Origin of the sequence: Clostridium sp. HGF2, assembly GCF_964240115.1 — a bacterium.
GTDB classification, from domain to species: domain Bacteria; phylum Bacillota_I; class Bacilli_A; order Erysipelotrichales; family Erysipelotrichaceae; genus Clostridium_AQ; species Clostridium_AQ innocuum.
Genome location: NZ_CAXSSO010000015.1, coordinates 5,610 through 63,280, shown reverse-complemented (window position 1 = coordinate 63,280; position 57,671 = coordinate 5,610). Strand labels below are relative to the sequence as shown.

Annotated in this window: 59 protein-coding genes and 1 pseudogene (1 of these 60 only partly in view); 56 read left to right on the top strand and 4 right to left on the bottom strand. The window is 43.1% G+C overall.

Going from position 1 to position 57,671, the window contains the following annotated elements; all coding sequences use genetic code 11:
- The 27 genes and pseudogenes from rpsC to ACESPQ_RS19065 form a co-directional block, all read left to right on the top strand.
- Positions 1–315: pseudogene (gene rpsC / locus ACESPQ_RS19195) on the top strand (30S ribosomal protein S3) (its annotated part extends 318 nt beyond the left edge of the window); the annotation flags it as partial.
- A gap of 162 nt (positions 316–477) precedes the next feature.
- Positions 478–894, top strand: a complete 417-nt coding sequence (gene rplP, locus ACESPQ_RS19190; protein ID WP_002607423.1) for a 50S ribosomal protein L16 — start codon at positions 478–480, stop codon at positions 892–894.
- A 2-nt stretch (positions 895–896) separates the two neighbouring features.
- Complete coding sequence (rpmC, locus tag ACESPQ_RS19185; protein WP_002607424.1) at positions 897–1,097, top strand: 50S ribosomal protein L29; 201 nt, start codon at positions 897–899, stop codon at positions 1,095–1,097.
- A gap of 16 nt (positions 1,098–1,113) precedes the next feature.
- Complete coding sequence (gene rpsQ, locus ACESPQ_RS19180) at positions 1,114–1,374, top strand: 30S ribosomal protein S17 (protein WP_002607425.1); 261 nt, start codon at positions 1,114–1,116, stop codon at positions 1,372–1,374.
- 17 nt (positions 1,375–1,391) lie between these two features.
- The gene (gene rplN, locus ACESPQ_RS19175; RefSeq protein ID WP_002607426.1) at positions 1,392–1,760 is read left to right on the top strand and encodes a 50S ribosomal protein L14; all 369 of its coding nucleotides are present in this window, start codon (positions 1,392–1,394) and stop codon (positions 1,758–1,760) included.
- Between the two features lie 12 nt (positions 1,761–1,772).
- Positions 1,773–2,096: a 50S ribosomal protein L24 gene (gene rplX / locus ACESPQ_RS19170; protein WP_002607427.1), complete on the top strand. Its 324-nt coding sequence runs from the start codon at positions 1,773–1,775 to the stop codon at positions 2,094–2,096.
- Between the two features lie 12 nt (positions 2,097–2,108).
- Positions 2,109–2,648, top strand: coding sequence for a 50S ribosomal protein L5 (rplE, locus tag ACESPQ_RS19165; RefSeq protein ID WP_002607428.1), 540 nt, complete (start codon positions 2,109–2,111; stop codon positions 2,646–2,648).
- A 16-nt stretch (positions 2,649–2,664) separates the two neighbouring features.
- Positions 2,665–2,850, top strand: coding sequence for a type Z 30S ribosomal protein S14 (locus ACESPQ_RS19160; protein ID WP_002607429.1), 186 nt, complete (start codon positions 2,665–2,667; stop codon positions 2,848–2,850).
- Between the two features lie 21 nt (positions 2,851–2,871).
- Positions 2,872–3,267 carry a 30S ribosomal protein S8 gene (rpsH, locus tag ACESPQ_RS19155; RefSeq protein WP_002607430.1) on the top strand — a complete coding sequence of 132 codons (396 nt, stop codon included), beginning with the start codon at positions 2,872–2,874 and terminating at the stop codon, positions 3,265–3,267.
- 21 nt (positions 3,268–3,288) lie between these two features.
- Positions 3,289–3,834, top strand: coding sequence for a 50S ribosomal protein L6 (rplF, locus tag ACESPQ_RS19150; protein WP_002607431.1), 546 nt, complete (start codon positions 3,289–3,291; stop codon positions 3,832–3,834).
- 21 nt (positions 3,835–3,855) lie between these two features.
- Positions 3,856–4,212 (top strand): 50S ribosomal protein L18, encoded by a 357-nt coding sequence (rplR, locus tag ACESPQ_RS19145; protein ID WP_002607432.1) that lies wholly within the window; start codon positions 3,856–3,858, stop codon positions 4,210–4,212.
- A 12-nt stretch (positions 4,213–4,224) separates the two neighbouring features.
- Positions 4,225–4,737 carry a 30S ribosomal protein S5 gene (gene rpsE / locus ACESPQ_RS19140; RefSeq protein WP_002607433.1) on the top strand — a complete coding sequence of 171 codons (513 nt, stop codon included), beginning with the start codon at positions 4,225–4,227 and terminating at the stop codon, positions 4,735–4,737.
- 15 nt (positions 4,738–4,752) lie between these two features.
- The gene (gene rplO, locus ACESPQ_RS19135; protein WP_002607434.1) at positions 4,753–5,193 is read left to right on the top strand and encodes a 50S ribosomal protein L15; all 441 of its coding nucleotides are present in this window, start codon (positions 4,753–4,755) and stop codon (positions 5,191–5,193) included.
- Positions 5,194–5,216: 23 nt separating this feature from the next.
- A complete protein-coding gene (secY, locus tag ACESPQ_RS19130) occupies positions 5,217–6,500 on the top strand; it encodes a preprotein translocase subunit SecY (protein WP_373144766.1) in 1,284 nt (427 codons plus the stop codon).
- 4 nt (positions 6,501–6,504) lie between these two features.
- Positions 6,505–7,167, top strand: coding sequence for an adenylate kinase (locus ACESPQ_RS19125; RefSeq protein WP_373144771.1), 663 nt, complete (start codon positions 6,505–6,507; stop codon positions 7,165–7,167).
- A gap of 2 nt (positions 7,168–7,169) precedes the next feature.
- A complete protein-coding gene (gene map, locus ACESPQ_RS19120) occupies positions 7,170–7,943 on the top strand; it encodes a type I methionyl aminopeptidase (protein WP_002607437.1) in 774 nt (257 codons plus the stop codon).
- On the top strand, positions 7,936–8,154 hold the full coding sequence (infA, locus tag ACESPQ_RS19115) for a translation initiation factor IF-1 (protein ID WP_002607438.1): 219 nt from the start codon (positions 7,936–7,938) through the stop codon (positions 8,152–8,154). The genes map and infA overlap by 8 nt, the downstream gene beginning before the upstream one ends.
- 24 nt (positions 8,155–8,178) lie before the next feature.
- Positions 8,179–8,295: a 50S ribosomal protein L36 gene (rpmJ, locus tag ACESPQ_RS19110; protein ID WP_008979808.1), complete on the top strand. Its 117-nt coding sequence runs from the start codon at positions 8,179–8,181 to the stop codon at positions 8,293–8,295.
- A 15-nt stretch (positions 8,296–8,310) separates the two neighbouring features.
- Positions 8,311–8,676, top strand: a complete 366-nt coding sequence (gene rpsM, locus ACESPQ_RS19105; RefSeq protein WP_002607439.1) for a 30S ribosomal protein S13 — start codon at positions 8,311–8,313, stop codon at positions 8,674–8,676.
- 21 nt (positions 8,677–8,697) lie between these two features.
- Positions 8,698–9,096 (top strand): 30S ribosomal protein S11, encoded by a 399-nt coding sequence (gene rpsK, locus ACESPQ_RS19100; RefSeq protein ID WP_002607440.1) that lies wholly within the window; start codon positions 8,698–8,700, stop codon positions 9,094–9,096.
- 28 nt (positions 9,097–9,124) lie between these two features.
- Positions 9,125–10,084: a DNA-directed RNA polymerase subunit alpha gene (locus ACESPQ_RS19095; RefSeq protein ID WP_008726983.1), complete on the top strand. Its 960-nt coding sequence runs from the start codon at positions 9,125–9,127 to the stop codon at positions 10,082–10,084.
- A gap of 27 nt (positions 10,085–10,111) precedes the next feature.
- Positions 10,112–10,477, top strand: coding sequence for a 50S ribosomal protein L17 (gene rplQ, locus ACESPQ_RS19090; RefSeq protein WP_002607442.1), 366 nt, complete (start codon positions 10,112–10,114; stop codon positions 10,475–10,477).
- Between the two features lie 402 nt (positions 10,478–10,879).
- Positions 10,880–12,046 carry a D-alanyl-D-alanine carboxypeptidase family protein gene (locus ACESPQ_RS19085; protein ID WP_373144764.1) on the top strand — a complete coding sequence of 389 codons (1,167 nt, stop codon included), beginning with the start codon at positions 10,880–10,882 and terminating at the stop codon, positions 12,044–12,046.
- A 212-nt stretch (positions 12,047–12,258) separates the two neighbouring features.
- Entirely contained in the window at positions 12,259–13,245 is a 987-nt protein-coding gene (locus tag ACESPQ_RS19080) for a M15 family metallopeptidase (protein WP_002607444.1), read from the top strand.
- Entirely contained in the window at positions 13,242–14,420 is a 1,179-nt protein-coding gene (locus ACESPQ_RS19075) for a CapA family protein (RefSeq protein WP_002607445.1), read from the top strand. Before ACESPQ_RS19080 ends, ACESPQ_RS19075 begins: the two co-directional genes overlap by 4 nt.
- Entirely contained in the window at positions 14,417–14,998 is a 582-nt protein-coding gene (locus ACESPQ_RS19070; RefSeq protein ID WP_008818601.1) for an O-methyltransferase, read from the top strand. The genes ACESPQ_RS19075 and ACESPQ_RS19070 overlap by 4 nt, the downstream gene beginning before the upstream one ends.
- A gap of 125 nt (positions 14,999–15,123) precedes the next feature.
- Complete coding sequence (locus ACESPQ_RS19065) at positions 15,124–15,825, top strand: ribonuclease E inhibitor RraB (RefSeq protein ID WP_002607447.1); 702 nt, start codon at positions 15,124–15,126, stop codon at positions 15,823–15,825.
- A gap of 140 nt (positions 15,826–15,965) precedes the next feature.
- On the opposite strand, the gene ACESPQ_RS19060 is transcribed toward ACESPQ_RS19065, so the two are convergent.
- The 3 genes from ACESPQ_RS19060 to ACESPQ_RS19050 form a co-directional block, all read right to left on the bottom strand.
- Positions 15,966–16,472, bottom strand: coding sequence for a hypothetical protein (locus tag ACESPQ_RS19060; protein WP_233105547.1), 507 nt, complete (start codon positions 16,470–16,472; stop codon positions 15,966–15,968).
- A gap of 129 nt (positions 16,473–16,601) precedes the next feature.
- Positions 16,602–17,471 (bottom strand): DUF2804 domain-containing protein, encoded by an 870-nt coding sequence (locus tag ACESPQ_RS19055; RefSeq protein WP_373144770.1) that lies wholly within the window; start codon positions 17,469–17,471, stop codon positions 16,602–16,604.
- Entirely contained in the window at positions 17,464–17,625 is a 162-nt protein-coding gene (locus tag ACESPQ_RS19050; RefSeq protein WP_373144762.1) for a hypothetical protein, read from the bottom strand. Before ACESPQ_RS19050 ends, ACESPQ_RS19055 begins: the two co-directional genes overlap by 8 nt.
- Positions 17,626–17,847: 222 nt before the next feature.
- Here ACESPQ_RS19050 and ACESPQ_RS19045 point away from each other — a divergent pair, with 222 nt between their 5' ends.
- From ACESPQ_RS19045 to phnX, 22 genes are all read left to right on the top strand, one after another.
- Complete coding sequence (locus ACESPQ_RS19045) at positions 17,848–18,558, top strand: ATP-binding cassette domain-containing protein (protein ID WP_373144760.1); 711 nt, start codon at positions 17,848–17,850, stop codon at positions 18,556–18,558.
- Positions 18,548–20,140: a hypothetical protein gene (locus tag ACESPQ_RS19040; protein ID WP_118002889.1), complete on the top strand. Its 1,593-nt coding sequence runs from the start codon at positions 18,548–18,550 to the stop codon at positions 20,138–20,140. The genes ACESPQ_RS19045 and ACESPQ_RS19040 overlap by 11 nt, the downstream gene beginning before the upstream one ends.
- 377 nt (positions 20,141–20,517) lie before the next feature.
- Positions 20,518–24,669: a leucine-rich repeat protein gene (locus ACESPQ_RS19035; protein ID WP_373144759.1), complete on the top strand. Its 4,152-nt coding sequence runs from the start codon at positions 20,518–20,520 to the stop codon at positions 24,667–24,669.
- Between the two features lie 4 nt (positions 24,670–24,673).
- Positions 24,674–25,192 carry an LPXTG cell wall anchor domain-containing protein gene (locus tag ACESPQ_RS19030; RefSeq protein WP_373144758.1) on the top strand — a complete coding sequence of 173 codons (519 nt, stop codon included), beginning with the start codon at positions 24,674–24,676 and terminating at the stop codon, positions 25,190–25,192.
- Positions 25,179–25,907 (top strand): hypothetical protein, encoded by a 729-nt coding sequence (locus tag ACESPQ_RS19025; RefSeq protein WP_257328448.1) that lies wholly within the window; start codon positions 25,179–25,181, stop codon positions 25,905–25,907. The genes ACESPQ_RS19030 and ACESPQ_RS19025 overlap by 14 nt, the downstream gene beginning before the upstream one ends.
- A 63-nt stretch (positions 25,908–25,970) precedes the next feature.
- Positions 25,971–26,483, top strand: coding sequence for a hypothetical protein (locus ACESPQ_RS19020; protein WP_257328449.1), 513 nt, complete (start codon positions 25,971–25,973; stop codon positions 26,481–26,483).
- 149 nt (positions 26,484–26,632) lie between these two features.
- Complete coding sequence (locus ACESPQ_RS19015) at positions 26,633–26,986, top strand: Imm51 family immunity protein (RefSeq protein WP_002607456.1); 354 nt, start codon at positions 26,633–26,635, stop codon at positions 26,984–26,986.
- 166 nt (positions 26,987–27,152) lie between these two features.
- On the top strand, positions 27,153–28,460 hold the full coding sequence (locus ACESPQ_RS19010) for a hypothetical protein (RefSeq protein WP_373144757.1): 1,308 nt from the start codon (positions 27,153–27,155) through the stop codon (positions 28,458–28,460).
- 357 nt (positions 28,461–28,817) lie between these two features.
- Positions 28,818–31,328, top strand: a complete 2,511-nt coding sequence (locus ACESPQ_RS19005; protein ID WP_373144756.1) for an ATP-binding cassette domain-containing protein — start codon at positions 28,818–28,820, stop codon at positions 31,326–31,328.
- Between the two features lie 348 nt (positions 31,329–31,676).
- Complete coding sequence (locus ACESPQ_RS19000; protein WP_373144755.1) at positions 31,677–32,504, top strand: energy-coupling factor transporter ATPase; 828 nt, start codon at positions 31,677–31,679, stop codon at positions 32,502–32,504.
- Positions 32,480–33,340: an energy-coupling factor transporter ATPase gene (locus ACESPQ_RS18995; protein WP_118002884.1), complete on the top strand. Its 861-nt coding sequence runs from the start codon at positions 32,480–32,482 to the stop codon at positions 33,338–33,340. The genes ACESPQ_RS19000 and ACESPQ_RS18995 overlap by 25 nt, the downstream gene beginning before the upstream one ends.
- On the top strand, positions 33,333–34,133 hold the full coding sequence (locus ACESPQ_RS18990) for an energy-coupling factor transporter transmembrane component T family protein (RefSeq protein WP_002607461.1): 801 nt from the start codon (positions 33,333–33,335) through the stop codon (positions 34,131–34,133). Before ACESPQ_RS18995 ends, ACESPQ_RS18990 begins: the two co-directional genes overlap by 8 nt.
- A complete protein-coding gene (truA, locus tag ACESPQ_RS18985; protein ID WP_002607462.1) occupies positions 34,126–34,884 on the top strand; it encodes a tRNA pseudouridine(38-40) synthase TruA in 759 nt (252 codons plus the stop codon). The genes ACESPQ_RS18990 and truA overlap by 8 nt, the downstream gene beginning before the upstream one ends.
- 265 nt (positions 34,885–35,149) lie before the next feature.
- A complete protein-coding gene (locus ACESPQ_RS18980) occupies positions 35,150–36,553 on the top strand; it encodes a cation:dicarboxylate symporter family transporter (RefSeq protein WP_257335587.1) in 1,404 nt (467 codons plus the stop codon).
- Positions 36,554–36,872: 319 nt separating this feature from the next.
- On the top strand, positions 36,873–37,652 hold the full coding sequence (locus tag ACESPQ_RS18975) for a TraX family protein (protein WP_373144754.1): 780 nt from the start codon (positions 36,873–36,875) through the stop codon (positions 37,650–37,652).
- Between the two features lie 333 nt (positions 37,653–37,985).
- A complete protein-coding gene (locus tag ACESPQ_RS18970) occupies positions 37,986–38,438 on the top strand; it encodes a GNAT family N-acetyltransferase (protein ID WP_257379623.1) in 453 nt (150 codons plus the stop codon).
- 146 nt (positions 38,439–38,584) lie between these two features.
- Entirely contained in the window at positions 38,585–39,223 is a 639-nt protein-coding gene (locus ACESPQ_RS18965; RefSeq protein ID WP_002607466.1) for a helix-turn-helix domain-containing protein, read from the top strand.
- A 175-nt stretch (positions 39,224–39,398) separates the two neighbouring features.
- Positions 39,399–40,109 carry an aspartate/glutamate racemase family protein gene (locus ACESPQ_RS18960; protein ID WP_257377153.1) on the top strand — a complete coding sequence of 237 codons (711 nt, stop codon included), beginning with the start codon at positions 39,399–39,401 and terminating at the stop codon, positions 40,107–40,109.
- Positions 40,110–40,927: 818 nt separating this feature from the next.
- Positions 40,928–41,680, top strand: a complete 753-nt coding sequence (locus ACESPQ_RS18955; protein WP_065530675.1) for an ABC transporter ATP-binding protein — start codon at positions 40,928–40,930, stop codon at positions 41,678–41,680.
- Positions 41,673–44,279: an ABC transporter permease subunit gene (locus ACESPQ_RS18950; RefSeq protein ID WP_373144752.1), complete on the top strand. Its 2,607-nt coding sequence runs from the start codon at positions 41,673–41,675 to the stop codon at positions 44,277–44,279. The genes ACESPQ_RS18955 and ACESPQ_RS18950 overlap by 8 nt, the downstream gene beginning before the upstream one ends.
- Before the next feature lie 13 nt (positions 44,280–44,292).
- Positions 44,293–45,384, top strand: coding sequence for a 2-aminoethylphosphonate--pyruvate transaminase (gene phnW / locus ACESPQ_RS18945; RefSeq protein ID WP_109771181.1), 1,092 nt, complete (start codon positions 44,293–44,295; stop codon positions 45,382–45,384).
- Between the two features lies 1 nt (position 45,385).
- Positions 45,386–46,168 carry a phosphonoacetaldehyde hydrolase gene (gene phnX / locus ACESPQ_RS18940; RefSeq protein ID WP_109771182.1) on the top strand — a complete coding sequence of 261 codons (783 nt, stop codon included), beginning with the start codon at positions 45,386–45,388 and terminating at the stop codon, positions 46,166–46,168.
- A gap of 340 nt (positions 46,169–46,508) precedes the next feature.
- Here phnX and ACESPQ_RS18935 read toward each other — a convergent pair whose 3' ends face one another.
- Positions 46,509–47,975 carry a GntR family transcriptional regulator gene (locus ACESPQ_RS18935; RefSeq protein ID WP_118002897.1) on the bottom strand — a complete coding sequence of 489 codons (1,467 nt, stop codon included), beginning with the start codon at positions 47,973–47,975 and terminating at the stop codon, positions 46,509–46,511.
- A gap of 203 nt (positions 47,976–48,178) precedes the next feature.
- Between ACESPQ_RS18935 and ACESPQ_RS18930 the strand changes: the two genes are divergently transcribed.
- The 7 genes from ACESPQ_RS18930 to ACESPQ_RS18900 all read left to right on the top strand — a co-directional run.
- Entirely contained in the window at positions 48,179–49,828 is a 1,650-nt protein-coding gene (locus ACESPQ_RS18930) for a diguanylate cyclase (protein WP_373144751.1), read from the top strand.
- Positions 49,825–50,193 carry an Hpt domain-containing protein gene (locus tag ACESPQ_RS18925; protein ID WP_002607474.1) on the top strand — a complete coding sequence of 123 codons (369 nt, stop codon included), beginning with the start codon at positions 49,825–49,827 and terminating at the stop codon, positions 50,191–50,193. Before ACESPQ_RS18930 ends, ACESPQ_RS18925 begins: the two co-directional genes overlap by 4 nt.
- Positions 50,190–52,742 carry a hybrid sensor histidine kinase/response regulator gene (locus ACESPQ_RS18920; protein WP_373144749.1) on the top strand — a complete coding sequence of 851 codons (2,553 nt, stop codon included), beginning with the start codon at positions 50,190–50,192 and terminating at the stop codon, positions 52,740–52,742. The genes ACESPQ_RS18925 and ACESPQ_RS18920 overlap by 4 nt, the downstream gene beginning before the upstream one ends.
- A gap of 152 nt (positions 52,743–52,894) precedes the next feature.
- Positions 52,895–53,335: a recombinase family protein gene (locus ACESPQ_RS18915; RefSeq protein ID WP_002607476.1), complete on the top strand. Its 441-nt coding sequence runs from the start codon at positions 52,895–52,897 to the stop codon at positions 53,333–53,335.
- 357 nt (positions 53,336–53,692) lie between these two features.
- Positions 53,693–53,947, top strand: a complete 255-nt coding sequence (locus ACESPQ_RS18910; protein ID WP_250155310.1) for a DUF7601 domain-containing protein — start codon at positions 53,693–53,695, stop codon at positions 53,945–53,947.
- Between the two features lie 160 nt (positions 53,948–54,107).
- Positions 54,108–54,560, top strand: a complete 453-nt coding sequence (locus ACESPQ_RS18905) for a hypothetical protein (protein WP_257377151.1) — start codon at positions 54,108–54,110, stop codon at positions 54,558–54,560.
- The coding region (locus ACESPQ_RS18900) for a DUF7601 domain-containing protein (RefSeq protein WP_373144748.1) at positions 54,445–57,671 on the top strand (3,227 nt) is incomplete at its 3' end. The genes ACESPQ_RS18905 and ACESPQ_RS18900, both read left to right, overlap by 116 nt.

Sequence of the window (57,671 nt, the reverse complement as noted above, 5' to 3'; positions counted from 1 at the left end):
GCAAACCCGGATCTGGACGCAAAACTGGTTGCCCGCAGCATTGCGGATCAGCTGGAGCAGCGTGCTTCCTTCCGTACTGCACAGAAGAAAGCAATCCAGAGAACGATGCGTGCCGGTGCAAAAGGTATTAAGACAGCTGTATCCGGTCGTTTAGGCGGAGCTGATATGGCTCGTACCGAAGGCTACAGCGAAGGTGTTGTACCTCTGCACACACTGCGTGCAGATATCGATTATGCTTGGGAAGAAGCATCTACGACTTACGGTCGTTTAGGTGTAAAGGTTTGGATTTGCCGTGGTGAAGTTCTGCCAGGACAGATGGTTCAGGAACCGGAAGCTCCGAAGAACAACATGAACGACAGACGCCGCAATCGCCGTGGTAATCGTGGTGGAAACAGAAACAACAGCCAGAGAAACAATAACAACAGAAACTCTGCTGGTGGAAATGCTCCTAGAAAAGCGGAAGGAGGAAAATAATTTATGTTAATGCCTAAGAGAACTAAATATAGAAGACCTCACCGTTTAAGCTACGAGGGACGTGCAAAAGCCGGTCGTGAAGTATCTTTTGGTGAATATGGTCTAATGGCTGACACTGGTGCTTACGTCAGCAACCGTCAGATCGAGGCCGCTCGTATTGCCATGACTCGTTACATGAAGCGTGGTGGTAAGGTTTGGATCCGTATCTTCCCTCACATGGCAAGAACGAAAAAACCTCTTGAAGTACGTATGGGTTCTGGTAAGGGTGCTCCTGAAGGATGGGTAGCAGTTGTAAAACCGGGCCGTGTTATGTTTGAAATCGCCGGTGTACCTGAAGAAGTGGCACGTGAGGCATTCCGTCTTGCTGCTCACAAGCTGCCGGTGAAGACAAAATTTGTTGTTAGAAAAGGAGAGAAGTAATTATGACAGCGAAAGAGATCAGAGAAAAAAGCAACACTGAATTATTACAAGAGATCGAAACGCTTAAAGATGAACTTTTTAATCTTCGTTTCCAACAAGCTACAGGTCAGTTGACAAACACTGCACGTATGAAGACAGTGAAAAAGACAATTGCCCGTATCAAAACTGTGATGACTGAGCGCGAGCTTGGTAGTCAGGATTAAGGAGGATCACTAAGTTATGGAAAGATCTAACCGTAAAGTATATCGCGGGACTGTAGTTTCCGACAAGATGGATAAGACAATTACTGTTATTGTTGAAACAAAGAAAACACACCCGTTATACGGAAAACGTGTAAAATATTCTAAGAAATTCAAAGCGCATGACGAAAACAATGAAGCTAGAATGGGAGACAAGGTAGAAATCATGGAAACACGTCCATTGTCTGCTACCAAAAGATTCCGTCTGGTGAAAATCGTCGAAAAAGCTGTACAGCTGTAATCAGGAGGTAGACATTCATGATCCAGAATGAAAGTAGATTACGCGTCGCTGACAACACGGGAGCCAAAGAAGTTCTGGTTATCCGCTGCTTAGGCGGAAGCGTTCGTAAGTTTTCAAACATCGGGGATATCGTTGTCTGTGCTGTAAAGCAGGCTGCTCCTGGTGGAACTGTAAAAAAAGGTGATGTTGTCAAGGGTGTAATCGTACGTACAAAACGTGGCGTTCGCCGTGACAACGGAACATACATCAAATTTGATGACAATGCGGTTGTCCTGATCAAGGACGACAATACACCGCGTGGAACTCGTATTTTCGGACCTGTTGCACGTGAGCTGCGTGACAAGGACTTCATGAAAATTGTGTCTTTGGCACCAGAAGTACTGTAAGGAGGTGTCTTTGTGAAAATCAAAAAAGGTGATAAGGTTCAGGTTATTACAGGTGCTTACAAGGGCACTATCGGTGAAGTAACCAAAGTTTTCCCTAAGGAAGACAAAGTAATCGTGGAAGGTGTCAACCTGGTGAAGAAGCATCTGAAGCCTACACAGGCAAATCCGGATGGCGGAATCATCGAGAAGGAAGCTCCGATCCATGTATCCAACGTAATGGCTTACGATTCCAAAGCGAAGAAGGCAAGCCGTGTCGGTTATGAAACAAAAACTGACAAAAAAGGTAACACAGAAAAGGTACGCGTCTACAAAAAAACCGGCGCTGAAGTTAAGTAGGGAGGCTAAAGGATGAATCGCCTAGAACAGAAATATAAAGAGGTCGTAACACCAAGCCTGATGAAGAAATTCAACTACAAATCAGTCATGGAAGTACCTCACGTAGATAAAATCGTTATCAATATGGGTATCGGTGAAGCTATTTCAAACCCAAAAGTGCTGGATGAAGCAGTTGCTGAGCTGGCACAGATCACCGGACAGGCTCCGGTAATCACAAAAGCTAAGAAGTCCATCGCAAACTTCAAACTTCGTGAAGGAATGCCGATCGGATGTAAGGTTACTCTGAGAAAAGAAAAAATGTATGATTTCATGGATAAGCTGATGAACATCTCACTGCCTCGTGTACGTGACTTCCGCGGTGTCAGTGCCACTTCCTTTGACGGTCGTGGAAACTACACTCTGGGTGTAAAGGAACAGCTGATCTTCCCGGAAATCGATTACGATAAGATCAACAAGGTTCGCGGTATGGATATCGTTATTGTTACGACAGCCAACACGAACGAAGAAGCAAAGGCACTGCTGGAAGAAATGGGCATGCCTTTCAAGAAATAGGAGGACTTAGACGTATATGGCAAAAAAAGCAATGGTTAACAAATCAAAACGTCCTCAGAAGTACAAAGTGCGCGAGTACACCAGATGTGAGCGTTGTGGACGTCCTCACTCAGTTTTACGTAAATACAAACTCTGCCGTATTTGCTTCCGTGAGCTGGCTTACAAAGGTCAGATCCCGGGTGTGAAAAAGGCAAGTTGGTAGTCAGATAGGAGGAATACAGTCATGATTATGACAGATCCGATTGCAGATATGCTTACCAGAGTTCGTAACGCGCTTCAGGCTCGTCACGAAACAGTGGAAATTCCTGCAAACAAAGAAAAAGTTGAAATCGCTAAGATTTTAAAGAATGAAGGATTCATCACAGACTATACAGTCGATGGTGATGTTAAGAAAACCATCACAGTTACTCTGAAATATGGTCCTAACAACGAAAAAGTAATCAACGGGCTGAAGAGAATCTCAAAACCAGGCTTACGTGTTTATGCAAAGGTGGACTCCATTCCTCGCGTAATGAACGGACTGGGAATTGCAATCATCTCTACATCCCACGGTGTGATAACAGATAAAGAAGCAAAAGCTAAACATGTTGGCGGTGAAGTCATCGCTTACGTTTGGTAAGAGCTTAACGGAGGTAAGAAAATGTCACGTATCGGTAATAAAGCGATTACCATTCCTGCCGGCGTTGAAGTAACCATCGCTGCCGGGAATGAGGTGACTGTTAAAGGTTCCAAGGGAACTTTAACTCGTCAGTTTAACCCTGCTTTGGGAATCAAGGTAGAAGAAAATGTATTGACAGTAACTCGTCCTAACGACGAAAAGCATGTGAAACAGCTGCATGGTACAACCCGTGCATTGCTGGCAAACATGGTGGAAGGTGTGTCCGAAGGCTTTACAAAGGAACTGGAACTGGTAGGTATCGGTTTCCGTGCTGCTGTAAGCGGAAGCAAGCTGACCTTAAACGTTGGGTACTCCCACCCGGTTGAGTTCGCTGTAGAAGACGGTCTGAAGGTAGAATGCTCTTCTGCTACGGATATCAAAGTATCAGGAATTGACAAACAACGCGTTGGTGAATTCGCTGCAAACATTCGTGCTGTGAGAAAACCAGAACCTTACAAAGGAAAAGGTATTCGCTATAAAGGTGAATATGTTCGTCGTAAGGAAGGTAAAACAGCAGGTAAGAAATAGTGGGAAAGGAGAAATTGAACAATGCTTAAGAAAGTTTCTAGAAATGACGAGCGTATGCGCCGTCACGTGCGTGTTCGTACCAAAATCAGCGGTACTCCTGAATGTCCCCGCCTGAACGTTTTCCGTTCAAACAGCAACATTCACGCGCAGATCATTGATGATGTTAACGGTGTAACCCTGGCATCTGCAAGTAGTGTAGAATTAAAGTTAGAAAACGGTGGAAATGTTGAAGCCGCTAAAACTGTAGGAACAGAAATTGCAAAGCGTGCAATTGAAAAGAACATCACTGGTGTCGTATTCGATCGTGGTGGATATGTTTACACAGGGCGTGTAAAGGCATTGGCCGAAGCAGCAAGAGTTGCTGGCTTGAAATTTTAGGAGGTTATGCGAATGGAACGTAGACCAAGAAGAAATCGCGATGCTGAAAAAGAATTTGAAGAACGCGTAGTTACCATTAACCGTGTAACAAAGGTAGTCAAGGGTGGACGTCGTTTCCGCTTTGCAGCTCTGGTTGTTATCGGTGACAAGAAGGGCCGCGTCGGCTTTGGTACAGGTAAAGCCAACGAAGTACCTGATGCAATTAAGAAAGCAATCGAAGATGCTAAGAAGAATGTCTTCACAGTACCTGTTGTAGGAACTACAATTCCTCATGCAATCACTGGAAGATACGGAGCTGGAGAAGTATTCCTGCGTCCTGCTTCTGAAGGTACCGGAGTTATCGCCGGTGGTCCTGTTCGTGCAGTCCTGGAGCTGGCTGGTATCAACGATATCCTTTCCAAGTGTCTGGGAAGCCGTACACCAATCAACATGGTTCGTGCTACGATCTCTGCCCTGAAAGATCTGAAAACGATCGAGGAAGTTGCTCGTCTCCGTGGTAAAAAACCAGAAGAAATTCGCGGTTAATAGGAGGATTAGAACATGAAATTACATGAAATGAAATATACTGAAGGAGCTAGACAGAAAAGCTACCGTGTTGGTCGCGGTCATGGCTCCGGAAATGGTAAAACAGCAGGAAAGGGTCATAAAGGACAGAAAGCAAGATCTGGCGGAGGCGTTCGTTTAGGTTTTGAAGGTGGTCAGACACCACTTGCTAGACGTTTACCAAAACGTGGATTTACAAACTTCAATCGCAAGGAATATGCTATCGTAAACGTTGCATCCCTGAACGGGTTTGAAGACGGTACGGAAGTAACTCCGGAATTGTTGATTGAATGTGGATTAGTAAAGAAAGAACTGGATGGTATTAAAATCCTGGGCGAAGGTGAATTGGAGAAGAAGCTGAGCGTAAAAGCAAACAAATTCTCTAAATCAGCAATCGCTACCATTGAGCAGGCAGGCGGAAAAGCAGAGGTTATCTAATCATGTTTAGGACCTTTGCAGACATGTTCAAGAATAAAGATATTCGTAATCGAATATTCTTTACTCTTGCCATGTTGTTCGTCTTTCGCTTCGGTTCAGCAATCACTGTACCGGGCGTAGATGTAACCGAATTGATAAAAGGTATGCAGGACAGCTCACTATTTGCGATGATCAATATGCTGGGCGGTGGTGGTCTGGAGCAGCTTTCCATTTTTGCGATGGGTGTTGGTCCTTACATTACTGCCTCCATTATTATTCAGCTGTTATCCATGGATGTCATTCCCGCGCTTACCGAACTGGCTAAGGGCGGAGCAACCGGAAAGAAGCAGATTGACCGTTATACACGCTATCTGGCTGTCGTATTAAGCTTTTTCCAGGCATCCACACTGGTTTACAGTTTCTCCACACAGTATAAAACACTGCTGGTAAATGGAAGCGGATGGGCTTCTATTTTGTACGTTGCGACTCTGTTAACAGCAGGCAGCATGTTTATTCTGTGGATTGGAGACCGTATCAGCATGAAGGGAATTGGAAACGGTGTTTCCATGATCATTGCTGCCGGTATCATCTCCAGACTGCCATATCAGTTTACAACAGCATGGCAGACACTGGTGGATCAAAGCAACAGCAGTGCAACCTTCAATGGTATTCTGACATTCGGACTTTATATTGTGTCCTATCTGCTGATTATCGTATTCGTCGTCTTCATGCAGACAGCAGAACGTAAGATTCCGATTCAGTATACATCCAGTACTGTAACGACTCGTAAGAAGGACATGACTTACCTGCCGCTGAAAATCAATTCCGCCAGCGTAATTCCTGTCATCTTCGCATCCGCCATCATGGTTGCGCCGCTGCAGATCTGCAAAATGGTCTGGCCAGCAGCAGGCTGGGTCAAAACACTGGAAACCTATATGGGAATGCAGACTCCGGTCAGCCTTGTGATCTATGTGGTTTTGATACTGTTATTCACCTTCTTCTATACGAAGCTGCAGGTGGATCCGGAAAAAATCGCAGAGAACCTCGGAAAATCCGGTACGTATATCCCGGGAATCCGTCCGGGTACGGAGACCAAAGAATATGTTAACAAAGTATTGTGCAGAATCACGGTTCTGGGAGCAATCGGGCTTGCCTTTATCGCTGTTCTGCCGCATGCACTGCCTCTGATTCCAGGCATCAATCTTCCACAGTCAATGGGTATTGGTGGAACCGGAATCATCATCGTTGTCGGTGTGGCAATGGAAACGGTAAAACAGATCGAGGGACGCCTGACACAGAAATCCTACCGCGGATTCCTGCAGAGATAAAACGATAGAAGGTGAACCTATGAATATCCTGATTATGGGAGGACCTGGTGCCGGAAAAGGTACAATGTCTGCCAAAATCGTCGAGAAGTTTAACGTTAACCACATTTCCACGGGAGATATCTTCCGCAGTGAAATCGGAAAGGGAACAGCTCTTGGCATGGAGGCGAAAAGCTTCATGGATAAAGGACTGCTGGTTCCCGACGAAGTCGTTAACAATATGGTAAAGAGTTATCTGGAAAAGCTGGAAGACAAGAAAAACGGTTTCCTGCTGGACGGCTATCCGAGAACACTTGACCAGGCCAAAGCATTCGATGCACTGGCTGAAGGCAGCGAGCTTGCCATTGACAAAGTCATCGCACTTGAAATTGACTTTGAAAAGCTGGCAGATCGTGTAACCGGACGCCGCATTTGCAAGGAATGTGGAGAAATCTATCACATCAAATCAAAGCCGAGTAAAACCGACAATGTTTGCGATGTATGTGGTGGAGAATTATTCCAGCGCAAGGACGATACTGTGGAAAGCTTAACAGTGCGTCTGGAAGAGTACAGTTCACAGACGGCTCCGGTGCTTGACTATTATGATAGTAAGGGAATCGTCACAAGAATTGATGCGAGTCAGCCGATTGACAGCGTATGGAATGATACACTGACAGCTCTGGAGAAATAGGAATGGTGAAAGCCAAAACAAATCAGGAGTTGACAAAGATGAGAAAAGCGGGTATAATTGTTGCGCTTGCACATCGTGCAGCAAGTGCAGCAATGCAGCCCGGAATTACCACGCAGGAATTGGATAGAATCATTGAAAATGTGATTCTGGAAAACGGTGCAACACCGTCATTCAAGGGTCTGTACGGCTTTCCGGCAGCAGCCTGTATTTCTATAAATTCTGTCGTAGTACATGGTATCCCAGGCGATACCGTTTTATGCGACGGAGACATTGTTTCAGTAGATATCGGTGCCTGTTATCAGGGGTACCATGGAGACTCTGCCTGGACCTATGGCGTTGGCAAGCTCAGCGAGGAAGATCAGCGACTGATGCGTGTCAGTGAAGAATCCTTGTATGAAGGTTTAAAAATGGCCAGAGCGGGGAATCATTTAACTGATATTTCTCATGCAATCGGAGAATATGTGTTTACGCACGGATATTCGATTCCAAGAGACTATGCAGGACATGGTATTGGAACTTCTGTCCATGAAGATCCGACAGTTCCAAATTTTGGCCCAGCAGGCCGCGGCATCCTCCTGCAGGAGGGTATGACGCTGGCAGTGGAACCGATGGTTCACGCGGGCAAACCACAGACAAGAATGTTGAAGGATGGCTGGGGTGTCGTCACTAGAGACGGCAGCAAGGCAGCTCATTTCGAACACACGATTGTGATTACAAACCGTGGGTATGAAATACTCACAACACTGAATAAGGAGGAACGTCCAGATAATGGGTAAACAAGATGTTATTGAAATTGACGGAGTTGTTGTAGATACTCTGCCAAATGCAATGTTTAAGGTGAAACTGGCCAACGGACACGAAATTCTGGCTCACGTTTCTGGTAAAATCCGCATGCACTACATTCGCATTTTACCAGGGGACCGTGTTACCGTAGAGATTTCACCGTATGATTTAACACGTGGGCGTATAACATTCCGACACAAGTAAGTCGTGAATTAAGGAGGAAAACGCATGAAAGTAAGACCATCTGTCAAACCAATATGCGATAAGTGCCGCATTATCAAACGTAAAGGCCGCGTCATGGTTATTTGCGAAAATCCAAAACACAAACAGAGACAGGGAAACTAACGGAGGTGTAATGTAATGGCTCGTATTGCAGGTGTAGACTTACCACGCGATAAGCGCGTAGTAGTATCATTAACGTATATTTACGGTATCGGTCGCTCCACATCAGAAAAAATTCTGGCTAAAACTGGAATCAGCGAAGATATCCGTGTAAAAGACTTAACAGAAGATCAGGTAAATGCAATCCGTAACGAAATCGATGGTGTAAAGGTTGAAGGTGACCTGCGTCGTGAGGTTCAGTTAAACATCAAGCGTTTAATGGAAATCGGATGCTACCGTGGAATCCGTCACAGAAGAGGATTACCAGTACGCGGACAGCGTACAAAGACAAATGCTCGTACGCGTAAAGGTCCAGTTCGTACAGTAGCAAACAAAAAGAAATAGGACGATAGGAGGAAGTAAATAATGGCAAAGAACGTAAAAGCGAACTCACGTGGTAAACGTAAGGCACGCAAGAATATTGCTCGTGGAGTTGCACATGTCCACTCAACATTTAACAATACCATCGTTACTATTACTGATGAAAACGGAAATGCTGTAGCATGGTCTAGTGCTGGTGCTTTAGGATTCAAGGGATCTCGTAAATCCACTCCTTTCGCAGCACAGATGGCTGGAGAAGCTGCAGGAAAAGCAGCAATAGAGAATGGTATGAAAGTAATTGCAGTTAGCGTAAAGGGTCCGGGACCAGGACGTGAAGCAGCTGTAAGAGCTCTGCAGGTAGCAGGACTGGAAATCACATTAATTAACGATGTGACACCGATCCCGCACAACGGTTGTCGTCCACCTAAACGACCACGTGGTTAATGATTAACTGTAATTGAGGAGGTAAACTATGCAAAAATTCGAACGTGCACATTTTGAAGTAAAAGAATATGATGAATCTCAACATTACGGGAAGTTTGTGTTTGAACCTTTGGAAAGAGGTTTTGGTACAACCATTGGAAATGCACTAAGACGTGTTTTGCTCTCCTCTTTACCGGGAGCTGCCGTATTTTCAATTAAAGTTGATGGTGTTTACCACGAGTTCACTTCAATTCCTGGAATTGTAGAGGACGTAACGGCAATCATTTTAAATATCAAAACCCTTGTGATGAGTATTCAGGATGATGAAATTTATACCCTGCGTATCTCAAAACAGGGTCCAGGCGCAGTAACCGGTGCTGATATCATTTGCCCGGAAGGTGTGGAGGTAATAAGCAAGGACTTGCACATCTGTACACTGGAAGAGGGCGGAATGCTGGAAATGGAACTGCAGGCTCGTATTGGTCGCGGGTACGTGAGTGCTGACACAAACAAGCAGCTGTACCAGACACCAAATCAGCCTCTGGGAATCATTTACACAGATTCAATTTATACACCAATCGAAAAGGTATCCTATAATGTGGAGCCGACTCGTGTTGGACAGGATGCTCACTATGACAAGGTTGCTCTGGAAATCTGGACAGATTCTTCACTGAGTCCTGCAGAAGCCGTAGCACTTGCCAGCAAAATTCTGATCGACCATCTGGAGCTGCTGACGAATGTTCACGAAGCAGTAAACGATATGGAATCCGTGATGAAGGAAGCACAGGGTGAGGTACAGAATAAGGGACTTGTCATGATGATTGAAGACCTTGACTTATCCGTACGTTCCTATAACTGTTTGAAGCGTGCAGGAATCCAGACTGTGGAGGAACTGACGCAGAGAACAGAGGATGAAATGATGCGTGTAAGAAACCTGGGTAAGAAATCATTAAAGGAAGTTAAAGATAAGATCTATGATTTGGGACTGAGTTTCAAGTCATACGAATAAATATTCGCAAGGGAGGTTAATGGACCAATGTGGAATCGTAAATTAGGACGTAAAGCTGACCACCGTAAAGCTTTATTACGTAACATGGCGACATCCGTGATCGCTTACGGTCAGATTGAAACTACTGAAATGAAAGCAAAGGAACTTCGTTCCGTTGTTGATGAACTGATCACACTGGCAAAACGTGGAGACCTGCACGCTCGTCGTCAGGCTGCAAGCTTTGTACGTGATGTTGTTGTCAATGAAGAAACAGGACAGACTGCTCTGCAGAAGCTGTTTGAAGAAATCGGACCTGCTTATGCAGACCGTAAGGGTGGATATACTCGTGTTGTTAAGACAAGAGTACGTCGCGGAGACGCAGCACCTATGGCAATCATTGAATTAGTTAAATAAATAACATGAGAACTGCAACGCAAATCCATAGCGCTGCAGTTTTTTTATCCCTACGGTAATTTAGACATCCTTTTCTAGGACCAGTGACAAAGGCAGATCAGCTGTTAAACTGGAATTGTTTGACGAGGGCTCCTGTATGATCACAACTGTTATTTGCAGGCGATAATAGAATTCCTCCCGTATTAAATTTATGAATATGGAGGATTCATGCATTCGCATTAAACAAATAATCTTATGCGATAGACATATCATGTATTTGATGGAAAAAAAGAAATTGAATGCAGATCTGTGGTTTCGTTAACATACGATTCAGCAGTGTCTTTTTATATTGAAAAAAAGGTTACCTGTATTCATTTTACCTGCATTGTAGTATTATAGTGTAGTAAAGGATGTGGGTAGCTCATGCGAATGAAGAAAAAAGTTCTCATTGCCGGTATTGCGATAATACTTGCAGCTTCCGCCGTTGTTGGCTATATCTGGTCACAAAATCAAAAAAAGGAACAGGATTATGCAAAGATGGAGATAACATTCCAAAAGGATCGCCAGATTCTGGAATATGGGGAAAAGATAGACAGCCGCTCCTTTGTAAAGCATTCATTTGGTGAAGTGAAAACCTACCCGAACGTTAATACAAAGAAAACAGGTAATCAGACAATCACCTATGTATTGACCTATGAAGGGCAGACGAAAAAAATACCGTATACGGTTGAAGTAAAGGATACAAGAAAACCGACAATAAAGCTGAAGGAGAATCATATTACACTGGAATATGGGCAGAAGTATGATGTCGCAGATAATATAAAAAGCGTTCGTGATCCGATTGACGGACCCTTGAAGAAAGCAAACAAAAAAGCAGCCGGAAGCTATTGGATTGACAGCAAGCTGAATGTGTTGGAGGCAGGGAGCTACACCATCACCATACATGCACAGGATCTAAATGGAAACAGTGCAGAAAAAAAGTTTACGGTAATGGTAGAGAAAAAAACAGCGCCGGACCTGAAGGAAAAAAATCCTTCTTCTTCTGATGAAGCGTCATCATCACAGACAGAAGGTTCCGAAGCTGCATCTGTCGAGCCGTATTACGTCAACGGAGTGCTTCTGGTGAATAAAAAGCATGCACTGCCACAGAATTACGGAGGGATGGATTCCAATGCTTACGCAGCTCTGCAGCAGCTTCAGGCCGGAGCTGAGGCTGCTGGTTATTCCATGCCGCTGATCAGCGGCTATCGTTCCTATGCATATCAGGCTTCCTTGTATAACAGCTATGTCGCACAGGATGGACAGGAGCTTGCTGATACCTATTCAGCAAGACCGGGACATTCGGAGCATCAAAGCGGTCTTGCTTTTGACATCGGTGCCTTGGATAACGGGTATGGCAATACGCCGGGTGGAAGATGGCTGAATGCCCATTGTGCAGACTATGGCTTTATTCTGCGCTATCCGGCTGGTAAGGAAAGCATTACAGGCTATCAATACGAGCCATGGCATGTTCGCTACGTTGGGAAAGAAATCGCATCCCGGATTATGTCACAGGGGATCACGCTGGAGGAATATCTGGGAGATGTATAAGCATAGAAAATAAGTGAACTCTACATCCCTGTATAGAGTTCGCTTTTTTTCATTATGTCCGCCGCTTCATAAGACAGCCGTATTATTGAGGATAAACAGCATGCTTCCCATATATAATCTTAAGAAACAGGGAAGATTCACCTGCTTTTTGCGGATGTCACTGTACGAATAAACAGAAACTGTTATAATATGGTGGAGCGAGGGATGTACATATGAAAAAACAACTGATGATACTTATGACGGCAGCGCTTCTGCTTGCCGGCTGCAATTCCAACGAGGAAGAGGACGCCCTAAAACAGTATGGGGTAGAGGATACAAAAAGCTGTGATAATCTTGCGGCTGTGAAGCAGGCAGGTGACAAGCTTGTAAAGGACAAGGAAAGTGTCTACTGTGCCATCACAACAGATAAGAATCTGGATCAGGCAACTGCCTTTGTGAAAAAGGATTACGATGCGAAGCGCATCAGCGAGTTTTTAAATCTTCCATACTACCACAAGGAGTTAACCGAGCGCTATATTGCATACGATGACGGAAAAAGAGCAGTACAGGACATTGTTACGAAAGTTAATATCGGCTTGGATCAGCCATATTTCACCAACGTTGATATAATCAGGGATACTGATGATGTAGCACTGCTGGTTAATAAATATCACCGGCTGCCGGATGATTATGAGCCGCAGAATCTGGTAAAGACTCCGAATGCCTGTGTAATTGGAGAAGATTTTTCCTGTCAGAGCGAGCCTCAGTATCTACGCAAGGAGGTTGCGGATGCATTTTCCGAGCTGGTGAAGGCAGGAAAGGCAAAGCATATCAATATCAAGGCAATTGCAAGCTATCGCAGCTTTGCCTATCAGAAAAATCTGTATGATTATTATGAGCAGAGTCAGGGAAAGGAATATGCGGATAAATACTATGCCCGCCCGGGACAGAGTGAGCATAACAGCGCCCTTGCCGTGGATGTGACCATTAACAATGAAAATTTCAATGAAATTGAAAACTCAGAGCATTATGACTGGCTGCTTAAACATATCGCAGACTATGGCTTCATCCTGCGATACCCTGAGGATAAGGTGGATGTGACCGGTTATCAGTATGAATCCTGGCATCTGCGTTATGTCGGAAAGGATATTGCTAAGGAAATTGTGAAGCAGGGGCTTACACTGGATGAATATATTGCCAGAAAGGATGTGCAGAAATGAAAAAGCTTATGGTTTTGATGCTGAGTCTGCTGCTGTGTGCATGCAGTACATCAGAGAATAAAGAAAAAGAAACACCGAAAGAGGATCCGAAAAATGAAAATACAACGGTATCCTTTGTCGGAGTCGGAGATAATTTGATTCATGAAATGATATATAAGCAGGCGGATGCTGCTGCCGGTGAGATGAATGATGGAAAATATGATTTTACGGAAATGTATACGCATGTAAAGAAGGATATTCAGAAAGCGGATCTTGCTTATATCGATCAGGAATCCATTGTTGGTGGAGATGCGCTTGGTATCAGTGGCTATCCGACATTCAACACGCCTGCAGATATCGCTAAAAATGTTGCGGATACCGGCTTTGATATCGTGAATACGGCAAACAATCACTGTCTGGATAAATATCAGGAGGGAATCGATTATTCTCATGAAATCTGGGCAAAACAGAAGGGCATTATTACAGCTGGAACCTATACCTCCCAGAAGGATCGGGATACGATACGCACAATCAAACGCAAGGGAATCACATTTTCCTTTCTTGCCTATACCTATGGAACAAACGGAATTGAACCACCCAATCCCTACAGTGTTGCTTATTTCGATGAGGACCGGATTCGCGAGGATGTGAAGAAGGCAAAACAGCTCAGCGACGTTGTGATTGTTTCTGCGCATTGGGGTGATGAAAATGTTTCAGCCCCTACGGAGTTTCAAAAGAAGTATGCAAAGCTGTTTGCGGATTTGGGTGTTGATGTTGTTGTCGGTGAGCATCCGCATGTGATTCAGCCGGTAACATGGATGGATGGTAAGGATGGAAATAAGACGCTGGTCATTTACTCACTTGGCAATTTTCTGAATGGAATGCTGGATGTAAATAACGTTCTTGGCGGTATGATCCGTTTCGATTTTGTAAAAGACGCAAAAAGCAGTGAAATTTCCATCCAGAATGTGAAATGGGAACCACTGATTACACATTATACTGGAGATGCTGCGGATATTATGAATACGAGAAAGAATTTCACAGTATATAAGCTGAGTGATTACAGCGAGGAGCTGGCGGAACAGCATGGATTAAATGGTGTGGACGGACAGAAGGTTCGCCTGAATGATCTGTATGCGCGAACAAAAAAGGTGATTACAGAAATACCTGTTATAGAAAAAGGGGATACGAAATGACGCTGATAGAAGAAATGGAGATGTATGCGCACGAACATGATGTGCCGATTATGCAGAAGGAAGGCATTGATTTTATGTGCTCCTTTCTGAAGGAGCATAATCTAAAGCATGTGCTGGAAATCGGAAGTGCCATCGGCTATTCGGCAATCCGTATGGCAATGCTGGATATGGATATACAGATCACCACGATTGAACGGGATAAGGATCGCTATGATCAGGCTGTAGAGTATGTAAAAAGAAGCGGCTTGCAGGATCGGATCACACTGCTGTTTGGTGATGCACTGGAGACAGTCGTTGAGGGAAGCTTTGATATGCTGTTCATCGATGCGGCCAAGGCACAGTACACTAAGTTTTTCGAGCGCTATGAGCCATTGCTGAAAAAGGGCGGATATGTAATAACGGATAATCTGAAATTCCATGGTCTGGTAGAGCATCCGGAAAACATTAAAAGCCGCAATCTGCGTAGTCTGGTACGTAAAATCGGAAATTTTGTCGAGTATCTGAAGCAGCGTGAGGATTATGATACACAGTTTTATGATTTTGGAGACGGTGTGGGAATCAGCAGAAAAAAAGTGTGAGTATAGATCGGAAAGAAAAGGCGTAGCCGGTGCAGTAAGGAATGAAACTATTCCTGAAATTAAGCTATTTCATGTATCATTTCGCATGTTTTGTGATACAATAGAAACAAGAAAGTGGTGATACTATGAAAAAGATAATACCTGCACTGGCGGTAATTGCCGGAGCTGCGGCACTGGTTGCCTACAAGCTGAAAAAGGATGAGGAAAAACAGATCGTTGATCTTGATCAGGGACTTCTTGAGGATGAGGATGACCTGAATGAAATGGATATGGATGACGAAATTGAAGAAGGTCCGATCAGTGATCCCGCTTCCTGTATGGAGACTGTGAAAGAAGAAGCAGCAGATGCTGCAGAGGATTTGAAGGATCTTGCAAAGGATGCTTTTGAAGAAGGAAAAGAAGCAGCTGAGGATTTTGCGGATGCTGTGAAGGATCAGGCAGCGGAAGCAAAGGATATTGTTCAGGATGCTGCAGAGGAATTTGATACGGATTTTCCGTCTCTCCTGAAGAGTGAAACGGCAGCTCTGAAGGAGCAGGCAAAGAAATTGATGGATGACATGCTGCAGGAGGGGGACGTACATGAAAATGAGCGTCCGGTTCAGCACAGCGTGGTATTCCAGACAGCCGAGGATATGGATAGCTTTAAAAATGAGGTTATCAATAAGGGCTTTGTCATCACAAGAGGGGATGAAGACCTGGAGCTGATTGTATTGCATATCACTCCGATTGATGATGTCAAGCTGATGGGAAATATCTTGTATATTGCCGGCGAAGCGAAGCTGCATCATGGTAAATATCAGGGATGGAGCAGTAAGGTTATTTATTAAGCCATACAAATAGAAAGACGTCACATACTGCGGCGTCTTTTTCTCAGCTTTGAAACACTTGCTTTTATTCGCTGAATGCTCATAGCACAATAGAGATTCTTTTCGTAAAGAAAAACCCCGGTTTATGCGCCGGTTTTTTTTCAATCGATTAACACTGTTTCGTCTATGCGTTTCCCATGCTTATCGTAAAAACGTAATTGTGAAATACTTGAATAAGGCGGAAGGAAGTCATAGCTTTTGATAAGATAGGTATCCAGATTTGATAATCCATCCAGTGATATGGTGAGCTTATCTTTATCATTCTTGGAAGCACGCAAATCAAATTCATAGCGCTCTGCTTTCACGATACTGTTATCGATAAAGACGACGATACGGATATTATCGGGCGTTCCAACCTTCATATAGCCAAAAGGTGTATCAGATTCTCTGCCGCCTTCATAGGAATAGGATGAACCATCCTTCTTAAAAATCAACAGATGATAGGTGTCCCTTTGTTTTAGTAAATATAGTAAGCTTTGCTTATCTTCTATAACATTTAATTGCTCATGATTTTTATAATTATTGTTCATATAATCCTTTGGATCAACCGTATCCTTACTGAATTCACATGCGGATAAAATGAATGCGCAGGCGAATATAAATGACAACCTTATTTTGCTTTCGTTTTCTTATCTCCCGTTAAAGTAGAAATGACCTATTCGGCTTTTAGAACAGATGATACGTAGGCTCTATGGATGTAATCATATCACATAGGTAATTGAAAATAATGATATGGTTTAATAGCGGTTGTGAACCTTTTCAAAAAAGCAAAGCATATCCTCTAGCTTCAAAATGCTTCCATCATCCAATACGGCCGTTCCACTGAGGTAGCCGAAAACCTGATGCTGATCCGTTACAATGATGAGCGCACTTGTTTTCGCACAACGATCAAGAATCGGTCGAAAGGACATTTCAAAGCGTGCGTCGCTGGATGTAATACGCAAAGGCTTGAGATAGCTGTCCGGCGGTATGTGGAAGGTAACATCCTCCAGCTTGTGTGCAACACCATCATACAGCAGTAGATTTTCACTGGCCGCTGTCGTATCACCAAAGCCGTAGCCGACATTGAAGCCAAACGGTTTTCCTTCCACAAGGCCGTTTCCGTTTCCCCAGTACCAGGTGTTGTCATAGGTCCATACCCCACGCCCCCAATCCAGTGTTCCGAAGGAATCCTGTGGATCAAAGTGTATTGTGTTACCGTCAAAGCTGACATTTCCCTCAGCACGCATGCAATTGATTTTCTGATTGTAGTAAAATGCGGTCTTTTTTTCTTTCCACGGTGTCGCAATTACCATACTGTCCATATCCGGCTGATGCAGCGTGATTTCACAATGGAATGGTTTTCCTTCATAGAAGTTCTGAAAATCACAGCGAAGAATGCGTTTGCCCTTCATGACCTGAAATTCCATATCGAGTCGCTTATCCCTGTATCGGCAGGAGCCGCTTTCCGAGCTGGTCGGCAGCTTCAGCTTACCCATTGGAAATGCGTTCAGTATGGTTTCGGTATGCTCCCAGCCCTTCTTAAAATCAAGAAGAGAAACGGATTGCAGTCCGATATAACCGTCATCGGAAATTGTGAAGGCGACCCCATAATGATTGTTAAGTATCAGATAATAATCCCATTCCTTGATTCTCCAGCGTTTTGGCTTTAATATCCTCTCTGCGATATTCCTGCAGCAGGGAGCGGGACCAGCCTGCCTCTTTCAGCCTGCCATGCTCGTTCAGTAAAAGGTGCCGCTGTGTAACCTCATGATTGCGCATACGATAGCCTCCTGTTCTTCTATCTTCATTATAGTAAGTGTCCTGCAGGATTACAATATCATGTCGTAAATCCTTGATTTTATTTGACAAATGAATTTTGTACGGGTATCCTGAAATTACAGATGCCGTAGGCTGTAGCATGACCATCAAATATCCGGTAAAATAAGCGGTCAAACACGGATACAGTGTCTGCATAAGAGAAGGAAACCCGGGAGGATACCTATGAAGCTGCATATACAAAATGTAAAGAAGACCTATGACGATAAGGAAGTGCTGAAAGGGGGCAGCGCTGTTTTTGAACAGGGGAAGATTTATGGCCTGCTGGGGAGGAACGGAAGTGGTAAAACGACGCTGTTTAACTGCATTTCTCACGAGATACCCTGTGAGGGTGATGTTCTGATTGAGGAGCACGGAGAATTGCGTAAGGTAGAGGACAGAGATATCGGGTATGCATATTCCAGCCCGATTCTGCCTGAATTCATGACTGGATTTGAATATATCCGCTTTTATATGGATATTCATGCAAAGGAAATTGATTCTGCCAAGACCATAGATTCCTATTTTGATTTGATGCGTATCGTAGCGGAGGACCGTCACCGTCTGATTAAGGGTTACAGCCACGGTATGAAGAACAAGCTGCAGATGCTGGGGTTTCTGATTTCACGGCCGAAGGTCATTCTGCTGGATGAACCACTGACATCCTTTGATGTTGTTGTGGCAAATGAAATGAAGCATTTGCTGCTGGAAATGAAGGAGGAACACATTCTCATATTCTCCACTCATATTTTACAGCTGGCAAGTGATCTCTGTGATGAAATTGTATTGCTGCATAACGGAGTACTGGAACAGCTCGATCATGATCTGCTGCAACAAAATGATTTTGAGGATCGCATCGTTTCACTGCTGCAGGAGGAAGTAAAGCATGCTGGGTGATATTCTGCTGCTGTTTCGGATTCGGATGACCAGAAAGGTGAACGGATTTTTCTATTACTTTAAAAAACTCCCTCTGATTGGCAGGCTTTTGAAGGAATCCTGTTATGCGGCTGTAAATCTAAAGGGAGTGCTGAGTGTCTTCTCCTTCTTGGTGGATGTCCTGATGAATTTATTGAAGAATTTGCTGTATCTGTTTGTGGTGATTGCTGTGCCGCTGATCAATCTGCAAAAGGGTGCGAATGATGTGCAGATTGCGAATGGATTTCTGTTTGGCTTTGTACTGTTAAGTCTTGTGGCAGGAAGTATAAGCAACAGCAAGCTTCTTTCAGCAGATGATGAAACCTTTATTTTAAGCCGTCAGATGCATATGGAGGCCAGACACTGTCTGTGCTCCCGCAGCTGGTACAGCTATAGTATGAATGCTGTCGGACTCTTCCTGGCATGCCTGCTTCTGTCCTTAATGTTTTCGTTTCCCTTCTGGTATGCATTTATGGCCGGATTCGGCTATCTGGGCTCCCATCAGTGTATGGACATGCTGCAGATGCGGCGCTTTCAAAAGAAAAACAGCTTTTATTTGGATGCGAATATATGGAAGCTCCTCATTTCACTTGGCTCCTTGATCCTGCTGTATGCGCTATACTGGCTGAAAGTGGATTTCAGCTTTGCTCCACGGCTGTTCTGCATCTTTGCACTTGTGTGTGCAGCAGCCATCATTCCCTATCTGCGTTTTGAAAGCGGCTATCATGCTTACAGTGAGCTGCTGACACGTCTGCTTACGGATAATCATGAAATATTGCAGCTGGATAGCAGTCGGATGAAGCAGATGGAGGTAGCTTTGGATGAAAAGAGCTATACCAGTGAGGAGCTGCAATATCAAACGGAGAAAACGGGCTACGCCTTTTTAAATGATCTATTCTTCCGCCGTCATAAGCATTTGATTTATAAGCCGGTAAGATTTCGTCTGGTGATGATGACAGTGCTCTGGCTTGCAGGAACACTTTTGATAATTATGCTGAAGGATGATATGAAACTCACGAAGGATATTCTGGAGCTGCTTCCGCCATTTGTATTCCTTTCCTATATTCTCAGCATCTCACAGCGTGTCTGTAAGGCAATGTTTATGAACTGTGATGTGTCGCTGCTGCATTACAGCTATTATCGCAGAAAGGAGGCGGTGCTGGTAAATTTTCGGCTTCGCTTAAAAAAGCTCTGCTTCTATAATCTCCTGCTCATCATGGTGCTTTGCCTGTACATGAATATCACCGTGGTGCTTGCCGGATTGCCCTATACTCTCTCAACGCTTCTTCTGTTCGATTTTGCTTTGCTTTGTCTGGCTGTGTTTTTCAGTGTTCACTATCTGTTTGTCTACTATATCTTTCAACCGTATAACGAACAGTTTGATATGAAGAATCCGTTCATGTCAATCCTGAACGGCATGGTGTACCTTTTTTGCTATTTCTGCATGCGGTTGGATGGAAATCTGGTGTTTGTCTGCGGTGTATTGGCTGCTACAATTCTATATATTCCGATTGCGCTTACCCTGGTGTACCGTCTGTCACCGAAGACGTTCCATTTGAAATAGATATTTTGAGCGTATACAGGCGGCTTAGATAGTAAAACGAAGAAAATAATTGTAAAAATATATTGCTATTATTTACAAATTTTGGTAATATGTAAATGTAATAAAGTGTTCATAAAATTATACATTTAGAGACAATGTGTTTTATCGCGATATTGTCTCTTTTTTTATACTTTTTCCCGTGTTTTTCTTTAAATCACCTCTATTTAATAAAGTATAATATTATGCATAGGGAGTAGCGCATCGCCGATATATCGAATGAAAGAATCCATGAAAATATCCGCTGTGCGGTATGTAAATGTTTATAAATATATAATAAAGATGAGGTAAGCAAAGAGAATCAGAGGCTATGATGATAATGTCAGAATGGGAGGATGTATATGAAAAGAAGGTTTATCGTGTGTGCACTGACGATAGGAATGATGCTGATGATGATTCCACAGAATTTCATATATGCAGTATCAAACACCGAAGTCGAGGTGACTAGCACAGAAATACATGCTGAAAATGTAAAAGCTGATGTTTCCTATATTGGTAAAAAAGCAGATACGGGAGTGCAGGAAGCAACCTTAGCAGCATCAGCTCCTACAGATCCAACCTTCTTTACATTTGATACAGCAAATCCGGGAATGATTACAAACTATTCTGCAAGACCGGATGCCCCTAAGGATATCGTAATTCCGGATTCCTATGTAAAGGATGGAAAGACGATTGAAATTACAGCAATAGGACAGAGTGCGTTTTCAGGTCAGGAGCTGACATCTGTTGTGCTGAATGATAATCTTTTATCCATTGGGAACAATGCTTTTTCCAGTAATACAAAGATCACCTCCATTGTCATCCCAAACAGTGTAACATCCTTAGGAAGGAGTGCATTTTACGGCTGCAGTGCTTTATCTTCGGTAACTCTGTCAGATCAGCTGAAAGAGCTGCCTGACTCTGTATTCGAAGGTACTAAAGTTGACAATCTGATTGTACCGGAGGGTGTTTTGAATATCGGCAGCAGAGCATTTTACGGGGACAGTGCCTTGAAGAATATTCAGCTTCCCTCGACACTGACAGGAATCGGATCAAATACGTTTTATCGTGCCGGCGCTTTACAATCCATTACTCTTCCCGATAAACTTCAGTTGATATCAGACAGTGCATTTGCATTTAGCGGATTAACAAGTCTGTCACTTCCGGATGCTATTACAAGCATTTCCAGCAATAGCTTTTCCAACTGTACGGCCCTTCAGAATATCAGATGGCCTGCCAATCTGAAAGCTATTAAGAGCAGTGCATTTTCAGGCTGCTTCAATCTTTCTGACATCACATTGCCTGATAGTGTTGAGACAATTGACGCTAAGGCATTTTACAGCTGCTCCGGCTTGCAGAAGATAACAGTGGGCTCATCTATAAAAACAATAGGCCAAAATGCATTTAACGGAACAAAAAGCGGAATCGAAATTCATTTAGAGCAAAAGGCTGTGAACGATGTGACAGGCGCTCCCTGGGGAGCGGTAAAAGCGCAAATATATTGGCAGAGTGATGATGATTCCTGTTTTTATATTAGTGGTGATGGCACAATATTGGGCTTTAAGCCATTAAATCATACGACAGGTTCATCGCAGCATACGGCGTCTAAAAATCACACGATTGTAAATATTCCCTCTGTGATAAATGGAATTACGGTGACTTCCATTGCTGATAATGCATTTAACAGTAATTCCGACATTTTAGCTGTTAATTTTCCAAATACGTTAAAAAGCATAGGTACTAGGGCTTTTTATGGATGTGGAAAATTAGGCTATAACGATAAAAAAATAGTATTTCCTGATTCCGTTACCGATATCGGTGAAGAGGCATTTGTCTCGTTTAGTCTTGCAGTAACTCAGATCCAATTTGGGTCAGGTATTAAAACGATTGGTAAGGACGCTTTCCGTGTAACGAATGCTATGAAAATTCATCTATTGTCAAAAAACGTAAATGAGGTTACAGGAAGTCCATGGGGCGCAAGCAAGGCTTCTATTTACTGGAAAGACAGCGATACTTCCTGCTTCTATGTAGATGATAAGGGGAAATTGATCGGTTTTAAGCCATTAGATCATACTGGCTCTGATGAACACACAGCCTCACAAAATCACACCGTGGTAGACATACCGGAAGAGGTTCGCGGAATAAAGGTGACAAGCATTGGAGCGAATGCATTTGCAAATTCCGATATAACTTCAATCTCATTTCCTGATACCGTCACAGAAATAGAGGAAGCAGCTTGTAAAAATTGTAAGTCCTTAAGCTATGTGCGACTGCCGAGAAATTTGAACATGATACCTGATTATATGTTTTATGGCTGTACACAGTTAAACACCATAATTTTACCGGACGGACTGACAACGATTTCCGATTATGCATTTAGCAATACTTCGCTTGAGACGGTAACATTTCCTGATACACTGCAGAGTATCGGGACTCATACATTTGAAAAGACGAAGATAACATTCCTGCATTTACCTGACAGCGTTACAAAATTGGGTACCGGTGTATTCAGTGACTGTTCTGAGCTTACAGAAGTTACTTTGCCGAACAAGCTGAATAGTATCTCAGGAGCAATGTTCTCTAACGATAAAAAATTAACAACCATCATCCTTCCCGAATCCACCAAAACAATCGGCACATTTGCATTTTCAAATTGCAGCTCACTATCCACCCTCACATTGCCATCAGGTATTACAGAAATTTATGATTATGCATTTCAGGGCTGTACATCTCTGGATAGTCTAACGCTGCCGGAGGGATTGATCAGATTGGGGGAAAATGCAATAAATGGTACCAATGTCTCACAAATCAAGCTTCCGTCAACTCTGTTGTATGCTTCAAAGTCTCTGACTGGCTATAAGGGAAATACCATTTATGTTCATCAGGCTCGGGATTCTTCTGCAATTGCCTGGGCACAGCCATGGGGAGCAACCGGAGCGACCGTATATTATGATGGTGAGTATACCGATATCACTACCTCAGTAACATATGATGCAGTATACAGCAAAGCAACGATTCATGCCGTCATTACAGCTCCTGAAAATGCTATGATTAAATCTGTTACATTGCCGGACGGAGAAAAAAAAGATTTTCTGAATACTCCTGTTTATGAATTTGATTATCCGGTTCATATGAATGGAGAATATACGATAACGGCTTCGACAAATAGTGCGGATACAATACAGGCTGTTAAAGTTTCGGAGCTTGTCTATGCACGAATAGAAGCAAACAGCTTTTCTCTGTCCCTTAACAAGGTGTCAAATCTTACAGAACAGAGTATCCTAAGCAGCGCGCAGGCACATGCATATCGTAACAATGACGAGCAAACGCCCATTACAGTAACACTAGAAACATCGCTGCAGGATATAAAACATGCATTGAATAAATCAGGCAGCCGAACAAATGCGGTGCTGAGCGCTACGACAAAGACACCGGATGATAAGACTGATATTACAGTGAAAAAGGAAATTATCATTTCTGTTAGTGACGTGGTACGAGTTACTTTTAAGGACTGGAACGGTACGATATTAAAGGATGCGACAGAAATAACTGTTGGAAGCAGTGCAGTTCCGCCAGCTGACCCGAAACGTGAGGGATATACATTTACCGGCTGGGATCATCCATTATCGAATATTCAGGAGGATACCGTATTTACTGCCCAGTATATGCAGAAGCAATATTCAGTAAAGTACGATACCAATGGCGGTACACCTGCTTATCCGGATAAAATAGTAACATGGGAGCAAAAGAATCTGTTGCCGGGGATTCCCAAAAAAGAGCATTATGAATTCCTGGGCTGGCGCATTGCAGGAAGCAGTGAAAATATAACCAGTGACAGTGCTTTTAAGGAGCTTGCTTATAATGATCAGGTTTCATCCATCGCACTGTTCGCTGCTTGGAAACCAGTATCGTATAAACTGCATCTTATCACCAATGGAGGAAGAGAGCCGGATATTGAAAGATCCTTTACGATTGAAAACAATAAAGTGGATATCAGTGATGTTAAGGTAACAAAAATCGGAAGCAGCTTTTCCGGATGGAATACAATGCAGGATGGCAGCGGTGATACAGTTGAAGCTTTACAAGACTATGAGCCGCCATTAAAAGATACATATTTATATGCTCAATGGACAGCACAGGATGCCAGCTATTATGTAGCTATTCCTAATAAGATAACATTGCATAATATACCCGGAAGCGGTTATGCCGGTGCATCGGAAGTGATTCAAATGGATGAGTCTCATGTTGAAGATGCCACTATGCCGGATAAGGCGGTTGAAGTTTATTGTACGCCGTCCATCACCCTGACAAATACTGAATCACAGAATGCCTATACTGCGAAGGTACTGACATCTGAACAAAAACCATATGAAGATGCTTCCAAACCGCTAATGATTTTAAGCATGAAGGGAACCAAGCAGAAGGAATTCCACCTCCGCACGGTGAAAAACAGTCAATGGAAGCGCGGTATATATGAAGGAAGCATGATGTTTCGCTTTAGATTGGGAGGGTGATTGTATGCATAGCAAAAACTATGGGACTGCATTGTTTCTTATCCTGATGATTTTTGGTCTTACAATTCTTCCTGTAAATGCACATGAGGTAGAAGTAAGCTATGTACCACAGGATTATGAATTAAAAACCTTTCATATGGAAGTACGTATACAGGGAGAAGGTGCCGTGCTGGATCAGGGACTAACATTGAAAAATCCTACTTTCTTTACATTGCATTCTGATGAAAAAAAGCAGTTTGTAATGCAGCCTGCACAAGGATATGAAATTGCCGATATCCAATATGACGGGGAAGATATAACAAATCTGCTGCAGCAGCAGACACTTACTGTCAAAGGAAAGGATCATGATACAAAACTGATCGTTACTTTTTGTAAACAATCACAAAAACCCCGAAAGGACACAGATACAGTGGAAACAGGGGATTCGATAGCCACAGCAGTTTACCTTTCCATCATCTTGTTATCTGCTGGCTTTATCATCTTCGTCAGGAAGAAAAAGGAGAAGCTGCATGACAAGAGGTAAGCGCGAATTCAGAAGTAAGGGTGTAAACTGGCCATGTCTGTCACCAAAGGATATGAAGGAAAAGTATCAGAATAAGACCTATGCAGTGATAGGAGAGGTAGGGGCTAAAGCTATAAAAGGAAGGACTGTGGATATTTCCGCAGGACAGAAAAATTTAAAGGCTGCGCCGGCAGGAACCTATCACGCCATGCTGTATCGTACATATGGCTATATCGAAGTTGAAAAGGATACTTATCTTGCAGTAAAAAAGAGTAATATACACTATATTTTGCTGACGGCATGTATCGTGCTTGCCTTGTTTATCGGTATTACCTGGAATACACAGGGGAATGTGCCGCTAGATCCAAATTCACAGGATTACAAAGGTAAATTGCAGAGACCTGAAAATTGGGATGCGAATTCTATATTGATACCGGGATTTGACGATCTCCATATGAACGCTGATTCGGATACCATTTATGTGGCATTCAGTAATCCAAAGGAAAATCCATGTTACTTCCAATACACAATTGTTTTGGATAAAACAGAGGAGATTCTATATACAAGCGGGCTTATAGAGCCGGGGAAGGCAGTCGTAAAAGAAACGCTTAACAAACCGTTCCCGGAGGGTGTTTATCCGATTACAATTAAAATTCGCTCCTATTCTCTGGAGGATTATGAAAAAGAGCTAAATGGAGGAGCTGTACAAACAAATCTAGTTTCGCTAAAGGAATAGAAAAAAGATGGTAAGAAAGAAGAAATCTTCTTACAGATAAATGAGAATAGAGGAGGAAAAAAAATGAAAAAACTATTCGCAACAGCAGCAGCGATGGCAATGTTTCTGTCATTGGGTGCGACCACAGTATTAGCAGCAGATGAGGATACAAAGGATGTAGATGTCACTTATGACAATTCAGAAACGATTGTTGACCCTACGGATCCTGATGCAGGAAAATGGGGGGTACGAGTACCCGCATCCATTCAGTTTACAGAAACAACAAAATCGGTAAATGCTGATCTTGAACTGGTTGGTTTAAATGGTAATGACATTGCTGCAATGAATAAAGATGTAGACGTTACAGTTAAATCATCAAAGGGAATGAAATTATCTCTATCTGATGGAACGGATGAATTGCCGTATACACTGACATATGGATCAACGACAATGAATGGTTCAACACCAATTACTGTGAATTTGACATCACAGGCAACGAAGCAGGCCGGTACTGCAACCTTGCCAGGGTCATCTGTAGCAACCAAAAAAGGAGTACATAAGGATATCTTAACTTACACAGTAGCAATGCATAAATGATTATTGTTATAAGCCTTTATTGTAATAGTTTAGGCATTTCAGATAACGTGACAATGTAAACAAAACGGAATCAAACTGAATGAGGAGCCTATTTCAATCAGTCTGATTCCATTTTTTTCAATCGATTTATTAACTGATAGGAGCATATTATGGAAATAGAAACGTCGATTAAAAATGAGCAGTTTCAGATTATGAGAATCGAAGATACATATACCGTTCGAATCGATATTAAGGACCATATGAAGGAATTGTTTATAAAACATAAAGGGGATGGCTTTGTATGCTGCGGCTATGACTGGTGCACATTGCTGATTGCATTCATGTATCATAATGAAGAACTGAAAAATTTATGGTATGTTTTTGACTATGAACCGACGGATGAACAGTTATGTGTATCATCAAAGGATGGTGACGCTTTACAACAGCTTATGGAGGCATTTGGAAAGATATATAACAACGCAGCTTTTATAGAGCATTTAATGCAGGAGATTGACTATAAATAATGTTATGATGGAATGAAGCATTTTCTGATTGATCATTTATAATCATAGTATGAAAGGATGTCATAATGGAAATACAAATGCAACTGCGTATGCAAAATATCCTTAAAAAATAGATTGCGGAATTTTTTCTTTCCGCTATAATTATAGGAAGTAGGGAGATGAGGGCATGCTGAAGAAAAATTTTAATTATTTTACTATGTTTGCGACCGGGCTGTTTTTCTGTGTGCTCGGTTTTTCCTTTATCTTCGATTCTCTTGCTGTCTGGAACTGGCTGTATACCACACTTGTCATCGGTATATCCGTCGCCGGAGTCTTTCGTATGTTCAACATGATTCTGAATTACCGCAAGCTGAAGCATAAGGGTGGACAGTTTCTGGATATTATCGTGTGGCTGATTGCCATTATCATATCACTGACCATACCGGAAACCTTCTTCGCGATATTTCCACGGTTGATCGGCTGCTGGATCCTGCTGCATGCCATCATCAAAATTATCGTCTTTTATATCAAAATCAAGGATCGGCTGCCCATTCCGTTTACGAAGGTGATTTTTCTATGCGGCGATTTGATTATCGCTTTCTTTCTGATTGTAAATCCGGGAGCGCATGAGGATGTAATCAGCTTTTTTCTGGGAGCCTATTTTCTTATTTACGGAGGAAATACCCTGCTTGATCTGATACGGGAAATTCTGCCAAGCGGCAGCGGGGATAAGCTGGATCAGAAAATTCAGCTCTCGGTACCTCCGGTATTGTCTGCCATCATCCCTCCGCATTTGATGAGTACCCTTTTGAACAAGGATAAAGAGGATGAAATCAAGGAGCGCTTTGATGCCATAAAGGAGGATATTCCCGTTGATATGGAGGTGCTGATTCATTTAGCGCCAAGCGGACCCGCTATGTTTGGACATGCGGATGTCGTGTATCGCGGACTGGTCATATCCTATGGCTGCTATGATCCGCATAATCGACATTTGTTTGGAACATTGGGAGATGGTGTCGTCATTATCGCACCAAAGGATACCTATATCCGAAACTGTCTGGAGAATGAGAATAAGACACTGATCGGCTTTGGTGTATCTCTGAATGAGGAACAGAAAAAAAGGCTGAATGACCGCATTCTGGAGGTATTTGAGACCTTTTGCGATTTCGAGTGTGACGAGCAGCTGAAACAGAAAGGACTTCCTTGCAAGGGAGCGTGTGATGACTATCTGAGCCGTGTAACCAGAACATCACCGGATGCCAGATTTTATAAGATACGGGAAGGAAAGCTGAAAACCTTTTTTGTCGTTTCGAGCAACTGCGTATTTTTTCTGGGAAACCTGCTGAGCTCCATCGGCTTGAATCTGTTTGACCTCAGCGGTATTATATCTCCGGGAGCGTATTATGATTTTTTAAACAAGCAGTTTAAAAGTCACAAGGGATTTATTGTTTCCCGCAGACTATATCGGAAAAAGGATGTGGATCAGTTTGATTAAAGCATATCTGAAATCTATAAATAATCGCCAAATGGTACAGAATCGGAAGCACACATCAGGATTTATCAAAGCAGAGCGAAGTAGTTACACATCTGCGGCTGATAAGTCTTTTTTTTAGAAGAAAGCTTACGAATTTGCAAATAGGATGAACAATAGCTGTACGAGGTTTCCTGCTATGTGATGGTTTACGGGGATACATGTGCAGTCTTCCTTAATAAGACTGTAAAGGAATGTTCTGAACCTTACAAAATGGTCACATTTCTATGAATACATTGACAAATCCAGTTAATTCTTATAGTGTATTAGTGTAATAGATACAGTAGTACAGTTATCGTTTTGTACAGGGAGGAGAATATTATGCTGGAGCTTAAACATATAGCAAAGACGTATAAAACAACAAAGGGAGTGAGAACTGAGGCTTTGAAGGATATCAATCTGCGCTTTCCACAGCGCGGGATGGTGTTCGTATTAGGAAAATCAGGGTCTGGGAAATCCACCTTACTGAATATCATCGGCGGACTGGATCAGGCAGATACAGGGGAAATCATCATCAACGGAAAAAGCTCTGCGGATTTCAAGCAATCAGATTATGATTCCTACCGCAATACGTATGTGGGATTTATCTTTCAGGAATTCAATCTGATGGAGGAATACACCATCGAGAAAAATATCGCCATGGCGCTGCAGCTGCAGCAGAAGGAAGCGTCTTCTGCACAAATCGAGCAGCTGCTGGAACGTCTGGGTCTGAGCGGCTATGCGACGAGATATCCGAATGAATTATCCGGAGGACAGAAGCAGCGCGTTGCCATCGCGCGTGCCTTGATCAAGGAACCGGAAATCCTGATGGCAGATGAGCCGACAGGAGCGCTGGATTCTGCGACAGGGAAAGAAATATTCGATACTCTGAAGGAATTGAGCAGAGAAAAGCTGGTCATCGTTGTCAGTCATGACCGGGAGTCTGCACAGGACTATGCAGATCGGATTATCGAATTTAAGGACGGTGTTGTGGAATCTGATACAGCACCCGATGTCGATGAGCAGCATGAGGTATTTGAAGCTATTCATTCCCATCTGCCGTTCAAAGACAGCTTCCGACTTGGATTTTCCTGTCTTGGCCACAAAAAGATCCGAATGGTATTCACCATTCTGCTGACCAGCTTCGCCCTGCTGCTCCTGGCACTTTCGGATGCTGTTGGAAATTTCAGTTCGGTAAATGCCCAGTATAAGGCAGCTGAGGAATTACAGGAGCAGTATGCCGGTGTTCGTTATCAGTATCTGGATGATAATGGAAATACCATCTATACCGGTATGGATACACAGATAAAGGATTCGGATATCCATGCTGTTTTAAAGGAGAATGCAAAGCAGAAGTTCGCAAAGGTCTATTCCTGGGACACGATGCCGCTGCGTCTGGGAGATTTGGGAATCGAAGAGCTGGACAGTACGGCGTATTCCGCTGCAGTCGAACAGTATAAGCTGACGGAAATGAGCAGCTTTGATACTCTGGGCTACAAGGATATCAAGGGATCCTTTCCCAAGGATTACAGGGAAATGGCAATTTCCTCCTATCTGGCGGATATCATTCTCACACAGGGAATCGCAGATGAGAAAGGAAAGCTGCAGTTTCCGAAGACATATGATGATATTCTGAAAAACGTAAAGCTTCCAATCGGAGATACATGGATGCGCATCAGCGGGATTGTAGTCAAGGATACCGGCAAATATGAATCCCTGAAGAAGGTCAGTGCGAATAATATTGACAGTGAAACGTACAAGCTGGTTCGTGAATTCCGAAATATAGCAAGCATAAGCTGTAATAAGCTGTATGTGAAAGAGGGCTTTGTAAACACAGTGAAGCAGCAGAAGGGAACGGTTCTGGACAGCAGTAAGCATACATTATATCTGCGTGTGAATGAGCAGGATATGGGCATGTCCTCACTGGCTTATCCTGCGCAGACGGTTACCTATTTCAATGGTACGGAAATGGTTTCCACTAAGAGCGTGAAAAAAGATGAAATCCTGCTTACGCCGGATATGCTGATGCTTATTCTGGGAAAATCGGAAAGCTTCTACAGTGATGCTATGGCGAAGAAGTCTTCGGAAGAAATCCGCACAGCTCTGCAGGACAGTGCGAAGCGGTTGATTGGAAGAAGTGTGGAGCTGCATGTACAGGAGGGCTTTGGAAACAGCGGTGAGCTTTTGAAGCAGCAGGTACGCATTGCCGGTGTAGTGATGCCGGAGGGAAAGTTCAGTATGGAGGATGTTTATCAGATCAATGATAATATGGTCAATCAGGAGCTGATTGCCGCTTACATTCCGGATACGCTGTATGTCAGTGAGCTGCTGGGAAGCTTTGATGATACCACATTGAAGCCGTTTCTTGAACAATACGATATCGGCAACAATCTGTATGCCAACACGGTAGCTACGCAGGATGTCAAGAGCATCAAGGATTTTGCGAGCTTCGCTACCAGGGTGTTCTTCTATGCAAGCATTGCCCTGTTCATCTTTGCGGCAGTGCTGATGATGAATTTCATCATTGTATCGATTTCCTATCGTAAAAAGGATATCGGGATACTTCGTGCCATCGGCGCAAGAAGCACAGATGTTTTGAAAATCTTTATCTGGGAAGGAGTCATGCTGGCGGTAATCTCCTATGTGATAACCATGATAGGTCTGCAGCTGGTGTCACTGATCACCAATACGTTCGCAAAGGAGGAAATCGGTGTTCTGATTTCACCGGTCATCATTACATTGCGTCAGCCGCTGCTGATGCTGGTAATCGTTGCGGCAGTAACCTTTATCGCCTGTATCCTTCCGGTAACAAGAATTGCCCGTCAGCGTCCGATAGACGCAATCAAGAAGTAAATGAAAGAACAATGATCAAACAGAATCCATTCATCGAAAAAAAGCAGGATAATTTTATTGATTATCCTGCTTTTCATTGATAAAGAACCGGATGTTTAACGCGGGTGACATCCGTAAATCAGCAGGTGAAAAAATTTTATATAGGATACAGCATAATCGCTGTTTATATAATGAAGAATTGATGGTTTCTCTGCTTTACATACCAGAACCGAAAAAGCATGAAGAAACCTCATACATATAAGGAAGAATCCATGGTTTATGCTGTTAGTTTTGTTTTACACAGTAGATTTATTGTGTTCACTTTCGATTCGTTGTATAATAAAAACGCTATAATTTTGAGGTGAGAACATGGAAAAAATACGTGTGGAGGATCTGACCTTCTCTTATGATAAGGAAACAAATGCAGTGGAGCATGTTTCTTTTTCAATTGAAGAGGGAAGCTATACAACCATTATCGGACATAACGGAAGCGGCAAGTCAACGATTGCTAAGCTGTTGATCGGTTTGCTGGATAAGGATCAGGGACATATTTATGTGGATCAGGATGAACTGAGCATGGACACCCTGTATGATATTCGCAATAAGGTGGGAATCGTGTTTCAGAATCCCGACAACCAATTTATCGGCGCTACCGTAGCGGATGATATCGCGTTTGGGTTGGAAAATCATCAGGTGGAAACGGAAAAAATGCAGCCGATTATCGAACGTTTTGCACAGAAGGTGAAAATGACGGAATATATGCAGAGTGAACCGACCAAGCTGTCCGGCGGGCAGAAGCAGCGTGTGGCAATCGCCGGTGTTCTTGCCATGTCTCCGCAGATTCTTATTTTTGATGAATCCACGAGTATGCTGGACCCGCAGGGAAAAGCGGAAATCAATGAGCTGATTCAGGAAATTCATAAAGAAAGCAAGATTACAATTATTTCGATAACCCATGACATTGAAGAGGTCAGTAGGTCGGACTATGTCATCGTCATGGATGGCGGACACGTGGTTATGAAGGGACTTCCTGACGATATTTTAAGAAAAGAAAAAGAGCTGATCGATCTTCAGCTGGATATACCGTTTGCCTTAAAGTTCACAAAGGCCATGCGTGCACATGGTGTGGATATGAAGGATTGCACAACGATGGAAAAGGTGGTGGATGAAGTATGCCGATTACATTTCGAAAAGTAGCACATACCTATAATGCGGATTCTCCGTTTTCCTATGCAGCCTTAAAGGGCATTGATCTGGAGATTCCCGAGGGTAGGGTAACTGCCATTATCGGTGAAACCGGCAGTGGAAAGTCTACCCTGGTACAGCATCTGAATGCGCTGCTGCTTCCTACGGAGGGAGAAGTGCAGATTCTGGATAAAACGATTACCGCCGGCAGCAAGCCGAAAAATCTGAAGGAGCTGCGCCGTCTGGTCGGTCTGGTGTTCCAGTTTCCGGAATATCAGCTGTTTGAAGAAACCATTGAAAAGGATATCAGCTTCGGACCGAAGAATTTCGGCGTCAGTGCTGAGGAAGCGGCACAGCGTGCGAAGGAGGTACTGAAGGTCGTCGGTTTGGATGAAAGCTACCTGCAGCGCTCACCGTTTGATTTATCCGGGGGACAGAAGCGAAGAATTGCCATTGCCGGAATCCTTGCCATGAACCCGGATGTGCTTGTACTGGATGAGCCGACTGCCGGACTGGATCCGCAGGGAGCCAGCGATATGATGCGGCTGTTTGTGGATATGAATAAGAAATACGGAAAAACCGTTTTGATCGTAACACATGATATGGAGCATGTATTACAATATTGTGAAGAGGTTGTCGTTGTTCAGGACGGAAGCGTCAAAAAGCACTGTGATGTGCAGTCCTTCTTTGAAACCGTAGAGCTCCTGCAGGAGCTGAATATCAATCCCCCGGCTGTGATACGGCTTCGGGAAGAGCTGATTCGCCGCGGCTTTTCCATCGACCGCACTCTGCTGGACATGGACAAGCTGGCTGCGGCTGTCGCTTGTGAGGTGAAGAAGCATGAATAATATCGCACTTGGAAAATATCTGCCGCTGGATTCCATCATTCATCATATGGATCCCAGAGCCAAAATCGGTGCCATGCTGATTATGATGATTGCGATTTTCATACCGGCAGGCTATGCGGGCTATGGAGTTATTGCGGCTGCGGTCATCGGAACTGCTCTGCTGGCACGTTTAAAGCTGTCCTTTTTATGGAGAGCAATGAAGCCGATGCTGTTCATGCTGACGTTTCTGCTCATCATCAATCTGCTGGTTATCCGTGACGGGGATGTTCTGTTTACCATATTCGGATTTTCTGTCTACACCGGGGCAATTGCACAGACCCTGTATATCGTTGTCCGTCTTGCTTTAATGATTATGATTACCACAATTCTGACTGCCACCACAAAGCCGCTGGAGCTGACGCTGGGAATCGAAGACCTGCTGAAGCCGTTTCAGGTCATTCATGTACCTGCTCATGAAATTGCCATGATGATTTCCATCGCGCTGCGCTTTATTCCAACGCTGATTGAAGAAACACAGCGCATCATGAAGGCGCAGGCATCCCGTGGTGTGGATATGGAGGAGGGAAGCCTGATGGAAAAGGTGAAGGCGATTCTTTCTCTGATCGTACCGCTGTTTGTATCTGCATTCCAGCGTGCCGAGGATCTGGCGTATGCCATGGAGGCAAGAGGCTATATCCCCAACCGTATGCGGACGCGCTATAAGCAGCTGAAGATGGAAGGCAGAGATTATGTTCTGCTTAGTGCATCTGTTCTGGTTTTCGCTGCAATGGTTGCTATGATGCTGTATGCCTAGATATAAGGTGATTCTCAGCTATGACGGTACTGCCTACGGAGGCTGGCAGCGGCAGACGAATACGCATTCCATACAGCAGGAAATTGAAGCAGCCATGGAAAAAATCGAAGGCAGCTTTATCCGTATTACGGCAAGTGGAAGAACAGATGCCCATGTGCATGCACTCGGACAGGTATTTCATTTTGATTCCGCTAAGGATCTGGCACCGGAGAACTGGAGGCGTGCTTTAAATTCCCTGCTTCCTCACGATATCCGGATACAGGATGTATGTCTTGTAGAGGATGACTTCCACGCACGCTTTCATGCGGTAAGCAAGCGCTATGATTATCTGATTACAACGGATGTGAACAATCCGTTTTATTATCATTATATGGGGAAGGATCGCAAGGTGCTGGATGTAAAACGTATGAGTGAATGTGCCAGAGTGTTTCTGGGAACCCATGATTTTACAAGCTTCACCAGCAGCAAGCTTGATCCGCGCAAATCAAAGGTCAAAACCATCACCCGTTTGGATATCGTACAGGAGGAGCATGCTGTCCGCCTTGTTTTCGAGGGGAACGGTTTTTTGCGCTATATGGTGCGTATGATTGCACAGACCCTGATTGAAGCAGGCAAGCATCGTCTGGATGTTGCGGATGTCAAACAGATGCTGTATGGGCAAGATAAGCATCTGTGCCGGTATAAGGCACAGGCGGAAGGACTTTATCTGGTCCACGTAACCTATGCGGATACGAAAAAAACAAAGGAATAAGTACAAAATGACTTGCTATCGGCAGGTCGTTTTTCTGTTTGCAGATGTTCTCAAAAATGCACATTTCCTTTTCATGCCTGCAAAATGTGGGTTAAGGAAAGCAAGCTGCTGTTTTCGCCTGTACCGAGGGCTTTTAAACAGCATATGATAAAAAACAGGTATAAAAGCTTGGATATGGTTCATAACATAAAAGAGCAGTAAGCATATGACTTGAAAAAATAAAGCTACTTGTATATGATAGTCAGGTACAACGAGGAGGGATTTTATGAAAAACGTGTTTCTAAGCCAGTTTCTGATGATCAGTGAGTGGAAAACCATTGTGTTTCTCATCGCCTATCTGCTGCTGGCTTTTGCAGTATATAAGCTTCCAAAGAAAAAATTCAGCTTTTCCAGCAAGGTGCTGATTGCGACTGTGCTCGGTCTGGCACTGGGACTTGCCATGCAGGCGGTATCCGGTTTTGCGGCAGACCCGATGAAGATTCCGTTTGTGAATGAAACGACACTGTGGTATTCGCTTATCGGTAACGGCTTCATTGATTTTATCCGTATGCTGGTAATTCCGCTTGTCATGGTTTCCATCATTCATGTTATCCTTCATATGGATGAGCGTGAAAATGTACGCAAGCTTGTAAAACACAGTATTCTTACTACCATGGGTATGGTGGCCGTTGCCGCTGTTGTCGGTCTGACACTGGGAATCGTCTTTCAGCTTGGAGGCAGCGGAAGTGCCGCATCCATCACAAACGGAGAGATGAAGGAGGTCGTACCGGTTGTGACGACTCTGCGCAATCTGATACCTGCCAATCCTGTGGAAGCCATGGTCAACAGCAATGTTGTTGGACTGGTAATCTTCTCCGCATTTTTCGGGCTTGCGGCACGCCGTATGCAGAAAAAGTATCCCGATACCATCCAGGTGTTTTATGAGCTGATTGATGCTCTGCACAAGATTATCATAAGTATTGCCATGACGATTATTAAGGGAATGCCATATGCAGTGCTGGCATTATTGGCAAATACGATTGCACAGCGCGGTCTGAACAGTATTCTGGAGGTTGGAAAGTTCATCGTGATTCTGTATATTGCATGTATCATACAGCTCATGATTCAACTGCTCGCTATTTCCTTTTTCAAGGTCAATCCGATCACATATTTGAAAAAAAGCTATTCTCTGTTACTGCTTGCCTTTACCTCCCGCAGCTCTCTGGGAGTTCTGCCGGCAACGATTGACACACTGACGCAGAAGCTCGGGGTGTCACAGGGAACCGCAAGCTTTGTATCCAGCTTTGGAACAACGGCCGGTATGCAGGGCTGTGCAGGAGTTTTTCCGGCGCTCCTGATTGTCTATGTCGCAAATACCAGCGGTACACCGATTGATATCAGTTTGATCATCATGTCCATCATTGTCATTACCATCGGCTCCATTGGTATTGCCGGTATCCCGGGTACCAGTACCATGGCGGCCTCAGTCGGTTTGTCCGGTGTTGGCCTTGGAGCATCCTTTGCTTTCATAACACCAATTCTGGCAATCGATCCCATTATTGATATGATGCGTACCATGCTGAATGTATCCGGGTCACTGACCAATGCCATCATGGTTGACCGTCAGCTGGAGCTGATGGATATGGAGCTGTATCAGGATATGACACGCAAGGAAGCAGAAAAGGTATAAAGTTGCGGGCATGGAATGAAATGAAATGTGCCTGCGTGAAACAGAAGAAACAGGGAACGGGCTTAGCCTGCACCTGTTTCTTTTTTTGTAATACATATGGAAGAGGGCAGAGAGTCTGAGCAGATTGTTTTTTGTCTATTGTCATGCAAGTGTTTCTCCGTTTCAGAGCGTCTATTTCTTTGTGGAGATCAGCTATTGGCAGCGGGTGTTTTGTATATTATAATGAGAATACGTACAGCTTGGGTAAATTTATGGAGAAAAGCAGGTGTAAAGCTGGTGGAAACGACAAGAACAGCGATATATCGATAGGAGAATACAGATGAAGAAAATAATACTAAATCAGGCATCACTGAAGCTTATCGCAATGGGTCTGATGCTTCTGGACCATATATATAAAATTTTCTGCTTTGATGTACGGGATTTTCTTCTTGTACATACCACGCTGACACAGGAAGTCATTCAATGGGGAATTCAGCTGATCGGTATGCTTGGCGCCGCCTCCTTCTGGATCTTTGCATTTTTCATAGCAGAGGGCTGTCGTAGGACTCACAATCGCAGTGCCTATCTAATTCGATTGCTGATTATGGGGCTGATATCGGAAATTCCCTTTCAGTATATGATCTGCATTTTACTGGATGCACCGCTCACTCTGCACTTCGCTTTAACGAACATTTTTTTCACCCTTTTTCTGGGAGCTACAGCTATTATGGCCTATGATGCTTTCAGAAGCAGACAAACGCTTCAAAAGCTCTCCCTCCTACCATTGCCTCTTTGCATGCTTATCGCATATGTCCTGCAAACAGACTACGGTGCCCTTGGTGTTCTGGCGATTTTTGTCTGCTATTGCGGAAGTGATGAATATCGTCTGTATCGTCTGGGAGGGGTCATCCTGTTGGAAGCCTCTACTCTCCTTATACAGGGACAAAGCCTTCAGGCAGATGATCTGCTGTATGCTTTCCTGTATATCCTCTACGCTTCTTTGTCCCTGCCGCTGTTATCCTGCTATAACGGTAAAAAAGGAGCCCTGCCAAAATGGTTATTCTATACCTTCTATCCCTTGCACATCACCATTCTGGTTGTATTGTATATCACTGCATGAAAAGACAAGAAAATCATACAGGAAGCTATCCTGCATGTACCGAGCTGTTTTCTATTATGTTAATAGCAGGGCTGTAATTTTCTCTTTATTTTATAGCCGCTCTTTTCATATCGGAAAGACTTTAATGAAAACTTCTATGAGTATCGTGAATGCTAAAAGGATACGAGTTTAAGAATTTGCTGCAAAGAACATATCAAATAGCATTCTTATAAAGCGTTGACGGCTAAACAATTCATCGAAAGCAGAAAGAAATGACGATATTGAAGCAGTATGATATAATGTACAGAATGATAAACCGGCATCAGTCGTTTATATGATAGGAGGCTGTTAACAATGAATATACAGCGCATTGCAAACCGGCATCTTGAAGATGTAACCAAATTGGTTACAAAGGTTTTTATGGAATTTGAAGCACCGGATTATACGGATGAGGGGATAAAAACGTTTTTTGATACTGCATTGCATAATCACAAGTTTATGGACCAACTGGATATCTGGGGGGCATATATAAACAAAAAACTGACTGGTATAATTGCGACTAGAAACAACGGCAGTCATATAGCGCTGTTCTTTGTTGATGATGAATATCATCGACAGGGAATCGGACGAAGGTTGTTTGAAGCAGCATTAAAAAATTCTTCTTCCAATGAGTTAACTGTAAATGCATCTCCTTATGCCAGGGAAATTTATCACCATTTGGGCTTCAAAGCCACAAATACTGAACAAACTGTTATGGGGATACGCTTTATTCCAATGATATACAGAAGCAAAACAAGAGACTGCTAAACTCCGCCTTCAATTAACATAAGCTTTTATATAGCATTATTTATGTTTTTTTTCATTGCAACTACGAGTTGATACATTTCCATGCTTGCATAGTGGCTATGCAACTGAATACTTGCTATAATCGCATCATGAAAGGAGTGCTGATCATGAAGTTAGCGGAAAGAATACAATATTTAAGAAAAATGAAAGGAATCTCACAAGAGGAGCTTGCTGAGAAAGCAGGTGTTTCCAGACAGGCTGTTTCCAAATGGGAGAGTGATCAGAGTACACCGGATGTAGAAAAAATAATTATAATGAGTGATTATTTTGGAGTTACAACAGATTATATCCTAAAGGGCATTCAGACGGTAGAGAGCAAAGAACAAAAAAGCAGGGAGCTTGCGAGTAAGGTACTTTATATCTCATCAGCAGCTTTTGTTGTAATAGGTCTGTTCTGTGCATTTGGAGGCTGGTATGCGCAACAGACAATGGAAGCTGTTTGGGGAGCAATGATCGTTCAAGTAGTGGGTGTTGCCGGATTTTTTATAGCAAGCATACTGTCCAGAGAAAAGGCTCCGATTTATATTACGTGGATTCTTATCAATGGAATCGTTTTTATGCCTGTATCTATCATGACCGGATATATTGCAGACCTAGTTTTCAAGCAAGGGTGGATTTCTCCTTATCCAATAGGGATCATTCATACCTTAGCATTTGCAGTTGTATACCTGTCCGTTTTAATTATGAGTTATTTCATTCTGAAGAAACGACAGGAAAATGCAGTTGATATTCAGAAATTTTATTGAATACCATCACTGACACGGGTCTGAGCGGATCAAGTGTCAGACGATATTTTAAATCTTATAAAACAGAATATGCTTTTATTACTCAGGTGAGATTCTGGAACAGCTGGTGGCTACGAGTTGTTGTGGTGTATGATTATCGTGATATACTCAAATAGAAAGCTATGGAGGGTTAAAAATGAAAACAATTGGCTTAATTGGTGAAATGAGTTGGGAAAGTACAATCCCGTATTATCAAATTATCAATGAAGGAGTTAAGGCACAGCTTGGCGGACTGCATTCAGCAAAAATTATTCTTCACAGTGTGGAATTTGATGAAATTGAAAAATGCCAGTCAAGAGGTGACTGGAAAAAAAGCGGAGAAATATTAGGGAAAGCTGCTCAGGGATTAGAAGGTGCCGGTGCGGATTTAATTTTGATCTGTACAAATACTATGCATAAGGTTGCACCTCAAATCGCATCCATGATTCATATTCCCATCATCCATATAGCAGATGCGACAGCAGAAGAGCTTTTAAATCACAATATTCATAGAGTGGGATTGTTAGGCACAAAATATACGATGACTCAGGATTTCTATAAGCAAAAACTGGTAGAGAGAGGCATAGAGGTTATCGTTCCTGAAGCAACGGAGATTGAAGTGATCAATCATATTATTTTTCATGAACTCTGCGTTGGTCAAATAAAGAAGGACTCACGGAAAAAATTCCAGAGCATTATAGAGCGCATGAAGTCCAGAGGAGCTGAGGGTGTTATTCTTGGCTGTACGGAAATCGGACTTCTTATTCATCGATCAGATTCTTCCATCCCTGTATTCGATACAACGTGTATTCATGCAAAGCGTGCAGTAGAAATCGCATTAGGGGATGGAAGGATGGGAAATTGCTGAGACGATTGTTATGGATGTATGGAAAACACTATATAAGTAAGCAAGTGAGCAATATCCCCCCTGAAGAAGTAACCCCTGTTAACTATGCACACCATGTTGCCTGTGAACTTGAAGCAGGCAATGGGGATATTGATACCGGCTTTTGTATGGAAAGCTGTAGGGAAGCTTTTGTACTGAATATGTGCATAGACAGCGGAAGCTATAATCAAACATTTGATTGCCTTTCGTGAAATGGCTCCATATGAAGGTGGAACCGGCAGGCTTGTTGAGGGCTTCTTCATCAGTTAAACGAAGAGAACGAACATATGGAAAAAATGGTTGATTTTAAGAAAAGGAAATTGATGTGTTCATAGGGCTGATGCCAAAATAGCGGGAAAGAATGATACATGAATGCAAATGCAAAATGGCTGCTTTTCATCCATACGAAGGTAAGCTGCAGCACAGTGACGTTGCATCGTTTCTTCATTCAGTAGTGCCATCTTTCTTGTATCGTATATGCGCAGGACACGGAAAATTATAAAAAAGAACACGGTCATTGCGTGCATACAGCATGATTTTCATTTTTCTGCTAAAGAAATCGTATTATGAACATAAAGGAGCTGTTATTTACAAATTTATTAAATAGCAGCTCTTTTTGTTGTGTTTTTATGAACAAATTACATGAAAAACAGAAAATATAACAAAGAATTTACATAATTTATGAAATGTTAAGGGTTCGTAAAGAGGACGTTAACACTTAATGAAAGCTATTGTAATCTTTTTTCACTTTTCTATAATGGACACAAGCGAGTAAAATATCGCGATGAGGAGAGTGACGTATGCTGACACTGAATAATCTGAAGAAATCGTATGATCAGACATCGATTCTGAATGGAATCAGTCTGTCGATAGAAACCGGGGAAATCGTTTCCATACTGGGACCGAGCGGAAGCGGTAAAACAACCCTGCTGAATTGTATACTGGGTATCACAGACATTGACAGCGGGAGTGTGGTATTCAATGGACAGGATGTTACCGGAGTATCCATGGAGGAGCGCGGATTCAATATCGTATTTCAGGACTATGCCCTGTTTCCGAATCTGAACGCCTATGAAAATATCACCTATGGTCTGAAGAACAAGCCGGGAATTTCCACACAGCAGGAGGTGAATGAGCTGATTGAGCTGCTGGGGCTTTCTCAGCATCTGGATAAGCACATCGACCAGCTGTCCGGTGGCCAGAAGCAGCGTGTGGCACTGGCCAGAACCATGGTTATGAAACCGAAAATTTTATTGCTGGATGAGCCGCTGAGTGCGCTGGATGGTGTCATTAAGGAAAGCATCAAGGAGAAGATCAAAACGATTGCCAAGGAATTTCACCTGACAACAATCATTGTCACACATGATCCGGAGGAGGCGCTGACCTTGTCCGACCGCGTGCTGATCATGAAGGATGGCAGCATTTCGCAGTATGCGAAGCCGAAGGATATCATCGAGCATCCGCAAAACAGCTTCGTGAAGGAATTCATCCTGAACCAGCTGGAAATCAAACGCAATAATATCTTTACGTTGTTTGGAGAAACCTATGCATAAAAAGCAGCTGGAGCTAAAGGGAATCTATGTGGTTCTGGCGGCTTTGTTTCTCGTATTTCTCTTTATGCCGGTCGCCATTCTGCTGTATAAATCCTTTGAAAGCGGAACCTCACTGACACTGCAGCATTACCGTGATTTGATCTTCAGCGGCAAGTTTGTGAACGCCTTTGGCAACAGCTTTACGGTATCCGGTATCAGTGCCCTGGTGACAACGCTGCTTGCCTTTCTAATGGCCTACACCATCAATTATACAAATGTATCACAGCGGCTGAAAAAGGGAATCAGCAGTATTGCCACGCTGCCTATGCTGTTGCCGACCATCACCTATGGCTTTGCCATTATTTATACATTTGGAAAGCAGGGACTGCTGAGCAAGCTGCTGCATGTGCAGCTGTTTGATATATATGGTTTCAGCGGTCTTCTGATCGGCTATGTGATCTATACGCTGCCAATCGCCTTCCTTCTTGTGAACAATACGATGAAATTTATTGATAAAAAATTCATCATCGTTTCAAAAATCATGGGGGATTCCGGAGGAAAGCGCTTTTGGATGACCGCCCTGTCACCGATGATTCCAACCCTTGCGGCAGCCTTTATTCAGGCATTCTTTCTGAGCTTTACCGACTTTGGTATCCCGGCGGCCGTTGGTGGTGAATATGCGGTAGTCGCAACCACGCTGTATAATGAAATGCTCGGCTCCATCCCGAACTTCAGCAACGGCGCAGTTGTCGCCATGATGATGCTGCTTCCTTCCATCATCAGTATCATTCTTCTGAACTATCTGGAGCGCTATAATGTCCGCTACAACAGGATCAGTGTTATCGAGCTGCCGGAAAACAGGAAACGGGATCTGTGGTGCGGCATTGGCTCCGGTCTTGTCCTGTGCGGTATTGCTCTGGTATTTGCTGTCATTATTCTGCTGCCGTTTGTAAAGGAATGGCCGTATGATATCAGCTTTTCCCTGCAGCATTTCACAGACACGCTGGCAAGCGCCAATTTACTGTCGGTTTACCGCAATTCTTTAATAGTAGCACTGGGGACGGCAGCTGCCGGAACGCTGGTCGCGTATGGCTCTGCCCTTGTGACCACACGCAGCACGCTTCCTGTGCTGTGCAGAAAAAGTATTGATGCCATCAGCAGTATTGCCAATACCATACCGGGAATGGTCATCGGTATTGCCTTCCTGTTCGCATTCAGCGGCACACCGCTGCAAAGCACCTTCTGGATCATCATTCTCTGTAATATGATTCATTTCTTCTCCACACCGTATGTGATGGCGAAGAACACACTGGGAAAGCTGAATACCTCCTATGAAACAACGGCTATGCTGATGGGGGACAGCTGGTTCAAAACGATTCGAAGAGTGGTCGTTCCCAATTCCAAAAGCACGATACTGGAGATGCTCAGCTATTATTTTATCAATTCCATGGTGACGATTTCTGCCCTGATTTTCATTGTCGGTGCAAAAACAGCAGTGCTGACAACCAAGATCAAGGAGCTGCAGCATTTTGCGAAATTTGATCAGATTTTCGTTCTGTCTCTATTGATTCTTCTGACAAATCTGCTGGTAAAGGGAATCATTCTCTTTGTTACACAGAAGAAGGATGAAAAAAAAGAAAAGGGTGTCCGTGTGAAGAAATATGCACTTGGCATTCTTGCCGGCGGTGTTGTGCTGTTCACCTTCGTTTTCGGACAGGGAAAGGAGCCTGTGGTAATTTACTCCAATGCGGATGAGGAAGCACTGATAGCGATACAGCATGCACTGGATGAAAACGGCTTTCAGGATCAATATGTTCTGCAATCGTTTGGAACAAGTGAGCTTGGTGGAAAAATCATGGCGGAGGGTAAGAATCTGGAAGCGGATATTATTACGATGAGCTCCTATTATATTGACAGTGCCCAACAAAAAAATGACATGTTTGATAAGCTGACCTTCCCGACGCCGACACTGAAAACCTATTCCGATTACGATACTCCGCTGACGGCATTGGAGGGAGCGATGATTGTGAATACGAGTGTACTGAAGGAAAAGCAGCTGCCGGTGCCGTCCTCTCTGAAGGAGCTTGCAAATCCAAAATATAAGGGAATGATCTCAATACCGGATATCAAGGCAAGCAGTACCGGCTGGCTGCTCGTACAGGCATTGCTGGATACCTATGGAGAAGAAGATGGGAAAGAAATTCTAACTGCAATCCTCGACAATGTCGGTCCGCATCTGGAATCCAGCGGCTCAGGTCCTTTGAAAAAGGTGCGCTCCGGGGAGGTCGGCATTGCCTTCGGACTGCGGCATCAGGCACTTGCGGATAAGGAAAAGGGGCTTCCCATCGACTGTATTGACCCGATCGAAGGCAATTATTCCCTTACGGAAAGCATTGCCGTTGTAAAAAAGGAAAATGTGAATAAGACGGCAATGGCAATGGCACGCTGCATTATGGAAAATGGGAGAAGAGATATTCTGTATACCTATCCAACTGCACTTTATGAAGGTGAACAGGTGGAGAAAAAATATGCAAGCAAATATCCGCGAGTATTTAAGAGAGCATTGAGTGTAGAGCTTTTAGAAGAGCATCAGGCGTTCTTTGAAGGCTGTAGAAAATAAGGAGAGAAAACAAATGAAAACATACAAGCTGTTAACACCGGGACCACTTACGACAACAGACAGTGTAAAGCAGGAAATGCTGTTTGATCACTGTACATGGGATGAGGATTATAAGCAGATTACGCAGCGAATCCGAAGAGAGCTGCTGCAGCTGGCACATGTCGATGAGACTGCATATACAACCGTACTGATGCAGGGCTCCGGAACCTTCGGGGTGGAAAGTGTGATTTCCAGCGTGATTCCTGACGATGGCTGTCTGCTGCTGCTCAGCAATGGGGCCTATGGGGAACGAATCGCCGCAATGTGTCGCTATCATCACATTAACTGCGTTCATATTGCACAGGATTATGATAAAATGCCGGATCGAATGAAAGCAGAGGAAGCACTGAAGCAGCACCCGGAAATTACGCATATTGCAATGATTCACAGCGAAACGACAACCGGCATTCTCAATGATATTCAATCCATTGGTGAGCTGGCTAAGACGTATCATAAGGTCTTTATCGTGGATGCGATGTCAAGCTTTGCCGGCGTGGATATTCCGATGCATGACTGGCATATTGATTTTCTGGTAAGCTCGGCCAATAAGTGTATTCAGGGTGTTCCGGGCTTCTCCTTTATCATCGCAAGAAGAGAGCTTTTGATCGCTTCCAGAGGCTGTGCCCGCAGTCTGTCCTTGGACCTGTACGATCAGTGGGCAGGCATGGAGAAGGATGGAAAATGGCGCTATACCTCTCCTACGCATGTTGTTCTGGCATTTGCCAAGGCAATGGAGGAGCTGCAAAAGGAAGGCGGTATTCCTGCAAGAAGTAAACGCTATGCACATAACCGTGATGTTTTGATTGAGGAATTCGGTAAGCTTGGTTTCCTTCCTTATGTGGAAAAGGCGGTACAAGGGCCAATCATCACAACCTTCCTGTATCCGGATACAGATTTTGATTTCGCACAGATGTATCGCTTTATCAAGGAGCGAGGCTATGCAATTTATCCGGGAAAGCTGACGGATAAGGATACCTTCCGCATTGGAACGATCGGTGAGATTTATGAGGAGGATATCCTGCGGCTGGCACAGATTATGAAAGAGTATATGGAAAGAGGAAACTGATATGAAAATAGAGGGAATTATATTTGACTGGGCAGGAACGACGGTAGATTACGGCTGTTTTGCGCCGGTACAGGCATTTGCGGAGGTATTTCATGCGTTTGGCATGGAGGTTACGATGGAGGAAACGAGAAAGCCGATGGGGATGCTGAAGCGTGATCACATCAAGACCATGCTGGAAATGCCGAGAATTGAGGGATTGTGGAAAAGTGCACACGGCCGTGCAGTAACGGAAGCGGATATCGATGCAATGCATGATACCTTTACGGAAAAGCTGATGGGTATACTGGATCAGTTTGCCGATCCGAAGCCGTATGTCGTGGAAACGATCGCAAGGCTGCGGGCTATGGGACTGGCGATCGGCTCTACTACCGGCTATACCGATCAGATGATGGCGGTCGTAACGCGTGTCGCAAAGGAAAAGGGATATGCTCCGGATTTCTGGATTTCACCGAACAGCGTGGATAACTATGGAAGACCATACCCGTATATGATTTTTGAAAACCTGAAGCAGCTGCATATCCGTGATGTACACGCAGCCGTTAAGGTAGGGGATACGATCTCTGATATTAAGGAAGGCGCTGCGGCAGGTGTGATTTCTGTCGGTATTCTGGAGGGAAGCTCTCTGATGGGGCTGACACAAACAGAATACGAAGCACTCAGCACACAGGAAAAGGAAGCACTGTGTGCACGCCTGCGCAAGGAGTATATGCAGGCAGGTGCCGATTATGTTCTGCAGGATATACGTGAATTGCCTGCATTGATTCAAGAGCTGAACGATAAATAGACCCGCTACGGCGGGTTTTTCTATATAGTGTGAGAATATAAGACATACTTTCTGATAGAAATAGCGGAATACTTATCAAGTAAAATTCAGTTTACTTATCTATCGCTGTTATTCATCTATCAATTGTCCATAAGCATATTAACTAGGATAAATTGAAAAATAAAAGAAAGAGCGAATTGTCATTATTGAAAAACAGTCTGCTTTCAAAAAACGTTATAAAATTGATGATATTTTCGATAACGAAAACGTAGAGCAGGAAAAGAAAATCAATGACAATCGATGAAAAGAAAGAGTAATCATGCCGGAAATATAGATATACAAATGCTGTCAAATGAAGTTTTCAATAATACTTCTCCGGTAACTGGATAGCTGCGGCGGAAGAAAATCCGTATTTGTTTGTCATGATGTCTCTGGCATGCTGAAATATTTGGTAATAGCAATCAGCAATTCGATTAGCAAATTCTATGTAGTCTCCGGTATGCAACTCATGGACTGCTAAGCGCAGCCGTTTATTAACTGTCTGCAATACCTGCTTTTTATGATCGTAATAAGCAATATAATGCCCCCATTCTGTGAGACGAAAGGCCTCTTTCAGTATGCTTTTCAGGGGTTGTGCATCCGTATGGTATAAAATAGCTTCAAATATATCTATGATACAGATAGAATCCGGAAGATAGAGCTTTTCCTCTAAACTCTTCAGCTCCTTTTTCTTGAATTTTGCGGCTGCATTCACCGTTGCAGGGTGAATGATCAATGCCAGTAATTGCAAAGCATGCAAGTACCGCAATGCCTCCTCTGTTCGTCCCGGATTGGGAAGAATCTGCCTTACACGGCTATCATCCGGGGTTATAATCATGGTACCTTTTCCGTTTATCGTTCTGACAAAGCCTCGTTGTGAAAGCTCTGTCAGTGCTTTTCGTATTGTGGAAACAGAAACATTATAGAATGCAGCCAATTGCTTTTCACTGGGGAGAAAAGTGCCGCGCGGATAATCACCGCGGACTATTTTCCGGTTCAGATCACTGACGATGCGAGTATAGAAATAATCCTTGCCGCGCGTTGGTCTCCATGAAAAAGCAGCTGGGCTCTGCAGGGGATAAGCCTCCAATGTATCTGCCAGATGCTGCAGGGTTTCTTGAACAGCATATACAAATCTGAGAAGAAGATGAGTCAGCTGCGTATACATAACATGCGTATCCTTTTCTTTCAGGATACTAATAAGATTTGCTGTTATGGGGATGGAATCCTTTCGTAAGACTTTCAGAAAAAAGGTACTGTTCTCTGTGAAAAAGCTTAAATGAGAATGTAGTTCAAAGACAGAATAAAGGTTCCCCAGCAAGGGACTGCCACCAACTGTCAGAATTTCTTTTAACAGATTTGATACAGGACGCCACCCTCCGGCGGAAATCCCCATACGGGAGACCTTCATGGCTTTTTTGTAATGATACAGGATTTCCAGATCACAGTGCTTTGCTGCAAAGCTTAACAAGGAGGGAAGTATCAGGGCGAATGTCTCATATATCTGTAGAATGTTATCACGACTTCGCAAAATGTCAATACCTTCATTACCCTGCTTTATTTCGGTTTCTCGCGGTAATACGATGGGAGCGATGCGAGGTTTTATTTCAATATATCCCTCCTTTTGCAGTGCATCAAAGACGCGATTGATGGTATAACGGCTCACATTGAATTGATGACAGAGTATTCTTGAGGATGGTATATAATCACCGGGTGGTATTTGGTTTGTAAGGATGCGCTGCTTTACTTCATGATAGACAAATGAGAATTTCGTTTCTTGTGCTTCCATACCCATATCCTTTCCGGTCTTTTTTCCATTATAGTATGCGACCTTCTGTTTGTCAGTATGCATATGCGAAGCTATTTGTTCACCTTGCCAATTTTGTATAAAACGTATAGGTATACCTTACCAATCGGGATGTTGTCAGGGTGTTTACCTGAAATTATAATAAAATCGTGAAATATACCTTGTTATGAAAGCGATGGATGCATGTGAATAAACAAAAAGTTCTTATAGCAGATGATTCAGAAATAAACAGAGCTCTTCTGATTGAAATCCTTGAGAATCAATATGACATTGTAGAAGCGGAAAATGGAGTAGAGGCAATAACTCTTCTTTCTTGCTACGGAACGGAATTTTCACTCTTATTACTGGATATCATGATGCCGGAAATGGATGGCTTCGAAGTTTTGGCTTATATAAAAAAAAGAAGCTGGAATGCCAACCTTGCGGTTATTATGATTTCCTCGGACAATTCTCCTGCGAATATAAAACAGGCATATGACTTCGGGGCATTTGATTATATAAGCCGGCCATTTGATCCTGCGATTGTCCAGCATCGAATAGCGAATACAATGCTGTTATATGCACGGCAGAATTACCTCGAAGAAATAATTGCACAGCAATATCAAAGTCAGGAAGAAAATAATAAGCTGATGATTTCTATCCTATCCCACATTGTAGAATTTCGTAATGGAGAAAGCGGCTCGCATATCCAGCATGTTCATACGATAACAAGGCTTTTGTTGGAAAACCTTATTCAACAAAGCACTCCGTATATGCTGACAGATACCGATATAGACGTCATCAGCACGGCTTCAGCACTTCATGATATAGGGAAAATCGCGATACCCGATGCAATTTTAAATAAGCCGGAACAATTAACAGCTGAGGAGTTTCAGGTAATGAAGACGCATACGGAGATCGGCGCTGAAATGCTGATGGAATTACCAGCGGAACAGCGGGAATCCGAGCTTGTCAAGATAGCCATTGAAATTTGCCGCTGGCACCATGAGCGATATGATGGAAGCGGCTATCCGGATGGGCTGAAGGGAGAAGAGATACCAATTGCAGCGCAGGTGGTAGCACTGGCAGATGTATATGATGCACTAACCAGTGAGAGGTGCTATAAAAAGGCATATTCACATACAAAGGCATTGCACATGATTGTAAATGGAGAATGCGGTGTGTTTAATCCAATGCTTATACAAGGTCTTATAGACATAAGTACTACACTTGCATTAAATCTCACCTATGATCAAGCGGATTCCTATAATGTGCAGGGATTGTTGAAAAAGGGAATACCGCATAAAAGGCGTGATGCTGTGGACACTCTGACCTATGAAGAAACTCTTGAATTATTATATACAGATGCATTAACAGGAGTATATAACCGAAGATATTATGAAGATTATATTCTTCTTCATGAAATACAAAATCTTTCCGTAATTGATATCGATAATTTCAAGGCTATCAATGATTCCTATGGTCACTTTGTCGGAGATATCGTTTTGCAAAAAATCGCCAAGCTAATATGCTCCAGTGTTGGAAAAGGAGACACTGTTATACGTTATGGCGGTGATGAGTTCATCATTATCTTTTGGAATCTGCCGATAGCGTTGTTCACCAAACGCTTAGAAAAGATACGCAATTCTGTATCTGAAATGAAGCTGGCGGATTATCCAAATCTAACTGTTTCTGTGAGCATTGGCGGTGTATATGAGAAAGGGGGAGCTGCAGAGCTTTTCATAACTGCGGACGAACTCATGTATCAAGCGAAAGCGGACAAAAATCTGGGGATAGTGAGTCTTTTGAAGGAAGAAACAGCGGATTTGAATAAAAGAGAGGAAGACATACGATGAATTTAAAGGATTGCTATACTGCTTTTGGCGGTGATTATGAGGAAGTGATGTCAAGACTGCGCTTAGAAAAGACAGTCACGAAATTCCTTTTGAAATATTCCGAGGACAAGAGCTTTTTTATGTTCAAAGAGGCTTTTGCTCGCAAAGATTATGATGAGGCCCTTCGCTTTATCCATACGCTGAAGGGAATCTGTCAGAATCTTTCATTTACCAGGCTGTATGAATGCAGCAGTCAAATTACAAAAGCATGCAGAGAAGGAGATTATCAAAGCGTGGAAAAGCACCTTCCTCAGCTTTCTAAATTGTATGATCAGCAAATAGCTGCCATAAAAGCGTATCAGAGACAGGGAGATTTTTGTAAATGAAGACGCAGCGCTCACATCGGTATGTAACGCGATTTCTAGCGTTCAGCTTCACTGGTTTTCTGCTGATCAGCATCGCTGTTTTTGGCCTGCTCGTATTTTTTATGGATCAGAAGAGCAATAAAAGTATTTATAAGGTCGGCGAACTATATATGTCGGGAATGAATCGTGAGATTTCAAAAAATTTTGAGAATGTTATAGATTTACGTTTCCGTCAGGTTGAGGGCATTATCACCGCTGTTACGACAAAGAACAGCAATAAGGAGAATCTGTACAACGAGCTGGTCTACAGAGCACAGATCAGAGACTTTGAATATCTGGCACTCTGTTCCGATAAGGGAAGTTTTGAAAACCTTTATGGAGAACAAATGCAGCCCAAGAATCCAGAGCCGTTTGTAAAAGCGCTAAAGCAGGGGGAACATCGGGTGGCGATAGGAGTGGACGCAAAAGGACGCGAAATAGTTTTATTTGGTGTTAAGGCAGTATATCCGATGAAAAGTGAAGAGAAATCAATTGGCTTGATAGCAGCAGTACCGTTAGCATATATTACTGATTTTTTATCACTGGATGATGCAACTGACATACTGTATTATCATATCATACGTCCTGACTACAGCTTTGTAATACGCAATGAAAATCCGGAGCTTTGGGAATATTTTGATCAATTACATCAGGGAAACGGCACAAAACAAAACAATCCGCTGTATGGTCTTGCAGCGGCATGGAAGAGACAGGGGAATTATGCAACAACGTTAAAAGTTCAGGGCGAATACCGGCAGGTTTTTGGAACCGCGTTGCCAAACTCTGAATGGATTCTGGTTGCAGTTATGCCGTACGGTATATTAAGTGAGACGATGAATGCTTTAGGGTCTCAAAGGATGATGGCAACCATGCTTGCCTGTAGCTTTGTCATAGGTTATTTATTGATTATATTCATTCGTTTTTATTATATCAGCCAGCAGCAGGTACAGGAGCTTGATCATGCTCGAAGACTTGCAATGGAGGCAAATCAAGCAAAAAGTGAGTTTTTAGCAAATATGAGCCACGATATCCGAACACCGATGAATGCAATTGTAGGGATGACGGCGATATCTGAAAATCATATAAATGATCGGGAATATGTGAAGGACTGTTTGAAAAAAATCACACTGTCCGGTAAACATCTGCTGGGACTTATCAACGACGTTTTAGACATGTCGAAAATCGAAAGCGGTAATTTGACCCTGTCTTCTGAGCAGGTATCTTTGAAAGAGGTTGTGGAAGGAATTGTCAACATAATGCAGCCGCAGGTGAAAGCTAAGCAGCAGAGCTTAGAAGTACGAATCGATACGATAGCGACAGAGCATGTATGGTGTGATGGTGTACGCTTAAATCAGGTACTGTTGAATCTGTTATCAAATGCGGTAAAGTACACGCCGGAGGGGGGACTCATTCAACTAACTTTATATGAAGAAAAATCTTTAAAGAAAGAAGACTATGTGCAGCTACATATCTGTGTAAAGGATAATGGAATCGGAATGTCTCCTGATTTTTTGAAAAAAATATATGATTCCTATAGCAGGGCAGATGGTGCAAGAGTACAGAAAACAGAGGGTGCAGGCTTGGGAATGGCGATTACAAAATATATAGTCGATGCCATGCAGGGAACCATAGATATACAGAGTGAGCTGCAGAAGGGCACTGAAGTTCATATAGCCCTCGATTTTGAAAAAGCTCCTTCTGCTGCTTATGATATGGTTCTTCCTCCATGGAAAATACTTGTCGTGGATGATGATGAGCTGTTCGGCAAAAACACTATCCGTACCTTGAACTCTATGGGAGTTCATGCTGAATGGACGCAGAGCGGGGAAGCTGCCATTGAATTGCTGATTGAGCATAACAGTAACAGAGACGATTATCAAATAGTACTATCGGACTGGAAGCTGCCCGGTATGAATGGTGTTCAGGTGGCAAAAGAGATACGGCATCGATTAGGGAATGATATGCCTGTTATATTGATATCGGCATATGGCTGGAGTGAGTTTGAACAGGAAGCGCGTGAAGCTGGTATCTCCGGGTTTATTTCAAAGCCGCTGTTTAAATCAACATTATTTCATGGTCTAAGACAATATATGGATATGGAAATAAAAAAGGATGAGGATAGGAATACAGATATGCACCTATCCGGATATCGTATTCTGCTTGCTGAGGATAATGAATTAAACGCGGAGATTGCACGTGAATTGCTGACGGATATAGGGATGGAGGTTGCGTGGGCAGAGGATGGACGAAGCTGTTTAAAGATGTTTGAAAAGTCACCTGCTGGATATTATGATGCTATCCTCATGGATCTTAGAATGCCGCATATGACTGGATATGAGGCTGCACAGGCGATTCGTACATCAAAGCATGCAGCTGCTGTATCAATACCTATTATCGCTATGACAGCAGATGCATTTTCTGAAGATATTCAAAAATGCCTGCGTTGCGGAATGAATGCCCATATTGCAAAGCCAATTGATATTCAGGTGCTTACAAGGCTCTTGAAGAGATATTTGGAAACCGGCAGTTAGACACGGGGATAGCATTGATTAGTGAAGCGAATTGCAAGGTGCTGTAAAAATATAATGCATGGAAATCCTGCAGTGGTGTTTTGGATTTCGTATGACCTCACCAGCACCTGAAAATCAGATGCAACATATAGAACATAAGAAAGGATACTGGGATGAAACATAAAAATTTGAAACTTACATCATTCACTGCTCTGGGACAGGATGTCATACAGGTGGAAAATGAATTGCGGGAATATGCAAAAAACGGAATACAGCTATCCATTCAGGGGATGGTCATTGATGCAGCTGTACTTTCTTCCTTTTATGAATATATTATAGATTTGAACCGTAAGAAGATGAAAGAATGTCAGCATCGAGGCATCCAGAAGGCTTTGCAAAGAAAATCAGAAGGAAAAGGAAATTATGGACGGCCATCAATTGATTTGCCGAATGACTTTGAGGAACAAATAAGAAAACGTTTAGTTGACAGGGAGGCATTAAGTGAATACCAAAAAGAATTGAACATCAAGAGGTCTACCTTTTATCGGCATGCAAATCTTATCAAGCACGCAATCCTAATGGAGGAGGCAGAACAGAATATTCAAAAGGGATGATGGGAAGACATGTCTTATGTACTTAACAGAATAAGGTGACACCTTATATTCCACCCTTTTATATCATGATTGATTATGCTATTTGCCTTTAAAACGATCAGAGGATAACGTGGAGATTTCAAGAAATATTATATTTTAAAAGTTGTGCAGATTTTGGAAAAGCGATTTAGTTGTAATCTGAAATTTTATATAGGTAACGAAGCTTATTATGCAATCAGGTTATTATTAGGTTTTCGAAAGTGAGTGATTGATAATGAGAGGTCTGAAGTAGATACGGGAAAGGATTTCCATTTTCGAGTATACCTTCAGGATACAAAAATTAACGGCTTGTTCGGTGATATAAGCTACAAGAGAGGTGTGAAGCATGGGGGAAAGTCTGCCATAAATCTTTCATTAGGAACAGCGTATGAAGTTGTTAAGGTTGAAAGCAATCAGGATGGTTATATCACAACCTCAAAAGGTGCAAAAGGCAAGATTACAACGAATGCTTCTACAGCGGAATTCCTTAATACGAAGAACAGTATGCCAACAGAGTCTGAGGTTAAAACCGGAAGTCTGATGATTTCCAATACAGCAGCCGGAAATAAAGAAGAAAAGAAATATTTACCGTGACTCTGCGTGATAAGAGAGTCACGGGTGCTTATGGAGACATGAGATTTAAGCAGGGTGTAGCGAACATTGTTTTGAAGCATAAGAGAGTATTACTGCTAAAGGTCTTCCTTCCGGAATTCGTTATACAGTAGAGGATACCGATAACAACAAAGCCTACAAGGTGGAAAAATCGGGAGAAACTGGAATTATTAAGGAGGGAGAACTAGCTTTTGCTAAGTTTTTGTATTACAGAAAGGATAGTGTTGGTATTGATGATGGTTTAAAGGATAATATAACAAGTCCTTCCTGGCATAATGAAAAGGATAATGATTTGAAATCTTCGGTGAATGTGAAAACACCAGAGACAAAGACAAAAGAAGTACCGGAAACCGGTGATAAATCTAACAGATTGCTTTGGGTGTTATTCTTAGTAGCTTCGGGTATAGTGATTTCTATTTTAACAGTTTTAAAAAAAGAAAATAAGATTTGTAAATTACTTCTGAAAGGGGAAAAAGAGTATGAGAAAAAGATTATTAAGCCTGCTGCTATGTTCAGTTATGTTTTGCGGTCTTATCCCTCAGGGGACAATGATAGCTTCCGCTTTAGCAGAGAATGGTCTGTGCGAACATCATAATTTGCATACCGAAGATTGCGGTTACAGCGAGGGTGTGGAAGGCAGCCCATGCACCCATGAACATACAGAGGATTGCTACATCATTGAAACGAATTGCGTTCATTCACACGACGAAACTTGTTATTCTGGTGAAATCTCTGCGGATAACAACGCTACCCCGTCCAATGCGGACGAGGGAGCGCCAACTGAATGTATTCATGTTTGCAGCGAAGAATGCGGATGTACTACAAAGAATTTGAACTGTACCCATGCGCATGGCGAAAGCTGTGGTTATATGGAAATGGTTGAGGATACACCATGTGCTTTCGTGTGCGAGATCTGTTCAAAGCAGCAAACAAATGCAATAGACGTTTCCGAAGCAAATACATTCCGGGTTTCATCAGATAAAGAATTTATCAATGCAGTTAAACAAATCAACAATGGTATTGATGATGCAACGTATGTAATAGAAATGACGGATGATATTACAATTACAAACGACTCACACACTGGAAATAACGCTTCATTAGAATTCATAAAAGGTATGACAACGATTTATGGAAATGGTCATACTCTCAAATCAAGGTTTAATTCATACAGTTTGATTTTTGCAAACGATAGTGCTGTTGTAGATCTCGGATCAGCAGGTGAGGTTGAAAAAAGCAAGCTGATTATAGAGGCAGGTGTGAGGCTTCCTGACCTTTTAGGAATAGGTGATTGTGCAACTGTCAATGTGTACGAGGGTGTTGTTTTTCAGAATAACAACGCAATGGGCAGACCGGGTGGTGCAATTTCAGTTGGAGAATTAGGTGTATCAACAAATGCAACGTTAAATATGTATGGTGGAGCAATCCGAAATTGCCAAGATACATATACGGGATATGGCGGTGCTGTTTTTGTTGGTACGAATGCAAAGTTTAATATGTCTGGCGGTATCATTGAGAATAATAAGGGTAATTATGGCGGAGGCGTCTGCAGCATTGGCACCTTTACTATGACAGGCGGAGTTATTCAAAATAATACAGCATCTAAAATGGGGGATGATATCTATTCAGAGGGTACTGTGAATGTTTCTGTTACTGCAAGTAAAGAAAACGGCTTTGGCGTTTTGACATCGACCGGAAAACAGATCACAGGATGGTTTGAAGATGGTTATAATTGGGACTCCAATCGCTGGGATGTAGATAGTTACTGCAAAGAGATTTCTGCTGAAGAAGCTTCCAAACAAAATTCTATTGCACTCAAAGCAGCACATAGTGCGCCTGAACCTGGCAGCTTGACAATTACACCGGTTTCTGTTACCAGCTATGTGGGCGGACAATCCGCCAGCGGCAACCACATCCCTACTTTGCGCTTCAAGGTAGAGGGGTTGCCAGAGGGCGCCGCCATCGCCGGAACGAATCCAAGCATGGTCATAACCATGCATCTGGAAAACGACAAAGTCGTGGAAGGTCATGAGAGTGAGGAAAGCTGGACTCTGCTTCCCCTGAAAGCAGATACCGGCGCAGAAACGCCGATTTACTATTTCCCGACTCTGGAATCGGGTCTGAAGCTGGATAAGGGCAACTCTGATGATTTGGGTTTGACGGGCGATTTTCTGAAAATGACAAGCATAAGCAATACCGGCTCCAGTGCGGGCAGGTATAAGATTGAGCTGACCGGCGATTGGTATATTACGGCAGAATATGAGGGACAGAGTTATCGGGTTCAGGTGGAAACTCCGGAGGATGTTTATTACACCTCCCGGTATGTATCCAATAAGGGAAACAATGGCGACCTGCCTGACGGCGTTGATATTTATGATAATCCCGAATATTTCCTGTCTCCGATTGTAACGGATGAAGATGATGTTACGACATTAGTCACAACGGACGCCGAGGGCAACCCTTTGGATAAGCCTGTTCGCCGGGGTGTTGTCGTAATTCCAGAGGATGCAGCATTTTATACCAATGGTAAAAGTTCCGGCTTAGGCAGTCCTATCGGTATTGATGAAGACAGCGAACCGCTGATTAGTCTGTTCTTTGACGATACGGTGTCGCTGTCATCTGAGGTAGATGACAAGAAGATCGAGGAATATCAGATGAAGCATGCGCAGGAATGCGCTGCGGATAGCCGATTTGGTGGCGAGACGTATTCCTTTGACGGCTGGGACTATAACTTCCGTTATCTTGACCTTGTCAATGCTAGTGATGGCAACTCATGGGTGTCCTGCGATAAGGATATCACTGTGTACTGGCCTTACCCATTTGCAACAATGGATTGTTATGAGGATTATGAATATCAGATTCTGCACTTCAAAGGAATGGAGCGTGAATATTCTGCTTCTTTATCGGATAAAGCTGACATATGGGGCGAGGCAATCATGCATGAGCCAGGTAATGAGGTCAAAGTTGAGAATGTAGATGTAGAGCTTACTGAAAAGGGGCTTAAATTCGTATTGCCCGCAGATGAAGAGGGAAATAACATGTCCCCTTTTGTACTGATGTGGAAACCTGTTGATAACCCTGAACCAGAAAAATATGACGATTTGACCGTATCAAAGATAGTAGCAGGAAATGCTGGAGATAAAAATAAGGACTTCAACTTTACTGTAACGCTAAGCGATAAGACAATCAACAGAGTATATGGGGATTTGGAATTTACTGATGGTGTCGCAACGTTCACCCTGAAGCATGGAGAAAGCAAAACAGCAACCAATCTACCAGCAGGCATAGAGTATGAAGTAACTGAAACAGAAGAAAATCAGGACGGCTATGTAACCTCTAAAACAGATGATACAGGAACAATCACAAAAGGTGTGAAAGAAACAGCTGTATTTACAAATACGAAAGATGTAACACCGCCAGAACCTGAAACAGGCGATTTGACCGTATCAAAGATAGTAACAGGAAATGCTGGGGATAAAAATAAGGACTTCAACTTTACTGTAACGTTAAGCGATAAGACAATCAGCGGAGTATATGGGGATTTGGAATTTACTGACGGTGTCGCAACGTTCACCTTGAAGCATGGAGAAAGCAAAACAGCAATCAATCTATCAGCAGGCATAGATTATGAAGTAACTGAAACAGAAGAAAATCAGGACGGCTATGTAACCTCTAAAAAAGATGATACAGGAACAATCACAAAAGG

Coding starts and splice junctions, on each gene's coding strand:
- rpsQ (WP_002607425.1), top strand. CDS start 1,114: ATGGAAAGATCTAACCGTAAAGTATATCGCGGGACTGTAGTTTCCGAC.
- ACESPQ_RS18935 (WP_118002897.1), bottom strand. CDS start 47,975: ATGGAAGCACAAGAAACGAAATTCTCATTTGTCTATCATGAAGTAAAG.
- secY (WP_373144766.1), top strand. CDS start 5,217: ATGTTCAAGAATAAAGATATTCGTAATCGAATATTCTTTACTCTTGCC.
- rpsK (WP_002607440.1), top strand. CDS start 8,698: ATGGCAAAGAACGTAAAAGCGAACTCACGTGGTAAACGTAAGGCACGC.
- rplR (WP_002607432.1), top strand. CDS start 3,856: ATGCTTAAGAAAGTTTCTAGAAATGACGAGCGTATGCGCCGTCACGTG.
- ACESPQ_RS18965 (WP_002607466.1), top strand. CDS start 38,585: ATGAAGTTAGCGGAAAGAATACAATATTTAAGAAAAATGAAAGGAATC.
- ACESPQ_RS19040 (WP_118002889.1), top strand. CDS start 18,548: ATGCTGGGTGATATTCTGCTGCTGTTTCGGATTCGGATGACCAGAAAG.
- ACESPQ_RS18970 (WP_257379623.1), top strand. CDS start 37,986: ATGAATATACAGCGCATTGCAAACCGGCATCTTGAAGATGTAACCAAA.
- ACESPQ_RS18915 (WP_002607476.1), top strand. CDS start 52,895: ATGAAACATAAAAATTTGAAACTTACATCATTCACTGCTCTGGGACAG.
- rpsH (WP_002607430.1), top strand. CDS start 2,872: ATGATTATGACAGATCCGATTGCAGATATGCTTACCAGAGTTCGTAAC.
- rplO (WP_002607434.1), top strand. CDS start 4,753: ATGAAATTACATGAAATGAAATATACTGAAGGAGCTAGACAGAAAAGC.
- map (WP_002607437.1), top strand. CDS start 7,170: ATGGTGAAAGCCAAAACAAATCAGGAGTTGACAAAGATGAGAAAAGCG.
- ACESPQ_RS19050 (WP_373144762.1), bottom strand. CDS start 17,625: ATGCGCAATCATGAGGTTACACAGCGGCACCTTTTACTGAACGAGCAT.
- ACESPQ_RS18950 (WP_373144752.1), top strand. CDS start 41,673: ATGCATAAAAAGCAGCTGGAGCTAAAGGGAATCTATGTGGTTCTGGCG.
- ACESPQ_RS19160 (WP_002607429.1), top strand. CDS start 2,665: ATGGCAAAAAAAGCAATGGTTAACAAATCAAAACGTCCTCAGAAGTAC.
- phnW (WP_109771181.1), top strand. CDS start 44,293: ATGAAAACATACAAGCTGTTAACACCGGGACCACTTACGACAACAGAC.
- ACESPQ_RS18920 (WP_373144749.1), top strand. CDS start 50,190: ATGAAGACGCAGCGCTCACATCGGTATGTAACGCGATTTCTAGCGTTC.
- ACESPQ_RS19065 (WP_002607447.1), top strand. CDS start 15,124: ATGAAAAAGATAATACCTGCACTGGCGGTAATTGCCGGAGCTGCGGCA.
- ACESPQ_RS19070 (WP_008818601.1), top strand. CDS start 14,417: ATGACGCTGATAGAAGAAATGGAGATGTATGCGCACGAACATGATGTG.
- ACESPQ_RS19035 (WP_373144759.1), top strand. CDS start 20,518: ATGAAAAGAAGGTTTATCGTGTGTGCACTGACGATAGGAATGATGCTG.
- truA (WP_002607462.1), top strand. CDS start 34,126: ATGCCTAGATATAAGGTGATTCTCAGCTATGACGGTACTGCCTACGGA.
- ACESPQ_RS18980 (WP_257335587.1), top strand. CDS start 35,150: ATGAAAAACGTGTTTCTAAGCCAGTTTCTGATGATCAGTGAGTGGAAA.
- rplN (WP_002607426.1), top strand. CDS start 1,392: ATGATCCAGAATGAAAGTAGATTACGCGTCGCTGACAACACGGGAGCC.
- ACESPQ_RS19015 (WP_002607456.1), top strand. CDS start 26,633: ATGGAAATAGAAACGTCGATTAAAAATGAGCAGTTTCAGATTATGAGA.
- rpsM (WP_002607439.1), top strand. CDS start 8,311: ATGGCTCGTATTGCAGGTGTAGACTTACCACGCGATAAGCGCGTAGTA.
- infA (WP_002607438.1), top strand. CDS start 7,936: ATGGGTAAACAAGATGTTATTGAAATTGACGGAGTTGTTGTAGATACT.
- phnX (WP_109771182.1), top strand. CDS start 45,386: ATGAAAATAGAGGGAATTATATTTGACTGGGCAGGAACGACGGTAGAT.
- ACESPQ_RS19030 (WP_373144758.1), top strand. CDS start 24,674: ATGCATAGCAAAAACTATGGGACTGCATTGTTTCTTATCCTGATGATT.
- rpmC (WP_002607424.1), top strand. CDS start 897: ATGACAGCGAAAGAGATCAGAGAAAAAAGCAACACTGAATTATTACAA.
- ACESPQ_RS18990 (WP_002607461.1), top strand. CDS start 33,333: ATGAATAATATCGCACTTGGAAAATATCTGCCGCTGGATTCCATCATT.
- ACESPQ_RS18955 (WP_065530675.1), top strand. CDS start 40,928: ATGCTGACACTGAATAATCTGAAGAAATCGTATGATCAGACATCGATT.
- ACESPQ_RS18925 (WP_002607474.1), top strand. CDS start 49,825: ATGAATTTAAAGGATTGCTATACTGCTTTTGGCGGTGATTATGAGGAA.
- rplP (WP_002607423.1), top strand. CDS start 478: ATGTTAATGCCTAAGAGAACTAAATATAGAAGACCTCACCGTTTAAGC.
- ACESPQ_RS19025 (WP_257328448.1), top strand. CDS start 25,179: ATGACAAGAGGTAAGCGCGAATTCAGAAGTAAGGGTGTAAACTGGCCA.
- ACESPQ_RS19095 (WP_008726983.1), top strand. CDS start 9,125: ATGCAAAAATTCGAACGTGCACATTTTGAAGTAAAAGAATATGATGAA.
- rpmJ (WP_008979808.1), top strand. CDS start 8,179: ATGAAAGTAAGACCATCTGTCAAACCAATATGCGATAAGTGCCGCATT.
- rplE (WP_002607428.1), top strand. CDS start 2,109: ATGAATCGCCTAGAACAGAAATATAAAGAGGTCGTAACACCAAGCCTG.
- ACESPQ_RS19005 (WP_373144756.1), top strand. CDS start 28,818: ATGCTGGAGCTTAAACATATAGCAAAGACGTATAAAACAACAAAGGGA.
- ACESPQ_RS19010 (WP_373144757.1), top strand. CDS start 27,153: ATGCTGAAGAAAAATTTTAATTATTTTACTATGTTTGCGACCGGGCTG.
- ACESPQ_RS18975 (WP_373144754.1), top strand. CDS start 36,873: ATGAAGAAAATAATACTAAATCAGGCATCACTGAAGCTTATCGCAATG.
- ACESPQ_RS19020 (WP_257328449.1), top strand. CDS start 25,971: ATGAAAAAACTATTCGCAACAGCAGCAGCGATGGCAATGTTTCTGTCA.
- rplQ (WP_002607442.1), top strand. CDS start 10,112: ATGTGGAATCGTAAATTAGGACGTAAAGCTGACCACCGTAAAGCTTTA.
- ACESPQ_RS19085 (WP_373144764.1), top strand. CDS start 10,880: ATGCGAATGAAGAAAAAAGTTCTCATTGCCGGTATTGCGATAATACTT.
- rplF (WP_002607431.1), top strand. CDS start 3,289: ATGTCACGTATCGGTAATAAAGCGATTACCATTCCTGCCGGCGTTGAA.
- ACESPQ_RS19080 (WP_002607444.1), top strand. CDS start 12,259: ATGAAAAAACAACTGATGATACTTATGACGGCAGCGCTTCTGCTTGCC.
- ACESPQ_RS18960 (WP_257377153.1), top strand. CDS start 39,399: ATGAAAACAATTGGCTTAATTGGTGAAATGAGTTGGGAAAGTACAATC.
- ACESPQ_RS19075 (WP_002607445.1), top strand. CDS start 13,242: ATGAAAAAGCTTATGGTTTTGATGCTGAGTCTGCTGCTGTGTGCATGC.
- ACESPQ_RS19045 (WP_373144760.1), top strand. CDS start 17,848: ATGAAGCTGCATATACAAAATGTAAAGAAGACCTATGACGATAAGGAA.
- rpsE (WP_002607433.1), top strand. CDS start 4,225: ATGGAACGTAGACCAAGAAGAAATCGCGATGCTGAAAAAGAATTTGAA.
- ACESPQ_RS19000 (WP_373144755.1), top strand. CDS start 31,677: ATGGAAAAAATACGTGTGGAGGATCTGACCTTCTCTTATGATAAGGAA.
- ACESPQ_RS18995 (WP_118002884.1), top strand. CDS start 32,480: ATGCCGATTACATTTCGAAAAGTAGCACATACCTATAATGCGGATTCT.